Consider the following 55,976-nt stretch of genomic DNA (forward strand, 5'->3'; position numbering starts at 1 on the left):
TCCCGAAGACCGGGCGCAGCAACGGGAACGTGATCTTCCAGAAGACCCGCCACGGGCTCGCGCCGTCCACCCGGGCCGCCTCGTGCAGCTCACTCGGCACGCTCTTCAGGCCGGCGAGCACGCTCACCGCGATGAACGGGAACGAGTGCCAGACCACCACGAGGGTGAGGATGGCGAAGAACAGCAGCGGCGAGTTGAACCAGCCGTAGCCGGTCCAGTCGCTGCGGCCGAACAGGGCGTTGGAGAGCCCGTCCGGCAGCGCGTTGAACAGCCAGGTGACCAGGCCACTCGTGTCGTCGAAAATCCACTTCCAGACGATCGTGCCGGTCAGCGCCGGGGTGGCCCAGGCGAGCATCACGCAACTGGCGACGAAGGTGGCCATCTTGCGGCCCAGCCGGTTGAGCAGGAGGCCGACAAGGGTGCCGAGGACCATCGTGAGGAACACGTTGGCCGCCGCGAACAGGACGGTGTTGCGCAGCACCGTCAGGAAGAACGGATCGGTGAGGATCTCGGTGTAGTTGCCGAGACCCACCCAGGGCCACTCCCGGTCGCCGCGCAACTGTCGCACGCTGTTGAGCCGGTAGAAGGACATCGTCACCACCTGGCCGAGCGGCCAGAGCAGCAACACCCCGATGATCACCAGGGCGGGCAGGAGCAGCAGGTAGGGCAGGCGGTCCACAGGGCGACGCCGCCGCGCGGGGGTCTCCCGCGCGGCGGACGTCTGCGAGGTCTTCGTCAGGACGCTCACTTGCTGTTGAGGATGCCTTCCATCTCGGCGGCCGCGTCGGCGGTGGCCTTCTCGACCGTCTTCTGGCCCTTCATGACCGAGCTGTTCATCGCCTGGGTCACCGTCTTGGTCCGGCTGACCTCCACCCATTTCGGGGTGAGCGGCGTGAGCTTGGTGTTCTGCATGGTGGTGGCGAACGCGGCCATCACCTTGTCGTTGGCGTACGTGTCACCGGCGACCAGATCCTGGTAGACGGGGAAGAAGCCGAGGCTGCTCGCGAAGCTCTGCGCGTTCTTCTTGTTGAGCAGCACTGTCAGGTAGTCCCAGGCCAGGTCCTGACGCTCGCTGTCCTTCCAGATCGCCACGTCCGAGCCACCGGCGAACGCGGGCGCGGCCTTGCCGTCCGGGCCGGGGATCGGGAACGTACCCCAGACCTTCTCGATCTCGGGGTTGTCCTTCTTGATGGCGGCCTGCTGCCAGCTGCCGGCGAAGGCCATCGCGGCCTTGCCGGTGGCGAACTGGGTACGCGCGTCGATCTCGTTCCAGCCGGCCGCGGCCGGTGGGGCAACCTTGTGCACAGTCACCAGGTCGGTCCAGAACTTGACAGCCCGCTGCGCCTCGGGAGTGGTGTAACCGGACTTCCAGGCGCCGCCCTGGTTGCTGGCGATCTCGCCACCGGCACCCCAGAGGAAGGAGTAGAAGGGCAGCTCGGAGTTGCCCGGCAGGGCGATGCCGTACGTGCCCTTCTTCTTCGCCTGCACGGCCTTGGCCACGCTGACCAGGTCGTCCCAGGTCTTCGGCGGCTGCACGCCCGCCTCGGCGAACCAGTCGGTGCGGTAGTAGACCGCCCGGACGCCCGCGTACCAGGGCACGCCGTACTGCTTGCCGTCGAGCTGCGCGTTCTTCACGAGGTCGGGCAGCAGGTCCTTGCCCTCTGCCCAGCCGCCCATCCGGCCGCTGACGTCGGCGAGCGCCTCCTGGGCAGCCCAGCCCTGGGTCTCGGTGTTGCCCAACTCGGTGATGTCCGGTCCTTCACCGCCGGCGAGCGCCGCCTGGAACTTCTTGGGCGCTTCGAGCCAGGGGATGTACTGCACCACCACGTCGGTGTCGGGGTGCTTCTGCCGGAACTCCGCCTCGACCGAGTCGAGGAAGGCGTTCTGCGCGTCGCCGCCCTCGCCCATCATCCATACCGTGAGCTTGCTGTCGTCGGCCGCCTCTTCGCCGGAGCCTCCGCAGCCGGTCAGCACCATCGCGACCGAGGCCACCACGGCGGTGACCGGGGCCAGCCGTTTCCACCTGTTCACGCCACTTCTCCCTCGCGCCGCCTGGAACTAACCTTCTCCGCCGCACCTTAGTACGAAGAATTCCTTTACGACAGTGGGCAGACCGGCGAAGCGTGGCGACGGTACCGCAGCACATCGACGGGCAGGGCCGTGGCACCGGGTCGAACTCGGGCACTCCACCACGAAAGAACGCCCGGCCGCGGGCCGGGCGTTCTTTCGTAGTACGGCTGATGCGAGGTTGTTACCGGGTGACGCTGCGGCGGCGACCCACGCCGGCGACAAGCGCGACGGCGATGGCAGCCACGACGACCTGCACCAGCAGTTCGGTCCAGTCCACACCGGCGGTCTCGGTCGCGATACCCATCGCCCGCGCCAGCACCGTACCCAGCAGGGCCGCGCCGATGCCGATCAGCAGGTGCAGCCAGATCGGCATGTTCTGCCGGCCCGGGACGACCAGACGGCCGAGCGCTCCGACGATGAGACCAACAACGATGGCGGTGATGATGCCCCACACGGTGAGCTCCACGGTCGCCCTCCTTCTAAGAATGTCCGACACACAATGTGTGTGTGCTTCCTGTCGTGACCGCTAAGTTCCCGACCGCCCGAAATCCCAAACCGACTTCGATACCGAGACGATCACGAATTGGTAGACATGGGCGGCGTTCGCCGACATGATCGGCCGCCGCGACGCATTGGCCGAGGTCATGACCGTGACCCGTCGACCTCGTCAACCTCGCCGACCTCGACGGCACGCTGGGACGCTGGGACGCTGGGACGCTGGGACGCTGGGACGCTGGGACGCTGGATCAACGACCGGTCCGAGGACGCCGCCGTCGGGACGGACATAACGGCCGCTACGACCCCGGCAACCGACACAACTGGACGTGATCGACTCGGCTTCACTGAAACCGGGGTATCACCGCGACCCGGACACCCCGATATCAAGGAACCCGAGTCGATCAACCCGAAAACGGCGGTGGGCGGCGGGGCGCTGGGCCCGCGGCGGGGCCACAGCGGGCGCCGGCCCGCGAGGGGCGCCCGCCCAGAGCGGGCGCGGGCCCGCGGTGAGCGCCCGCCCGCGGCGGGCGCTCACTTTTGTTGCGACGAACGCCGATGGGCGCCCGACCTGTTGGTCGGGCGCCCATCGAAGGTTGCGGCGGTACGGGGTGGTGCTGGTGTTACCGGGTCACGCGGCGGCGACCACCCACACCGGCGACCAGCGCGACGGCGATGGCCGCGACGACGACCTGCACCAGCAGCTCGCCCCAGTCCACACCAGCGGTCTCGGTCGCGATGCCGATCGCCCGCGCCAGCACCGTACCCAGCAGGGCCGCGCCGATACCGATCAGCAGGTGCAGCCAGATCGGCATGTTCTGCCGGCCCGGAACGACCAGACGGCCCAGCGCGCCGACGATGAGACCAACAACGATGGCGGTGATGATGCCCCACACGGTGAGCTCCACGGTCGCCCTCCTTCAAAGGAACGTCTGACACACAATGTGTGCTTCCTGTCGTGACCGCTAAGTTCCCGACCCGTGGAAAAGCCAAACCGACTCACCGGGAAACAAGTGGCAGACGTCAATGCAGCAGGCGTGCGTCGGTTGGGCTGGGAGCGCGTCCACGCAGCTCACCAGCCCTGCGACCGGTCACCGACCGCCTACCGGCGGCCCGAAAAAATTCTCCGTCAGCCCGGGCCCACCCGGCACCCGGGTCGACATCCGAGCCACGCTGCCGGCCCGGACGCAGCCCACCGCGCGGGATCTGGTGGCCGCCGAGCCGGCGCCGGGCACCCGAGAGCCACGCCGGACGCACGGCGCCTGTTGAACAAGAGCCTTGCGCCCGGAACCCGCCGTTCAGCCCCCGCTCGGGCGGAGGCCGGGGTTACTTCTTGCCGGCGGCCTTGCCGTCGCCGGAGTCGGAGGACAGCGCGGCGATGAAGGCCTCCTGCGGCACCTCGACCCGGCCGACCATCTTCATCCGCTTCTTGCCTTCCTTCTGCTTCTCCAGCAGCTTGCGCTTGCGGCTGATGTCACCGCCGTAGCACTTGGCGAGCACGTCCTTGCGGATCGCGCGGATGGTCTCCCGGGCGATGACCCGACTGCCGATGGCCGCCTGGATGGGCACCTCGAACTGCTGGCGCGGGATCAGGGTACGCAGCTTGGCGGCGATGGTGACGCCGTAGTTGTACGCCTTGTCCTTGTGCACGATGGCGCTGAACGCGTCCACCGGCTCACCGTGCAGGAGGATGTCGACCTTGACCAGGTCGGACGCCTGCTCGCCGGAGGGCTCGTAGTCGAGCGAGGCGTAGCCCTTGGTCCGGCTCTTCAACTGGTCGAAGAAGTCGTAGATGATCTCGGCGAGGGGCAGCGTGTAGCGCAGTTCCACCCGGTCGGCGGAGAGGTAGTCCATGCCGAGCAGGCTGCCGCGCCGGCCCTGGCAGAGTTCCATCACCGCGCCCACGTAGTCGTTAGGGGTCAGCACTGTGGCCCGGACCACCGGCTCGTACACCTCGGCGATCTTGCCGGTGGGGTACTCGCTGGGGTTGGTCACGACGATTTCCTCGCCGTCGTCCTGGATGGCCCGGTAGACCACGTTGGGCGCGGTGGAGATCAGGTCGAGGTTGTACTCACGCTCCAGCCGCTCCCGGATGATCTCCAGGTGGAGCAGGCCGAGGAAGCCGCAGCGGAAACCGAAGCCGAGCGCGCCGGAGGTCTCCGGCTCGTAGTCCAGCGCGGCGTCGTTGAGCTTGAGCTTGTCCAGTGCTTCACGCAGGTTGGGGTAGTCGGAGCCGTCGATCGGATAGAGACCGGAGTAGACCATCGGCTTCGGGTCCTTGTAGCCACCCAACGGCTCGGCGGCCGGCCGGCTGTTGATGGTGACAGTGTCACCGACCCGGGACTGCCGGACGTCCTTCACACCGGTGATCAGGTAGCCGACCTCGCCGACGCCGAGCGCCTCGGCCTTGACCATCTCGGGTGAGATGACGCCGATCTCCAGCAACTCGTGCACCGCGCCGGTGGACATCATCTTGATCCGGTCCCGGGCGCTGATCCGGCCGTCGATGACCCGGACGTAGGTGACCACGCCACGGTAGACGTCGTACACCGAGTCGAAGATCATGGCCCGGGCGGGCGCCTCGGCCTCGCCGACCGGCGGGATGAACTGCCGGACGATCTCGTCGAGCAGGTACGGCACGCCCTCGCCGGTCTTGCCGGAGACCCGGATGCAGTCGGCGGGGTCGCCGCCGATCAGGTGGGCAAGCTCCTCGGCGTACTTCTCCGGCTGGGCGGCCGGGAGGTCGATCTTGTTGAGCACCGGGATGATGCGCAGGTCGTTCTCGAGCGCCAGGTAGAGGTTGGCAAGGGTCTGCGCCTCGATGCCCTGCGCGGCGTCGACAAGCAGCACGGCCCCCTCGCAGGCGGCCAGCGACCGGGACACCTCGTAGGTGAAGTCGACGTGCCCCGGGGTGTCGATCATGTTGAGCACGGCCTGCTCGCCGGCGCGCTCGCCCTCACGGATGGTCCACGGCATCCGGACGGCCTGGCTCTTGATGGTGATGCCGCGCTCGCGCTCGATGTCCATCCGGTCCAGGTACTGGGCGCGCATCTGCCGGGGGTCGACCACACCGGTGAGCTGCAACATCCGGTCGGCCAGTGTCGACTTCCCGTGGTCGATGTGGGCGATGATGCCGAAGTTCCGGATGCGACCAGGGTCGGTGGCACCAGGAGCGTTCGCGCCGGGATCGAGCTTCGGTGGCACAGCGGTCCGTTCTGGTCGGCTGACGTGAACAGGCCGGCGCGCCGCCGACCCCCTCTATGTTCCCACGCCGCCGGGGTACGCCCGCTGTGCGGGCGATGGATCGCTCCGAGAACCCCTCACTCCAGAGGCGGCTCGACGAAGAGCGCGGCCAGCCGGGGCAGCCTGCGGCGGGCCTCCTCCTCGTCGTCGAAGTCCCAGAAGTCGTTGAGATCCGGGGTACGCACCGGGTCGCGGTCCGCGGGAAGTTCGGTCGCCGTGGCCTTGCGGTACGCGTCCCAGGGCACCGACAGCATCTGCTCGGCGGAGAATTCCTCGCCGCTGAGCGAGGCGGCCCGCACCTGCGGCAGCTCCGCCAGCGAGTCCGGGTCGGTGACCGCGCGGGCGAAGACCGCCCGCCCCTGGGTCATCAGCCAGCCCCGGAAGTGCTCGAAGCCCTCCGCCGAGGCACCACCGTTGATCAGGTACGCCGCACCCCACAGGTCCGCCTTGTGCGAGGCGGCAAGCACCCTCGTCTGGTGGCGCGCGTACCCGATGATGTCCTCCGGGTCGCGCTTGGCGAGCAGGGCGACGGCTCGCGCGGCGACCGGGCCGGGCTCTCCCCCGCCACCGGCGCGGGCCTCGTCGATCAGCTGCCAGAAGTCCTCGGTCCTCATGGTTTGGCAGTCTGGCAGTGTCGCCGCGCGTCGCGCACGTACCCCGGGGCAGCATGGTGGGGTGTCCTCCCCGCCGCCTCCGCCCCACGCGGGCGTGCCGCGCCCGTCGTGGTCGGCGCTGCCTGCGGCGCTGCGGTACGCGATCGCGGGCCGTCTCGGCGCGGCGGTGCTCGCCGCCCGGGTCGCCTCCGCCGGTTTCAGCGGGGGCTTCGCCGCCGTGCTCGACACCGCCGACGGGGGCAGGGTCTTCGTCAAGGCGGCGGCAAGCGTGGGGCAAGCGCACCTTGTCGACTCGTACGCCCGGGAGGCCGCGATCCTCGACCGGCTGCCGGTCGGCCTGCCGGCGCCCCGCCTCCGGTGGACGCTGTACGACGCCGGCTGGTTCGTGCTCTGCACCGACGCGGTCGACGGGCACAACCCTCGCCGACCCTGGACGCCTGCCGAGATGGAGGCCACGCTCGCCGGGTACGCCGAGGTCGCCGTTGCGCTGGCCGATCCGCCGGCCGCGCTGACGGCGCTCGGCCTGCCGCACCTCGCCGACCTGGCCCGCTCGGACATCCTGTGGTGGGAGGAGGTCGCCGCCGGCCGGGAGCCCGCACCGGCGCTGCCCGTTGCCGCACGGGGCCGGCTGCCCGACCTCGTGGAGCTGGAGTCCCGCCTTCCCCGGTACGCCGCCGGGGCGACCGGGCTGATCCACGGCGACCTGCGGGGAGACAACGTCCTCGTCGACGGGGACGGCCGGGCCTGGTTCTGCGACTGGACCTGGGCGTGTTCCGGGCCGGCCTGGTTCGACGTGGCCGGGCTGCTGCTCAGCGCGTACGCCGACGGGCTGGACGCCGACCGGCTCTTCGCCGCGCACCCGACCACCGCCGATGCGCCCCCGGACGCGCTCGACGCCACCCTGGCTGCGCTTGCCGGCTACTACCTCACCGGGGCGGACGCGGCCCCGGCGACGGTGCCCCCGCACCTCACCGCACACCGGCGACGCAGCGGCGGGCAGGCGCTCGACTGGCTTGCCCGACGTCAGGGCTGGGCGTGACGCGGCCAGGGCGTATTGTGGTCCCCGGCGAGCCGGGGTCGGCCGCTCGGTGGTCGAGCCGTTTTGGCTCGTCCCGGGCGACCTGGTAACCTGGCTCTTCGCGCAGCGTTGACGCATGTTCGTCATCCCGCGCACTTAAGCTGACCAACCCGAGCTATCAAGACGAGGCTGTCGCGTGGCGAACATCAAGTCCCAGATCAAGCGCAACCGGCAGAACGAGAAGGCCCGGCTGCGCAACAAGTCGGTCAAGTCGTCGCTGAAGACCGCCGTCCGGAAGTTCAACGAGGCTGCTGAGGCCGGTGACGTCGAGAAGGCCACCGCTCTCATGCAGGAGGCCTCGCGCAAGCTGGACAAGGCCGTCAGCAAGGGCGTGATCCACTCCAACCAGGCCGCGAACCGCAAGTCCGCGATCGCCAAGCGCGTGGGTGCGCTCTCCGCCTGACGCTCCTGTCAGACTGAATTCGGAAAGCCCCGGACTCCGGTCCGGGGCTTCCGCATATCCAGCGTTCCACCGGACTTCGAGATCTTGGTGAGGAAGCGCCCCTAGAGGGGCCGTTTCTCTCCAAGATCTACTGAGGTTGGGACGGCGGGGGCGCGGGCGCGGCATCCACCACGACTGCTCCAGGCACGCTGTGCGAGATCCACTCGACCCGGGCCCTGCCGACGACAGGCTCCATCTGCCTGCGGAAACGGTCCCGCTCCTGCTCGGGCACGAGCGCTGCGGAACGGACGACTGTCGCGGCCACCATGTCGTTGAGCTTGACCATCGCCGCCACCACAAGCGGCAGCACCAGCACCGCCCACCAGGTGACCAGCTCCGCGAGAGCCAGCAGCACCGCAAGGGCGATGGTGCCCTCGAAGAAGAGGAAGCAGAGCACCCCGCCGGGGTTGACGAACCGCAGACCGAGGAGCCGGGCATAGAGCGGCCGGTAACGCTCCTCGTCGGCCGGGATGGTGGCCCACGCCGTACGGTTCGGCCCCGTCACCGGCTGCTGCCCTGCCGGGCCGCCGCGACCGAGAAGACCGCGCGCTCCAGGGCGTACGCCCTGTCGTCCGAGCCACCCTTGACGGCCGCGTTGCACTCGGCGGCGACCTGCATGGCCCGGACCAACCCCTCCGGGGTCCAGCCCCGCCCCTGCCGCTGCGCCCGCTCGATCTTCCAGGCTGGCATGCCCAGGCTGCTTGCCAGCTGGTACGGGTTACCCCGCCCGGCTGACGCGACGCGGGCCACAGTACGCACCCCGTCGGCCAGCGCGTCCGCGATGGGCACCGGGTCGACGCCGACATGCAGGGCCCACCGCAGCGCCTCCAGCGCCCCGGGCACGTCGCCGACCATCGTGGCGTCCGCCACCGTGAAGCCTGTCACCTCGACCCGACCCCGGTAGTAGCGGGAGACCGTGTCGGCGCTGATCCGCCCGTCGGTGTCGGCGATGAGCTGGGAGCAGGCGGCGGCCAGCTCACGCAGGTCGTTGCCGACCGCCGCGATCAGCGCCTCGGCGGCGTCGTCGGTGCACTTGCCGCCGGCCCGGCGGATCTCGTCACGGACGAAGGCCACCCGCTCACGGTGCCCCTTGAGCTTGGCAGCGGGGACCACGGTGGCACCGGCCGACCGCAGCCCATCGGCGAACGCCTTGCCCTTGGCGCCACCCAGGTGCAGCACCAGCAGCTGGACCTCCGGGTCGGGATTCTTCGCGTACGCCAGCAGCGCTGCGACCAGATCCTTCCGGGCGTCCTGGCCGGAGCGCAGGATGAGCAGCCGCCGCCCGCCGAACAGCGACGGGCTGAGCATCTCGGCGATCTCGCCGACGGTGAGCACGGCTGCCTGGTACTCGCGGACGTCCACCTGGGCGTCGACACCGCGGGCCCGTTCGACGGCTTCGGTCACCGCGCGCGTGGCGAGCAGCTCCTCGTCGCCGAGGACGAGCAGAATGGGGGCGAGGCTGGCCGGGGTCACGTCGCCCATATTCGCACGCCCCACGGCGGGATCGTGCCTGCTCATTCGCCGCCCGGTCGGTGCAGCCCGCACTTAGCGCAAATCCAGACATTCATCTCTATTTACCGCCTAATCCGCAATTCACCCGCCGTTTCCTTGTCGGTGCTGCAATTTCCACGCGCCGCGCCTCGGCGGAGCCCGGGACATTGGCTGTTGCGCTCTCGCGCCCCGCTCGTCGGTCCCGACGGCGATCACCCGCCGATGCCCGCCCGGCGACGCCCGCCCGGCGACGCCCCGCCCGGCGACGCCCGCCCGGCGACGCCCTCACCCGGCGGCCTACGGTGGCCGCCCCGGCGGCACTCCTCGGCGGACCACCGCCACACCCCCGCCGGTACGCACCACCGCCAGGTCGCCGTCGGTGTCGGTCCGCAGCACCCGTGCGCCGCCTCTGCTCAACCGGGCCAACAGACCGGGGTTCGGGTGCCCGTACGTGTTGCCGACCCCGACCGGCACCAGCGCGACGGTCGGGCGGACCGCGTCCAGGAAGCCCTCGTCCTGATACGCCGAGCCGTGGTGGGCAACCTTCAACACATCTGCCCGCAACTGCTCCGGCGTCACCCGCGTCAGTACCGCGTGCTGTTCCTCGGTCTCGGCGTCGCCGGGCAGCAGGATGCGTACTCCGGCGACTGTGGCGCGCAATATCAACGAGTTGTTGTTCGGGTCGGATCTCGTGCCGGCCATTGGATAGGGCGGGCCGAGCACCAGCAGGTCGACCCCGCCGATCGGATGCCGCGCCCCGGCGGTGGTACTCAGCAGCGCCGCCCGCCCGCCGGTCGCCGCAGCGTGCACCGCGTCCCGGCCGCCCGGTGGATCCGCCGACGATGGAGTCAGGACGGCGGCCACCCGCCGGCCCCGGAACACCCCTGCCACCCCGCCCACGTGATCGGCGTGAAAGTGGCTCACCACCAGCAACGACACCTCCCGGACGCCGAGCCGCCGCAGACAGGCGTCCACCGGCCCGGGCTCCGGCCCGGCGTCGACCACCACCGCCCGGCCGGAGGCGACAGGCAGCACCAGGGCGTCGCCCTGACCCACCGCGCAGGCCACCACCACCCACCCGGGCGGCGGCCAGCCCGTGGCCAACAGCCGGACCGGGAGCGCGCCGACAAGCGCGGCGACGGCGACGACCGCCACCAGCCGGCGTACCAGCGGCCGGCGTACGGCGATCAGCAGCGCAACGGTCAGGGCGGCCAGTAGCAGGGCACCGGCCGCCCCACCCGGCCAGGGCAGCGTGCCGGCCGGCAGGCGGGCACCGTGGCGGGCGATGACGACAAGCCACCAGGCCGGCCAGCTCGCCAGCCACGCGAGGAACTCGGCACCGGACGGCCAGACCGGTGACAGCACGGCCGCCGCCACGCCCAGCACCGTCGCCGGTGCGATGGCCGGCACCGCCAGCAGGTTGGCCGGCACCGCCACCAGGCTGACAGTGCTGGAGATCGCGGCGACGACCGGCCCGCAGGCGACCTGGGCCGCCGCCGGCACCGCCAACGCCTCGGCCAGCCCACCCGGGACGCCCCTGCGGCGCAGCCCGTCCCGCCAGCGCGGGGCGAGGAGCAGCAGGCCACCGGTGGCCAGAACGGACAGCGCGAACCCGGCGTCGCCTGCCAACTCGGGGTCGACAAGCACCAGCACCGTGATCGCGGCGGCCAACGCGGGCAGCGCGGCCCGGGGGCGACCGGCGGCCAGCGCGGCGAGCCCGATCGCTCCCATCGTGGCGGCCCGTACGACACTCGGCGACGGGCGCACCAGGATGACGAAGCCCACGAGCGCCACCCCGCAGAGCCCTGCGGCGAGCCACGGGCCGGCGCGTGCCCAGCGGGCCAGCAGCAGCACCGCTCCCACGACGATTGCCACGTTGCTCCCAGTGAACGCGACTTGGGGAGGTGAGTACAAGAACGGCCGGGGCGGGTGCTGCGAACACCCGATCTCCCCGGCCCTGGCCGACAGTGGAGGTCGACCACCTTGAGCGTACGTGTCATGTCCTGGGTCTGGGACAACAGCCCCGTAGGCGGAACTGAGCGCCTTGTCCTGCTGGCTATCGCTGACTGTGCTGCCGATGACGGCAGCAACGCATGGCCGAGCATCGCCACCCTTGCCCGGAAGACCCGGGTTGACAGCCGGACCGTTCAGCGGGTGATCCGTCGCCTTGCCGACGACGGTCACCTACTGGTGAACGCGACGACCGGCGGACGGAAGTCGAACACCTACACCGTTGTGATGGCCGGTCCCGACCCCCGGCAGCCTGCCATCCCTGGCGATACGCCACCCCCGGCAGACGACCACCGCTCCCCCGGTCCTGTGCCACGGCAGCCCCGGCGTAGCTCTGTCACCCGAACGTCCTTTACCCATCCTGGAGCCTCAAGCCGCGCAAGCGCGGGAGAGACCTCTCCGAGGATCAACGGCAAGAGAACCTTCACCCCCCGCGCTCTCACTGGTGCCGCTCTGCCTGTCGCTGGCATCGAGCAGTGCCCGAGGCACCGGGGTAGCTCGGCTACCAACTGCGGCCCGTGCCGCTCCGAGGCTCTGGCCGGTGGCCGATGAACGCCACCGCTGCCTACGCGCTCGCCCTGGTCCTCATCGGCGGACCGCTCTCGATGCTCGCCCCGTTCGTGATCGCCCGACGGCTGGTTGAGCGGCACGCAGAGCAGGTCGCCACCGACACCACCCCTCGCACCAACGCTCAGGAGCTGATCAACCGATGACCACCGCCACCGTTCCCAGCGCGTACCCGCGTCCCGTCGCAGACCTGCTCCCCGCTGTGCGGGAACTGGCCGACAGGCTCGGCGAGATCCCCTCGCGGAACCAGATCATGCGTGAGTTCAAGGTGGGTGCGCCCAAGGCTCAGGCTGTCCGGCTGGCCCTGGTTGCCGAGCCCATCACGCTGCCCGATGAGACCGAGGCTGAGCCTGCCTCGGATCCATGGGAGTACGCCGAGCCCGCCCCGGTTGCGCCGGTCCTGCCGGTTGAGCCGGTCGCCGACCCGTTGCCCGAGGTCGACCAGGTTGGACACTCGCCGGTCACCACCGACACCGCCCCGGTTCCCAGCAAGGCACGTCGACTGGCTACCTGGCCGGTCATCTTCATCGCTCTCCCCGCGTTCGTCGCCATCTGGTCCGGGTGGGTTGGTCTCGGCGGACTCACCGGGTTCGGGGTGGTCCACCCGCTGCCGGGCATCTGGGACTCGCTGAGCATCAACACCGCGATCACGCTCCCAATCGGTGTGGAGGTCTACGCCGCGTACGCCTTGCGGGCCTGGCTGTCGGGCACCGGGTCTCCCCGGGCTACCCGGTTCGCCAAGTGGTCCGCCATCGGGTCTCTGCTGATCGGTGCGGCCGGTCAGGTGGCGTACCACCTGCTCGTTGCCGCCGGCATCACGTCTGCCCCGTGGCAGATCACCACCCTGGTTGCCTGCCTGCCGGTCGCCGTGCTCGGCATGGCTGCCGCTCTGGCTCACCTGTCGCACGAGGGGAGCGACCAGTGACCGAACTTGAGCGAGCGATCCGCCGGCTGCGGCGCAAGCACACAGTCTCCCGCGTGGCGTATCGGTACCTGTCTGGTCGGCCGCTCAGCGGCAAGCCTGGCTACCCGTACCGCCACCGGGGGCCGGGCCGGCTGGCCGGCTGGCAGCGTCAGGTGATCCGGCTCAGCGTGCCGGCTACGGCTGCACTGGCCGTGGCTCAACCCGAGCAGGTCGGCTCACTGGTTGGCTCGGCTGCCCTGGTCGCCGGCTACCGGGCACGCCGCCGGTTCACGATGCGCCGGTTCAACCGGGAGTACGTGACTCCGACCCTGGCTGCCCTTGCCCCGGCGATGGGTCTACAGACCGGCGTGAGCCTGCACGTCGATCCGTCGTTGGGCAACCTCACTCCCCGGCTGGCGAAACCGCTGAGCCCGGCTGAGACAGCCGTCCGCACCTGGTACGGCGAGCGGGTAGAGCCCGCGATCCGCTGGCTTCCCGAGCGGGCACAGCGGGCAGCCTGGTCGATCCAGCGCAAGGCCGAGCCGATCACGTCTCGGCTGGCTGTGTTCCGTCGGCCGGTCGATGGCGACCAGGGTCCGCGTATCGAGCTGGTCGCCGACACCCCGTACCTGACCAGGGAACAGCGTCAGTTGGTGTCGTCCATCATCGGCAGCAAGATCCCCGTTGCCGACCTGGTCGAGTCGTGGCACCAGGTTGGCCCCCGGGTGCGGGCTACCTGGACTGTGCGCAAGCGTCCCCCTGCTCGGGTTGGTGTGGACCAGGTCGCCGAGCACCTGCCCCGGCTGGCCGAGTGGGAGTTCTACATCGGGCAAGGCGCGGGCGATCGGCCGGTCACCCTGTCCCTGCGGGACGACTCGCCCCACCTCGCCGTGTCTGCGGGAACGGGCGCGGGCAAGAGCGTTCTTGCCGAGCTGGTTGCCGTTCAGGTGCTCGCCCGTGGCGGACGGGTGGTCATCCTCGACCGCAAGGGTTCCCACCGTTGGGCGCTCGGGTTGGCCGGGGTCGACTACTGCACCAAGCCCGCGCAGATGCATGACGCCCTGGTGCGCCTCGCCGTTCTGGCCGACGAGCGGAACAGCCTCGCCCTGCACGCCCCGGAAGACTGGGATCCCGGTCCCCGCGTGCTGGTCATCTGCGAGGAGTTGAACGCGACCATCGGGCAGCTCGTCAACTTCTGGGCCGAGGCACGCGGCAAGGGTGACCCGAAGCGGTCCCCCGCCGTGTCGGCTCTGGCTGACCTTCTCTTCATGGGTCGCAGCGCCAAGGTCAACGTGCTGGCCATCGCGCAGATGCTGACCGCTCGGGCGATCGGCGGACCCGAGGCGCGGGAGAACTTCGGCATCCGCTGCCTGGCTCGCTACACGGCGAACAACTGGAAGATGCTGGTCCCCGAGGCAGCCATGCCCCGGGCATCCCGCACCCTCGGACGGTGGCAGATCGTGATCGGTGGTCAGGCGACAGAGACTCAGGTCGCCTACCTCACCGCTGCCGAGGCTCGGGAGTTGGCTTGTCCCCGGTCCTCGGGGACATCCGAGGTCAGCGGCCCATCAAGCCCTGCCGGGGACTTCCTGACGCTGCGGCAGGCAGCCGAGGCAGGAGTCATCCCGTGGAAGCTCGACGCAGCCAAGAAGCGACTACAGCGCGGAGTCGGCGAGGTGCCAACCCCGAGGGGCAAGGACGGGAACGCCGACCTGTACGCGAGAGCAGACCTCGCCCGCTGGGCAGAGACCGGAGAGAGGATCAGCCAGTGATCGAAACCATCACCTACGCCGACCACGTTGCCCACCTCGACCCGATGACCGGCGAGGGTCTGTTGATCCTCCCCCGCGTTGCCGACGACATCGACCCGCTTGCCGGTCCGGTCACCTTGCAGGCTGCCGGCTGGGATCACGCGATCAGGGATCTCGGCCAGCGAGGCTGGCAGCCGACCGAGGATGACGATGGGGACCTGGTCCACGTTGGCACCACGGTTGACGGTCGGCCGGTGGTCGGTCTGTACGGGGAGCACCCCGTGATCTCTGAGCCGAGCGTCGACCAGGCGGCCGAGTCGTGGCGGGAGTTGCTTGCCGTCGCCCTGGTCGTCACCGAGTAGCCGAGCAACGAAGATGCCCCGGCACCCATCACGGGTGACCGGGGCGCTTTCGTCGTATCGGGTCAGTCAGCCTGGTCGGGTCGGTGCTCAGCGATCCAGCGGGCAACATCCCGCCGACGCCACACCTTGCCCATGGCGAGCGTGGCGACCGGGTCAGGGAACCCCTTGGTATTCGTGATCACGTTGACACGCTGCCGGCTGATCCCGCCGAGCATGTCTCGGATCTCCGCTACGCCGACCAGGTCCACACCCGTTGACGGTAGGCAGCGGCGAGCGTCGGTAACGGAACAACGTCATGAACCGTTGACGGTTGACCTAGTCGAGCGACAGCATGTGAGCATGCCGTCACGCCATCTTCCCTCTGGCCACTGCCTGCCGATCTCCGCAGGGCACGCACCCATCCGCCCGATCTGACACTGCCGCCGAGGCTGCGGCGTCTGGCCGTGCCCAACTGCTCGGCTGACCTTGCGCGCCGTGTTCCACGATGACCCGGTCGGGTTGTCGATCGAGATGGCCGGCTGCCTGTTCGACGCGACCGGGGACCTGCTCAAGCTCAACCCCAACGAGGTGCCCGGACCTGACGCACTGTTCGTCAGGTTCATCGGGTGGACTCGTCGAGGCATCCCCCGGTAGAGCGGGCCTGCGGCCCGCTGAGAGCCACGCTGCCGGGCGAACGGTTGGCGGGGGTAGTCAGGTGTAGGTGTCGAGCGTCAACGACGCTGAGAGGCTGCCAGCGGGTTTCGGTGAGGCGCGTCACAAGGACCACTAAAACCCCCAAGATCAACCCGTCTTACTTGTGTAGGGCATCTCGCCCGACCACCTGAGCACACCCACACAGCCCGTACCCGATCAGGGGTGCGGGCACTTTCTGTTGGCCCTGACCAGGGATGCGACCACATCCCACCCGCACCGAAGGAGGAACCACCAGTGCACGTCATCGACGGCATCACGTACCTGACCACCGCCGAGACCGCAGCTCGACTCGGGCTGAGCATCGGCACGCTCTCGAACCAGCGGACCGAACACCGCTCCCCGATGAAGTGGGCCCGCCTACTCGGCGCGGTCGTCTACCCCCTGGCCGAGGTCGAGCGGTACGCCCGGGAGATCGGCCGTTGAGCGAACACCTCCGAGAGATCGCACAGCGCCTCGCCGAGGCGGCACCACCCCTCACACCCGACCAGCGAGCCCGGCTGCGCGGCCTGCTCGGCGGCGGCGAGTGAACCAGCCAACCCGACCTGACACGGAGTCAGCCAGTGACGACCTTGCCCACCACCCACATCGAGCCCGAGACCTTCCGCCGACTGCGCAACCTGCTCGACCCGACCAGCCGGCAGCGGATGGCGGACGTACTCCACCGGCTGGCCAGCCTTCCCCGCTGGACCCAGGACGACGACCAGGAGGTGACCGAGCAGTGAGCCGGCGCAAGCGCGACCACCGGGCAGCCAAGCCAGCAACGATGACCAGTCCCCCGTTCCGCATGACGGTCGAGGAGTGGGCACGGGACACCGGGTTGACCGTCGATCAAGTCCGCGAGGACATCGACGCACTGATCGTCAAGGGTTGGCTGATCCCCCTCGCCCCCGATACGTGGGTCCTGACGGTCCCGCAGGAAGCCGCAGCATCGTGAGCAAGCACAAGAGCGCCGACACGTTCGACGTGCTCGGCACCATGCGTACCGTCCGGGCAGACGAGAAGCTGAGCGCCAGCCAGAAGGCAATGATCGTGTTCGCCGCGCTGCGGACGAACAACGCCGACGGCAAGGTGAGGGCAAGCCTGGAGATGATCGCCGACGACGCCGGGCTCTCCCGCAAGACGGCACACCGAGCGTTCGGCGAGGATCAGCCCGAGGTGATGAAGTACTTCCGGCAGGTCGAGCGCACCCGGCGACGGGTTGATCTCTGGTTCAACCTTCGGCCCGACCGGGTTGCCGAGAGGGACACAAAGTCCCACTCGCAGAACGAGACCACCGAGCCGAGAGGGACACAGAGTCCCACTCGCGAGAGGGTCAGCGAGTCTCGCTCGGGGCCGAGTGGGACATCCTGTCCGCCGAGAGGGACACAGAGTCCCACTGAGAGGGACACAGAGTCCCACCATCTACCTCCCTCTACTTCTACATCTACAGAGACCCCCGCTCTCGGGATCTTCACCAGACCGAGCGAGGTCGAGGTTCCCGAGGTTGTCGAGCCTTCCGTGTGGGACCTGGTTGAACCACCCACGCCGGCCACGCCGGCCGAGCCGGTCAAGGTCGAACCCTCCAGGCCGACTGCCGATGTCTGGGCTCTGGCACTCGCTGAGAAGCCCTAGCCCTGTGGCGCTGTGCGCTACGCGCGCCGTGCCGCTGCGCTCCCGATGACCAGGCAGCGGCGAAGAGATAGAGGCCCCGGAGGGGCCATCACCAGACAACCCGCTGACCGGATAGTGCCCCGCTCGCGCGGGGCTTTCGTCGTTCTGCCGCTGATCTTTCTGCCGCCGCAGAGGCACCGGAGGTGCTGACGCTGACGCACCGGACCGCAGCGCCGCAGAGCAACCAACCCACGAACAGGAGAACCACCGCGTGACCAAGCTGTCCAAGAAGGAACGCGAGGCTGCCCGCAACCTTGCCGAGCAGCGATGGGCGCTCGCCCACGATGCCAAGCGCAACGCGGCTGACCGACTCGCTCGGATCCAAGCCGATCCCGAGTCCACTGCCGCCGAGATCACCGAGGCAACCGAGTCACTGAGCAAGGCGACCGCGCTCTACCGCTCCGCTCAGGCTGCCGCCCGGTCTGCCGGCTGACCACCCCTCACGACGAACAGGAGACCCCTACCCGTGACCAACCCTCGCCGCTTGCCTCGAACCCGCACCTACCCCGAGCCGGACATGATCCTGCCGACGCTTGTCTCTCAGGTGCTCGCCAGCGCGTACCCCGGGGCTGACGTTCAGCCGTCCGCCATCCGTGGGATGACCCACACCCCCGAGGTGCTGCCTGCCGTCCGCCTACGCCCCCGGGGTAACGCCTGGTCCGCCGATGGCCGGATGACGGGTCGGCTGGTGGTCGTCACCTTCATTGAAGGCAGCACCCCGATGGTCATCGACCCGATGAGCCTGGTCGACCCGACGACCGGTGACGTACTCCCCCGGTACATGGCTGGGCTCGACGGCGTGTCGATGAAGCTGCGCACCGTCTCCCGCAAGCGCATCGGCAACAAGGTCGACCACCTGCCGACCTACGCGGCTCACTACTGGGGCTGTGCAGTCACCCTCTGACCACCTACACCTACCCCCAAACCCTGCCCGTTCATCGCTCAGCGGCGATCTCAGCGGGCTACAGCACCACCACCTACGGGCCGGCTACCTGCCGGCCCTTCTCTGTATCCGAAGGAGCACAACCACCGTGGCTACCAAGTCCAACCGCACCACCGCCCGCACCGCTACCGAGGCCGCTCGGGAGAAGCTGACCGAGGCTCGCGCCCTGGTCGACCAGCGGCAGGCCGAGCACGAGCACGCCGAAGAGACCGAGGCTGAGTTGATCACCCGGCTGACCCGTGGTGACGCCAGCGTGAGCGCGCTCGACCTGCTGACCGCTCGCGCTGAGATCGAGCGGACCGGCTACCTGATCGAGGCGGCGCGCAAGGCGATCAAGCCGGCTGAGAAGGCGCTCAACTCGGCGCAGGCGACCGACAACCCGACGCTTGCCCGGTTCGTCGCTGAGCGGATCGAGGCCGACCCGTTCGCGTTCGGCCTGTTCGGTCTGACGGTCACGGTCAACGCCGACGACCGCAGCAAGCCGGGTGTGTACGTCAACCAGGCGACGGCGACGAAGGCCAACCCGCAGACCGGCGTCATGTCCGGCGCGGTGACCGTTACCGTCGTCACCCCGAACGGTCAGCCGATCGACGGCGCTGCGATCCTGGCTGGTCTCGCTGCCATCGAGGCGAGCGGCAACGGCCAGGTGAGCACCAACGCCAGCCCGAGCCCTGCCGGGGTGACGGTCGATGTTCGGCTGACCAACATCAAGCCGGACGTGCCGACCCTGGCAACCTCGGTCGACAGCGAGGCTCTGCGGAACTTCGGCCTGGACCTGGTCGGCGCGATCACCAAGCAGGGCGGCACGGTCGACCTGAGCAACGCCGACCAGTACGGCGGCGGCATGTTCGGGAACACCCGGGGCAGCTTCGACAACCGGGCCAGCCGGATCCTGTCGGGGCTCAACTCTTCGACCGTCGTCAACACCGAGCAGGACGACGACCAGGAGCGGCGCACCGTTCGGGTTGAGTTCGACCTGACCTCCCGCTACTACGGCAGCCAGGAGCTGAGCGAGTTCACCCGCAACGGCATCAAGAGCCTGGTTGGTGAGATCGCCGCTGGCATCGGCCGGGTTGAGTCCGCCCGCGTGGTGAGCGACCAGGTAGCCACCGAGGCGAACAAGCCGGGGCGAGAGTTCTCCAACTACCAGCAGGTCAACGGCAGCGTGGTCGTCGAGGTTGTCGCCGTCGCCCGGATCGCCGGCTGACCAACGGGATGACGGGGCAGGCAGGTCCGCGCCTGCCCCTCCCCTGGTGACACGACATGACGAACACGAACCACACCACCGACCAGGGATGCCTGGTTGACGACTGCACCCGACCCCATCGAGCCCGAGGGATGTGCGGGACTCACTACGCGCGCCGTAGGCGCAACGGGCACGGTGACCTACTCGTCGGCCAGGAGTTGAGCGACAACCCGGCGTGCCTTGACTGCGGTCGACCCGTGCCGATCAAGAGCGGCAGGGCTTCCAAGTTCTGCTGCGGCTACCACCGGAACAGGTTCGTACGCAGGCAGCAGAGAGCCGCCCGCTCAGCGCCGCACTGACGGCCGATCACACCACCACCCACACCCACGCAAGGGCACAGGATCTCCCGCCTCTCAGAGCCTCTGAGCGGGTTGACCGAGCCTGCGCCCCTTGCTGTGCACTACCTACAGGAGACGATCCAGAGTGAACACCACCGACCAGATGACCGACCGGGCATGCCAGCACTGCGGCGGCTCGATGGAAGGGAAGCGACCGCAAGCCATCCACTGCGGCGAGCGTTGCCGGGACCAGGCTCGACGGCAGCGTGAGCGGGAAGCCAGGCAGACCGACCCACGACCGCGCGGGAACTACCCGACCAGCCGGCCGAACCAGCGGAAGCACAAGCCAGGCAGCGTCTACGGGCCGCTGACGCTGGTCGAGCGGATCGAGGGTAGCGGCGAGCCTCGGGCTCTGTTCCGCTGCGACTGCGGCAACGTCAAGGCACTGCGCATCGGCAACGTGGCCAGCGGCGTAACCGCCAACTGCACTGACCGGGCCAACCACCCAGACCCCCGGCGCAAGGATGTCCTCACCTACGACGGCGCGCACAACCGGGTGAAGGGCCAGCGAGGCAGCGCCAGCCAGTACACCTGCCGATGCGGCAACCAGGCCGAGCACTGGTCGTACTCCCACGCCGACCACGACCAGGCGCGCATGCCCGAGGGTCGCGAGGCTGGCAAGCCCTACAGCACCAACCCCGACCACTACACCCCGCGCTGCCGTGGCTGCCATGCCCGGTTCGACAACTCGCATCGCCGGATGGCCGGTGGTCCGCTGTCCCTGGTGCACGTCGCGCTGTTCGCGGCGACCCACGACCAGGCCGACGAGGTCTGCGCATGAGCCGCGAGGAACACCGTTACACCGGCCCGGCCTGCGGGTGGTGCGGTGATCCCTTGCCAGGAGATGCCGGTTACCTTCGGGAGTTCTGCAACGCAACCTGCCGGCAGCGCAACCACCGGGCGATGAAGCGGGCTGGCCTGCGGTAGGCCAGGCAGGCGGGGGTGCTGGGGCAACCTGGCACCCCGCCAGCCCATCGACTTCCTATCGGTGGCACCGCATTTTTTGGTGCCTCACCGGGGAAAGACCCCCTAGTCAGGGCGGTTTCGGGGTGTCACGGCGACTTTGGTACTGGGGCGCGATGGGCGGCGCTAAGACGTAGCGATCCGGCTTCCCGCGCCGAAGGGGTCACACCCCCACCCCATCGACCGAGGCTCCTGCCAACCATGCAGAGATAGGCTTCAAACGCTTGAACCAACTGTGCTTCAATCCCCAACATGAGGACTTATTCGCCGGCTATCACCATTCGGGCAGACCTCGGATGGCAACCAACAGTCTTGGAAGTGAGCAGGTACCTCAAGGACGTCAATGAAATCTGGTCCCTCGCCATGCAGACGGTCCTTCTCGCGGATGACAGTTTTGAGGGCGAATTGGCTCATCGACGACTTGACGACCTCAGGAGCGTCGAACAAGGCCGTGGGCAACGGTGGTACCCCAACGCTTCCGACCGATACTACGCATTCATCGCCGACAACACCCCCTCGGCTCGCGTCTCGCGACTCCAAGTAGCCAGTCCGCTTGAAGCAGTCCTGACGGGGATAGCAACCGGGGTCAGGCCCGTCGGCTACGCCCTGGGCGGCATGATCATCGTGGAACGCATCTTCCGTCTGGTGATGGAATGGCAACGCCATCGCGCCGACCTAGCCGACCGTGAGCCGCCGGCTACCCCGCCAGAGCTGCTGGTTATTAGCAGTGAGGACGCTCGCCGACTGGCGACCGAAGGTGGCCTGAGCGTCCCCCTCCGAAGCGCGAACGAAAGCGCAGCGAACGCTATCAGCGGCGTAGGGCAGTATTACATCATCGAAGTCCGGCAGAGCTCGGTCTAGCCAGCGGAACGGCGGTAGCTACGTTCGCACCCGCACCGCTGTCGGAACCAACGCGATCGTATCGAGAGAGGTCACACCAACCCACGCTCTGCCCACGTCTGCGAGTCACCACGCCAGCGAGAGTTGCCAAGCCGAGCAGGGTCGAGCGAGCGTGCGCCTTGGTACGTCTTGCCCACCCGCAGGTCGAGTAGCAGGGACACCACCTCGCGTTGCTGCCCGATGGTCAGCCGTTCCCACCTCTGCTCAACGTCAGGGCCGACCAGGTCACGAACCAGCGGGGGCACGTCGACGTGCTGTGCCCTGCTCTCGGCTGCATCGATCTCGGCGAGCAACGTCCGCTCGATCGTCGCCAGACCCGTTGGCGAGATCTCGCCGCGTGCGGCTGCGGCGTACCACTCATCGAGCCGGGCTCGCTTCTCTTCGGCCTCCCGCCGAGCGTGCTCAACCTCGCCCATGCCCTCTGCCGGGGCGAGCAGGTTGAGCGCATCCGGGCGAGCCAGCCGAGCCATGAGCACAGCCACCACGAACTGCTCAAGAACCGTTGTCTTCACGCTCACGCAGAACCCAGTGGCGCACAGATAGGCGTAGTGCGTGCGGTTCTTCTGCACCCGCATCCGTGAGCCGCACACATCGCAGGCAGCGGCACCAGAGAGCAGGTGTCGTACGGCTGTGTCCCGCTGAGTCTTCCGCCGAGGATCGGTCAGGATCGAGCGACACACGGCGTACGTCTCATCGTCGAGGATCGCCGGCCAGTCAGCATCCCCGACGATCTTGCCGAGGTGGACCCGCTTCCCGTTGTACCCGGGGTTCTGCAGCATCCGGCCGATCTGGCTGAGTGACCATCCGTTCTCGCCACCGCGCGGTGTGGGGATGCCTCGGGCGTTGAAGTCCTGAGCGATCGAGTAGGACGCTTCCCCGGCAGCTACCCGCCGGGCTGCCTCGCGGACCACTGCGGCTTGTTCCTCGTTCTCGACCTGGGCGATGAAGTTGCCCCGGTCGTCGTAGGTCCGCCGGTACCCGTAGAGCAGCTTCCCGTGTGGCTTGCCGCTGGCAGCCTTGGCGCGAACAGACCTGAGGATGCGCTCTCGCGTCTTCTCACTCTCGTACGCCGAGTCGACGCCATCCTCTGCCAGCGTCCGCCAGTCACGCGGGTTCTCAAGGTCGTACGTCCGTCGATGGGTGACGACATGGATTCGGACCCGACGGCGACGGCAGAGGTTGAGCAACCCTGCCCACCCCTCAAGCTCTCGGCCACCACGCGACGACTCCCAGAGGATCAGCACGTCAACGTGCTCACTCGCGAGGTAGTCGAGCAGCTTGGCGTACTCTTCCCGCTGCTTGCGGGCGTAGCGGCTGGCTGAGCGGTCGTTGTCCACGAACACCCGCGCGACGGTCCATGCATGGTCGGCTGCGTCCTGCTGGCATTCCTGCTCTTGCTCGCCGACCGACCTACGCTGCCGCTTGTCGTCGTCGCTCACCCGCGCGTAGATGACGGCGAGGGTTGCGGCGCGAAGACCCGGTTTCGCTTCTCCCATGACGTGCTACCGTAGCACTACCCCCAACGAACGTTCGCGCCGGAGACGGCATTGAGGTGCGTCATGCCGGTGGCTTGGAAGTCCTCCTCGACGGCGGGTGGCAGGCGGCTGGTGTCGCCCACCACCAGGCCCGGCAACAGCCCACCGGGGTCGTCGGGCAGGGGCGCGCAGGCGCGTTGCAGGCCGGCCCGCAGCGTACCGGCGGCACGCTGCGCCCAGGATGGCGTGCCCTGCCGCTCGGGCGGCCCGGTGGTGCTCAGCACCGCTGCGGTGAGGTCGCCACCGTGCGGTACGCCGAGTCGCCCTTCGGCTGTCACGCGCTGGCCGGGCAGCAGCCCTCGCCACGCCGGGTCGGTGGCAAGGACCAGCAGTCGCACCGATGCGTGGATCCTTTCGCCGTCCGGACCGGTGAGCCGGACCAGCCGGGCCGGTACCAGCAGCATGCCGGGACGCCCGGCGGACCGGATCGAGCGCGGGTCGTCCCGGACGACGAGGTCGGCGGTGACCGGCGCGCGCGCCTCGGACAGGGCCCGGATCGGCGGCGAGTCCCGGACGGCCAGTTGGGCGCTGGTCGCCGCCGCACCGCAGAGCACGCCGAGGCCGACCGCGACGGCGATCCAGCCGTACCGGCGGGTCACTGCCCGGGGCCGCCCGAAGCGGCCGAGCAGGTGCAGGGTGCTCAACGCCGTCAACACCGCCACCACGCCGGCCACCAGCAGCAGCGGGCGGGCACCGACGTGCAGACCGGCGAGCGCGGTGAGCCAGGCGGCGACAGCCAGGCCGGCCAGCCGGAGGTCCGGCGGGGTCGGGTCGCCGACGACGGGCTGGCCGCTCACACCGTCACCAGGTCCTTGAGCTGCTCGTATCGCGCGTCGCCGATCCCGTCGACCTGGCGCAGATCGTCGACGCCCTTGAAGCCGCCATGCTGGTCCCGGTAGGCGAGGATCCGCTGGGCGAGCACCGGCCCCACACCGGGCAGCGAGTCGAGCTGGGCCAGCGTGGCGGTGTTGAGGTTCAGCGGACCGCCGGCGGGCGGCACCCCACCGGCTTCCGGGCCGACCGCGCCGGCCGGCACCGGCGGTGGCGTCACCCCGACCACGATCAGCTCGCCGTCGGTGACCTTGCGGGCGGGGTTGAGCAGCGCCACGTCGACACCGGGCAGCGGGCCACCGGCCGCCTGCACCGCGTCGGCCACCCGCGAACCGGCCGGCAGCCGCACCAGGCCGGGCTTGCGGACCTTGCCCGCGACCGCCACCACCAGCTCGCCGGCACCGGACGCGCTTGCGTCACCCGCCGGGCTGACCGTGGCGACCTCGCCGCCCGGCGGGGTGACCGCCTCCGCGTGCGGCCGGGAACGCCAGGCCCAGCCTGCGGCGGCGAGCACCACGAGCGCGGCGACGACCGCCAGCGCCCGCACACCGCGCCGTCCCGGATCGAACGCTCCCGGACCGGGCAGCGACGACGCGGGCTGGGCCGCAGGGCCGTCCGTCGCCGGCTCCACGTGCGGCACCCCGGCCCGGGGCGGCACCACACCAACCGGTGGGTCGCTCCACGACACCCCGATCGGGGGTACGCCGCTCGGAAGTGACTCGCCCTGCGCCAACAGCGCACCAGGCGAGGCACCCGCGAGCGGCACCTCACCCCATGGCGGCGGCGCACCGACCGACGGCAACGCGCCCGCCGGACCCGCCAAAGGCAGCGCACCCGCCAGCGGGAGAGCGCCTGCCGGAGACAGCCCGCCCACTAGCGGCAGCCCGCTCGCCGGAGGCAACCCGCCCGCCAGCGGGTCGGTCAGCCGGCGCAGGCGCTCGCGTACCTCTGTCTCCTCGTCGTGCGACACGAGGTGACGCTAGGGCGGCGGGCGGTGCTACAGGTCACGCCGCATCCACCCTGTGGACAACGAACGCCACTGTGGACAACGCCCTGATCATGCCTCGATCTGCTATGGGCCGGACGGTCGCCCGAGGAGCGGCGAAGCGGCGAAGAGAGCACCTCAGCTGCGGCGGTGCACGACGACGCAGGCCAGCCCCGGGCCGGCGTGCGCGGCGACGACAGCACCAGCCTCGGAGACGTACGTGTCGTGCAGCCGGTCGCCGAGCCGCTCGGTGAGCGCGGCGAGCAACGCCTCGGCTCGCTGCGGCGCGGCCAGGTGGTGCACACCGAGGTCCACGTCGTCGTCCCCGGCCGCCTCGACGGCCAGGTCCACGAGCCGGGCCACTCCTCGACTGGCGGTGCGGACCTTCTCGCGCAGGACTATCGCCCCGTCCGGCATGTGCATGATCGGTTTGACCGACAGAGCGGTGCCGAACAGCGCTTCGGCCGCGTTGATCCGGCCGCCCCGGCGGAGGAACTCCAACGTGTCGACGTAGAACCAGACGGTCGTACGGGCGACGGCGGCGAGCGCGGCGTCGCGTACACCGTTGAGGTCGGCACCGGCCTCGGCGGCGGTGGCTGCCGCGATGGCCGGGAAGCCGAGCCCCATGCCGGTGGAGCGACTGTCGACGACCTCGACCCGGCCGCCGAAGTCGGCGGCGGCCAGTTGGGCGGCCTCGACGGTGCCGGAAAGGCCTGCGGAGATGTGCACGGAGACGACCCCGTCGGCCCCGGCGTCGAGCAGTTGGCGGTACGTCCGGGCGAACTGCTCGGGCGCTGGCCGGGAGGTGGTCGCCGAGACCCGCCGGCCACTGAGCGCCCGGGTGGCGTCGGCCGGCTGGGTGTCCACCCCCTCCAGCCCCTCCGCACCGTTGAGCACGACGGTCAACGGGACGACGGTCAGGTGGTGGCGCTGCACCAGCTCGGGCGAGAGGTAGGCGGTGGAGTCGGTGACGACCGCGACGGGCATGCCCGGCACCGTAGCCGATCGGGACGGCGAACGACGAGGCGGAAGCGCCTAGATCGCGTCGACGACCACCGGGGCGGTGACCAGGCCGACGTTGTGCGCCCGCAACTGCCAGCCACCGACGTCATGGGCGCGCCCGACAGCCGGCGCGCGGTCGTCGTGCCGCAGCTCGCTCCAGTGGCAGTTGGCCAGGGAGCCGATCGTGCGCAGCACCCCCCTGTCCCAACCGAGCAGGTGACCGATGCCCTGCCGGGAGGCGCCACCGTGGGTGGCGACCACCACGGTGCCGCCGGTCGCGGCGTCGGCCGCCTCCCGCAGTGCGGCGCTGACCCGCTCGCCGAGGTCGTGAAGGGGCTCCAGATCCGCGCCCGGGGCGGGGTCACCGGCCCGCCAGCGCGCGTACTCCTCGGGGAACTGCTCGGCGACCTCGGTGAGGTGCAGGCCCTGCCACTTGCCGAAGTGGCGCTCGCGCAGCCGGGCGTCGGTGCGGACCGGCAGCCCCGTCAGCGCGGCCAGCGCCGCGGCGGTGTCCGCGGCGCGGCTCAGGTCGCTGGACACGATGGCGTCGGGCCGCAGCGCCGCGAGCAGCGGCGCGGCGGTCCGGGCCTGGTCGCGACCCCGATCATTGAGGGGTACGTCGGTCTGCCCCTGGACGCGGTTGGCGGCGTTCCAGTCGGTGTTGCCGTGCCGCCAGACGATCAGTCGGGTCATTCGGCTGCGGCGGACCCGCTGGCGTCGGCCTCGACCAGGTCGCGGTCGACGAACGGGATGGTGGGGCAGTCCTTCCAGAGGCGGTCGAGCCCGTAGAACTCGCGCTCCTCGGTGTGCTGGACGTGCACCACGATGTCGACGTAGTCGAGCAGCACCCACCGGCCGCCACGCTCACCCTCGCGCCGCACCGGCTTGGCCTTCTCCGGCAGCTCCAGCAGGCGCTCCTCGATGGCGTCGACGATGGCAAGCACCTGACGCTCGTTGGGGGCGGCGGCGAGCAGGAACGCGTCGGTGATGGCGAGCTGGTCGCCGACGTCGATGATCGCGATGTCCTGCGCCTTCTTGTCGGCGGCGGCCTGGGCGGCGGCGATAGCCAGCTCGTGAGCGCGTTCGGAAACTGTCACCGTTCTCCTTCGATCAACCGTGCGATCCTCCAAGCGTCTCACACCCGGGGACGCCCCGACCCGTCAGTTCTGGTCGGTTAAGGGCATGAAGGCACCCATACTGGGCAGAATCAGCGCTGGTAGAGGCGGCGCTTGGCGATGTACTGCACCACACCGTCGGGCACGAGGTACCAGACCGGCTCACCCCGGGCGACCCGGGCGCGGCAGTCGGTCGACGAGATGGACATCGCGGGCACCTGGATCAGGCTGACAGTGTCCGCAGGTAGGTGCTTGTCGGTCAGCGGGAAGCCGGGCCGGGTCACCCCCACGAAATGGGCCAGCTCGAATATCTCGTCCAGGTCCTTCCAGGACAGGATGCGTTGCAGGGCGTCCGCACCGGTGATGAAGAACAACTGCACCTTGGGGCCGTACTCGGCCTGGAGGTCGCGCAGGGTGTCGACGGTGTAGGTCGGCCCGTTGCGGTCGATGTCGACCCGACTGACCTGGAAGCGAGGGTTCGAGGCCGTGGCGATGACGGTCATGAGGTAGCGGTCCTCGGCCGGGCTGACCATCTCGTCGGCCTTCTGCCACGGCTGCCCGGTGGGGACGAATACCACCTCGTCCAGGCCGAACCGGTCCGCGACCTCGCTGGCCGCCACGAGGTGCCCGTGGTGGATCGGGTCGAAGGTGCCACCCATGATCCCGATCCGCCGGATGTCTTCCTCCACCCGATGATCGTAGGCGGAGTCTGATGGCTGGCCACCCTGGCCCGGAGGTGCGGTCGGCAGCGACGTCGAGGGTCGCGGCGCCGCTACTCGCGTGCATATACTCGTAGACAAGTAATCGAGGGCGAGAGCGGGAGGCCCGTCATGCCGAAGCGGCGCAAGGTCGGCAACCTGCTCGCGCTTGCCGTGCTGTCCGCACTTGCCCAGCGGCCCATGCACCCGTACGAGATCGCCACCACACTGCGCGCCTGGGGCAAGGACCAGGACATGCAGTTCAAGTGGGGATCGTTCTACACAGTGGTCCGCAACCTGGACAAACACCAGCTGATCGCGGCCGTGGAGAGCGTCCGCGACAGCCGACGTCCGGAACGCACCGTCTATCGGATCACCGAGGCGGGGCGCGCTGAGCTTGTCGACTGGGCCCGCGAACTGGTCTCCACGCCGGAGCCGGAGCACCCCCGCTTCCGCGCCGGCCTCTCCGTGCTCGCCGCCCTGCACCCCGACGAGGCCACGGACCTGCTGCGCCGGCGACTCGACCTGCTGGAGGGCGCGATCCGCCGGGACCGCGACACGCTCGACACCCACCTGCGGGAGATCCCGCGACTGTTCTTGATCGAGTCGGAATACGACATCTCCATGCGGGCCGCGGAGGCGGCCTGGCTGCGCGGGCTACTGGGCGAGCTGACCTCGGGCACCTACCCGGGCCTGGACGTCTGGCGGACCTTCCACGAGACCGGCGAGATGCCGGCCGAGCTGACCGAGCTGGCAGAGAGGACCAGCCAGGACCCCGACACCACCGACTGAAAAAACGGCTCCGGCGGGGTGCGCCAACACCCCGCCGGAGCCCTACCTCGAACCGACACCTGTGCAGGACACCCGGCCCGAATGCGGCAACCACGAGGATAACCGGGTCCCTCCCAGGTCGGTTCGCACGCGCACGCACCGACGAACCACAGGGAGAGAACATGACCACGGTACGAACCGCGATCGTCATCGGCGGCGGCATCGCCGGGCCGGTGACGGCACTCGCGTTACGCCGCGCCGGCATCACCGCCACCGTGTACGAGGCGTACCCGGAGACTGCCAGCGGGGCCGGCGGAATCGGCGGCACCCTCGCGCTCGCGCCAAACGGCGTGGCGGCGCTGCGTGCGGTCGGCGCGGGCGAGGCGGTGACGGCGATCGCCACCCCGATCGAGCGCACCGTGATGGCCGTCGGCCGTCGACGCGTCGACCTGCCCACACTGGCCGGGGCGCCGCCACTGCGCGTGGTGCACCGGGCCGCGCTGTACCGCGTCCTGCACGACCGGGCGGTCTCCGAGGGCGTTCCGTTCGCGTACGGCAGGCGGCTGGTCCACGCCGACCAGACCGACAGCGGTGTGACAGCCCGCTTCGAGGACGGCAGCACCGCCACCGCCGACATCCTCGTCGGCGCCGACGGCATCCGGTCCACGGTCCGGAGCCTCATCGACCCGGCCGCTCCCGGCCCCCGCTTCACCGGCCTGCTCGGCTTCGAGGCGGTCGCGCGGCACGAGGTGGACGCCGAGCCCGGCACCATGACGTTCGCGTTCGGCAGGCGCGGCTACTACCTGTACTGGCCGGAGCCCGGCGGCGGCACCCGGTGGGGTGCCAACCTGCCGTACCAGCGGCCACTGAGCCTCGTCGAGGCCCGCGCGGTACCGGCGGCGCAGTGGCTGGACACCCTGCGCGAAAGCTACGGCGACGACGACCCCGGCCGGCAGCTGACGGCGACCAGCGACGCCGACGAACTCCAGGTGGTCGGGGCGTTGCAGATAATGCCGCAGGTGCCGCACTGGTATCGGGGGCGGATGGTGCTGGTCGGCGACGCGGCGCACGCGCCGTCGAACAGCTCCGGGCAGGGAGCGTCGCTTGCCATCGAGAGCGGCGTGCAACTCGCCCGCTGCCTGCGCGACCTGCCGGACGTGGAGTCGGCCCTTGCCGCGTTCGTGCGACTGCGCCGCGCCCGGGTCGAGAAGGTCGCCGCCCGCGCGGCCCGCATCAACCACGCCAAAGCGCCAGGGCCGGTCGCCCGCACGCTCATGCCGCTGCTGATGCCGCTGCTCGTGCGCACCGCGATGGACCCGGAGAAGACAGTCGCCCACGAGCAGCGCTACGTCATCGACTGGGACGCCCCGGTCACTGCCGACCCGGCGTTGCGCTGACGTTCCGGTGCGCGGGGTGACCCACCGGCCACCCCGCGCCCGGAGCGACACGGGCAGTCCCGATTCGCCGCCCGCGCCGGCTCGGCTCAGGCCGCCGCCGCGGCCACCGCCGTGCGGGCGACAAGCGCGCGGCGCAGGTCGTCGTCTGCGTCGGTGACCACCCGACGCAGACCCGGGGTCAGGTCGTCGCGGGCCAGCAGCGCCGCGGCGGCCTCCCGGGTCGGCTGCGCCACGGCGTAGCGCGGGAACGCCAGCTTCGCCACCCGATCGGCCGTCCACGGGGTACGTCCACGGGCGGCGGCCGGCATCTCGGCGAAGTACCGCTCGACGTACGCGGCGGTCAGCTCGGCCTGCTCGGGCTGCCAGAACCCCTCGGCGGTCGCCTCCAGCAGCCGGTTGGACAGCTCGGTGCCCCGCACGATGACCTCCCAGGCGGCCTGCTTCGCGGCCGGCTCCGGCAGGGCGGCCCGGCAGAGGGCGGCCCGCTCGGCACCCGCGGAGCTGGGATCGGCGGCCACCTCTGCGGCGATCTCCGCTGCACCGGCCGCGCCCAGCACGACGAGGCGGCACAGCACCGACCAGCGCAGCTCGGCGTCGACTTTCAGCCCGGCCGGCACGTCGCGACCGGCGAGCCAGCCGGTGAGCAGATCGACGTCGGTGGTGGCGGCGACCCATGCTCGCGCGGCAGCGAGTTGGAGGGACTCCCCCGCCGGTGCGCCGTCGAGCAGTTGCCGGCACGCCCCGGCGATCCGGGCCAGCGCCGCCGACCGGGCCAGCGGGTCGAGGTAGCGGTCGACAAGCGACCTGCTGAGCGTCAGCACGTCCTCCGCGATGATCACCTCGATCTCGGCGGGCAGCGCGGCGACCATCAGGTCGACAAGGCCGGTGACCGGCCGTTCCCCGTCGGTCGCCGCGTCCAACGCCTCGCCCCAGAGCACCGCCCGGGTGAGAGGGTCGGCGAGACCGGGCAGCACCAGCGGAACGGCGTCGGCCGAGGCCGGATCGAGGCGCACCTTGGCGAAGGTGAGGTCGCCGTCGTTGAGCAGCAGCAGCCGGGCCGCCGGTGCCCCGGTCAGCGCGCCGAGCACGGTACGGCCACCGTCGACAGCGGGGTCGAGATCGACCTCGTCACGCTCCACAGTGCCGTCCATCGAGTAACGGCCCACCCCGATCCGGTGCGGGCGCAGCACCGCTGCCGACTCGGGCGCGGTCTGCACGACGGCCACCTCGCTGTAGCGGCCGTCGGCATCGACGGCCACCTCGGCGCGCAGCGTGTTTACCTGCGGGCTGCGCAGCCACCGCTGCGCCCAGTCGAACAGGTCCCGGCCGCTGGCGGCGGTGCCGTCGTTACTCGCGACTGCGGGGCTCGCAAGCTCACTCCTCGCGCTCGCGGCGCCGTCGTTGCTCGCGACTGCGGGGCTCGCAAGCTCACTCCTCGCGCTCGCGGCGCCGTCGTTACTCGCGACTGCGGGGCTCGCAAGCTCACTCCTCGCGCTCGCGGTGGAGAGGCTGGCCAGCAGGTCGGCGAGGGTGGCGTTGCCGAAGCGGTGTGCGGCGAAGTGCGCGTTCAGGCCAGCGAGGAACGCCTCGTCACCGAGCCACGCGACCAACTGCCGCAGCACGCTGGCACCCTTGGCGTACGAGATGCCGTCGAAGTTGAGTAGGCCCTCCTCGGCGTCGGCCACCTCCTCCGGGGCGACCGGGTGGGTGGAGGGGCGCTGGTCGGCGGCGTACCCCCAGGCCTTGCGGCGCATGGCGAACGTCGTCCACGCCTGGTCGAAGCGCGTCGCCTCGGCGGTGACCCGGGTGCCCAGGTATTCGGCGAAGGACTCGTTGAGCCACAGGTCGTCCCACCAGCGCATGGTGACCAGGTCACCGAACCACATGTGCGCCATCTCGTGGGCGATGGTGGTGGCCCGCAGCTCGCGCTGTGTGTCGGTGACCGCCGAGCGGAACACGTAGTCGTCGCGGAAGGTGACGATGCCCGGGTTCTCCATCGCGCCGGCGTTGAACTCGGGCACGAACGCCTGGTCGTACTTGCCGAACGGGTAGCGCTCGGTGAACAGCTCGTGGAACCGGTCCAGGCACTGCCGGGTGACTGTGAAGATCTCCTCGGCGTCGGCGTCCAGGTGCTCGGCCAGCGACCGGCGACAGTAGATGCCCAGCGGTACGCCGTCGTGCTCGGCCTGCCGCACGTGGTACGGCCCGGCGATCAGCGAGAAGAAGTACGTGGCCAGCGGTGCCGTCGGGGCGAACTCCCAGCGCCCGGGGGCCGGGTTGGCGGTCAGCTCGGCGTTGCCGACGACTGTCCATTCCGGCGGGGCGGTCACAGCGAGCACGAACGACGCCTTCAGGTCAGGCTGGTCGAACGCGGCGAAGATGCGTTGCACGTTGTCGAGGAACGTCACGGCGTAGAGGTAGGTCTCGCCGTCGGCCGGGTCGACGAAGCGGTGCATCCCCTCCCCGGTGTTGGAGTAGGCCATCTCCGCCTCGACGACAAGCGTGTTGTCCGCCTCCAGGTCGCTGAGCGGCAGCCGGTTGTCGGCAAGCACGCCCGGGTCCAGGTCGCGGTCGTTGAGGCGTACACCCAGCAGGGTGTGGGGTTTGATCTCGGCGAAGGTCGCGGCGCCGGGGGTCGCCCGGAACCGGATCTCGACGCGGGAGCGGAACAGGTCACCGCCACCGGTCAGGTCGATGTCCACCTGATAGGACTCGACGGTAATCGTCGCGCCACGCGCGGTCGCCTCTACACGGGTCAGGCTCGGCATCCGCTTATCCTGCCCGATGGGGATCGGCAATCGGTCCCCACACGGCCCTCGGCACTGGAGGAAAGAACCATGGCGGAGCACCCCAAGGGCGATTTCGACCTCTCCCGGGCGGTCTGGCAGCGGGCCGAGGGGGACACCTCCGACAGCGCGGTCGAGGTCGCCTTCGTCGACGACCTGATCGGGATGCGCAATTCCGCCGAGCCGGAGGGACCGGTGCTCGTCTTCACGCAGGCCGAGTGGGACGCGTTCGTGGCCGGCGCGCAGGACGGCGAGTTCGACCTGGACTGACTGCGACCGGGCGCCGAAGGGCGGTGTCGCCGCCCGTCGTCAGCCATCGTGGTCTCCGTCGCCGTCTCCGTCTCCGTCGCCCCAACCGAGGCCGCCGGGACCCGGCGCGTGGTGGAAGCCGGGATGGTCGGCCACGTCGACGCAGCGCTCCCCGTCCGGGCCGACCGCCCCGCAGAACAGTCGTTCGGCCCGGTGCCAGGCGTCGGCCGGTGACAGGGCCGCCGCGCCGAGTGCCAACTCCGGGCGGAGCAGGCTCAGCGCCTCGGCGTACGACACTGCCACCTCGCGGGCGTCGGCCGTGCCCGGCGCGGTGAAGCCCAGGTGCACCGTGAAGAACCGGTGCGGTCGGGTGGGCCGCCTGGGCGGCCCGATCAGCGGCCGGTCGTCGCGGCCCCCGCCCGATTTCCCGGCCGCCCGTCGCTGCCGCCAGTGTGGCGATCTGTTCTCCCGCATCGCGCCCTCCCCGTGGCCGTGGCCTTCGAGGCCCGCCGGCAGGCGGCGGCCTCACCAGCAAGCCAACCAGGTTCCGCCGTTCCTGGGAGGGGCCAGCGGGGCCCGGTCGGCGTGATTCAGCGGCGGCGACCGGGGTAGTCACAACGCGAAGGCGGCCGGTGGTCGACGGCCGCCACCTGCGCGTGAGGAGACACCGATGGCGACCCTGCCGGTCGACCGCAGCCCGGACAGCACCCTCGCGTTCCTCCGCGCCGGGTACCGGTTCATCGGTGAGCGCTGCGACAGGTACGGCAGCGATGCCTTCCAGACCCGGATTCTGCTGACGCCGACCATCTGCCTGCGCGGCAGGTCGGCGGCGGCGCTGTTCTACGACCCCGAGCGCTTCCAGCGGCGCAACGCGATGCCGCTGCGGGTGCAGCGCACGCTCACCGGCCGAGGCGGGGTGCAGGGGCTGGACGGCCCGGAGCACGCCGACCGCAAGGCGATGTTCATGTCGATCATGACGCCGGACAACATCCGGAGGCTCGGGCAGCTCTTCGACGACGAGTGGCGGACCCGGATCGCCGCCTGGGAGGCCGCCGGGCCGGTGCGGCTCTACGACGAGACGGGTCGCCTGCTGACCCAGGTGGTCTGCGCCTGGGCCGGGGTGCCGCTTGTCACCTCGCAGGTCGACCGCCGGACCGTCGAGCTGCACGCCATGATCGAAGGCCCGGCGATGGTCGGCCCTCGGCACTGGCGGGGCCTGCTCGCCCGCCGCCGGGCCGAACGCTGGATCGGCGACCTCATCGAGCGGGCCCGGGTGGGCACCCATCCGGCGCCGCCCGGCAGCGCGCTACAGGTGATCGCCGAGCACCGCGACGCGCAGGGGTCGCTGCTTCCCCGCCGGATCGCCGCTGTCGAGCTGCTCAACGTGCTGCGCCCAGTGGTCGCCGTGGACCGGTACGTCGCCTTCGCGGCCCTCGCCCTGCACGACCACCCTGCCTGGCGGCAGCGGGTCCGCGACAGCGACGAGGCCACCGAGCAGTTCGTCCAGGAGATACGCCGCTACTACCCGTTCTTTCCCTCGTCCGCCGCCCGGGTCCGGCGCTCCTTCGACTGGGAGGGCCACCACTTTCCCCGGGGGCGGCGGGTGCTCCTCGACCTCTACGGCACCAATCACCACCCGACGCTCTGGCCGGAGCCGGAGCTGTTCCGCCCGGAACGGTTCGCCGGCCGCCGGGTGGACCCGTTCGAGCTGATCCCACAGGGCGGCGGGGACTTCTTCGCCGGGCACCGCTGCGCTGGCGAGTGGATCACCATCGACCTGATGAAGCGGGCGGTCACCAACCTGACGAGCGCCATGACCTACGACGTGCCGCCGCAGGATCTGCGGCTGGATCTGAGCCAGATGCCGGCCCTGCCACCGAGCGGCATGACCCTCACCGCCATCCGTCGGGCCACCTGACCTGCCCCGCCGGCCAGGAACCAGACCGGCGGGGCGATGGTACGGCAGGGGTCAGGGGTGCAGGACGCTCCGGAGGCACCCGTCCTCTTTCTTCTCGAACATCTCGTAACCCCGGGCACCCTCCTCAAGGGGGATCGGGTGGGTGGCCAGGTAGCCGGGGTCGATCTCGCCGGCGGCCAACCGGTCGAGCAACATGGGGATGTAGCGCTGCGCGTGCATCTGCCCCATCCGCAACACCAGCGCCTTGTTCATCGCCGCGCCGAGCGGGAACTTGTCGATCAGCCCGGCGTAGACGCCGACGATGCTCACCGTGCCGCCCTTGCGGCAGGCCATGATCGCCTGGCGTACGGAGGTCGGCCGGTCGGTCTGCAACCGGGCCGACTGCTTCACCCGGTCGTACGCGTAGGTCGGCCCGACATCGTGCGACTCCATGCCGACGGCCTCGATGCAGGCGTCCGGCCCACGTCCACCGGTCAGCTCGCGCAGCGCCTCCAGCACGTCGGTCTCGGCGTAGTTGATCGTCTCCACACCGACCCGGTCGGCGGCCGTGGCAAGCCGGTCCGGAAAGCGGTCGATCATGATGACCCGCTCGGCACCGAGGAGTTGCGCCGACCGGGCCGCCATCTGACCGACGCCACCGGCACCCCAGACGGCTACCACCTCACCGCCGGTGAGCCCGCAGAAGTCCGCTGCCATCCACCCGGTGGGCATCGCGTCGGAGGCGAACACCACCGAGTCGTCCGGCACTCCGTCGGGCACCGCGAACGCGCCGACGTCACCGAACGGCACCCGGATGTACTCGGCGTGCGAGCCGGCGTAACCACCAGCCGCGTGCGAGTAGCCCAGGATGCCTGCCGGCGAGTGCCCCCACAGCTTCTCCGTGAACACCGGCTGCGGATTGGAGTTGTCGCACAGCGAGTACTGCTCGGTCCGGCAGTACCAGCAGCCACCGCAGGCCACCACCGACCCGACCACCACCCGGTCGCCGACCTTGTGCTGCCGTACGCCCGGCCCGACCTCCACCACCTCGCCCATGAACTCGTGGCCGAGGATGTCACCCTCCCGCATCGCCGGCAGGTATCCGTTGATCAGGTGCAGGTCGGAGCCGCAGACGCTGCTGGCCCGGACCCGGACGATGATGTCCCCATCGGCGCGGATCTTCGGCTCCGGCACGTCCCGGACGGCAAGCTTGCCGACGCCTTCCCAGCAGAGCGCCCTCATGCCCGTCCTCCCGTCATCAGCTTCTCCCGCATCCGGTCGGTCGCCTTCTCCTGGACGGCAGTCCGGCCGGACGGGTCGCGCCGGGTGTCGATCACCTGGCCGCACTCGACGAGCGCCTTCACCCGGCGCAGGGTGTCGCGCAACGCCAGGTCCGGCTCGTGGCCGCTGGCCAGGCCGAACATCCGCCGCAGCGGCCCGGAGCGGTAACGCAGCTCGGCCCGGATCTCAGTGCCCCGGCCCTGCGGTGCCTCGGCCAGCTCGACCCGTCCGTGCTGCGGCACCGGCCCGTCCTCGACCTGCCAGCGCAGCGCGCCCGGCCCGTCGACGGTGATCTCCGCCCGCCACTCGGTGTCGCCGCCGTTCCGGTCGCGGGCCACGCACCGCCAGCGCCGCTCGTCGAGCTGCTCCAGGGTGGCCCACTCGGCCAGCGCGCGGTCCAGCCGTTCCCTGTCGGTCCAGAACCCGATCACCGCGTCCCGGGGCCGGTCCACCGTCACCGCGCGGCGCACGACGTACCAGCCGTCCTGCCGGTCGGGCTGGTGCCGACGCCGGCGGCGGGCGACCGCCCTACCGACACCGGCGGCGGTCACCGCTGTGACACCGAGCAGCGCCCACCTCGTTCCGTTGTTGGTCATGTCGTCTCCTCCACCCGGACGTCCGGGGATGGACAGCCTTCCCGGGCAGCGCTACCCCGAGCCGACCGGTCGAAACGACACGCCGGTTTGATCGCCCGCTGAGCGGGGAGTGCTGCGGCAGGCACGAACCACGACCCCGACCAGGAGGCACCCGTTGTCCATCGACGCCAGCGAGCGCCGTCGGGGCGTCGGCACGTCGGCGGTCCGGCTACCGATGGCGTACGTTCTGCCGCTGCGCTGGCACTCCGACACCGGCCTGGCCGAGCTGACGGGCTACCTGCGCTGGCTGGCCGAGCGGGTCGAGGTGCTCGTGGTCGACGGCTCGGCACCTGCCCTCTTCGCCCGCCACGCCGCGGCGTGGCGCGGACTGGTCCGGCACCTCCCACCCGATCCCGCCCTACGCGGGGCGAACGGCAAGGTGCTCGGGGTCCTCACCGGCGTCGCCGCGGCTCGCCAAGAGCACGTGGTGATCGCCGACGACGACATCCGGTACGACGAGGCCGGGCTGCTCGCGGTACACCGAATGCTCGACCGGGTCGACCTGGTACGGCCGCAGAACTACTTCGACCCGCTGCCCTGGCACGCCTGGTGGGACACCGGCCGGACGCTGCTCAACCGGGCGCTCGGCGCGGACTACCCGGGCACCCTGGCGGTGCGCCGCAGCACCTTCCTCGGCATGGGCGGGTACGACCCCGACGTGCTCTTCGAGAACCTGGAGCTGATCCGCACGGTGCGCGCGTACGGCGGAACGGAGGCCGCGCCGGCCTGGCTGTACGTACGCAGGCTGCCGCCGGACGCCGCGCACTTCCGCGGCCAGCGGGTCCGCCAGGCGTACGACGACCTGGCCCAGCCGGCCCGCCTGCTTACCGCGCTCGCGGTCGTGCCGGCGCTGGCCGCGGCGGTCGCGGCTCGTAGGCCGGGGCTGCTGCTCGGCGCGGCAGCCGGCGTCGTCGCCCTGGCCGAGGTGGGTCGTCGGCGTGCCGGTGGCGGCGCGGTCTTCCCGGCGGGCACGGCGCTGGCGGCGCCGATCTGGCTGCTGGAGCGCGGGGTGTGCGGCTGGCTGGCGGTAGGCCAACGACTCCTGCTCGGCGGCGTTTCGTACGCCGGCACCCGCATCCGGCACGCCGCACACCCCGTCCGAGCCCTGCAAAAACACCCCCGCTAACCAGCGCCTCCCCACCCTCCCACCCTCCCGCGCTCCCACCCTCCCACCCCGCGATCTTGCACTTCCTGCCCGGACAAACAAACCTCAAGCGCGCAAAAGCCAGACCGAAACTGCAAGATCGCGGGGGTACGCGGGGAGCGCGCGGCACGCGTGGGGGGCGCGAAAAGCTCGCGGTCACCGGAGGTGCCGCGAGCTTTTCGGGATTGCGATGGTGTGGGTGGGGTCAGGGGCTGACCTGCTGGCGGGCCTGCTGGGCGTGGTCCCTGACGTCGTGCGCGGCGGTCCTGCCGTCGTCCTTGACCGTGTGCACGGCGTCCTGGGCGGTGGACCGCACCGAGTCCGCGGCGTGCTGGGCGGGCTCGCGCAGTTCGTTCTTGAGGTCGCTGGCCACCTCGCCCAGCTTCTCCTTAACCGCTCCGCTGTGCTCGCTGACCTTCTCCTTGACCTGCGTCGCGGCCTGCTGCTCCCGACGGGAGGCCGGGATCAGCGAGGAGGCCAGCCAGCCGACGCCGAACGCGATGAGGCCGGCGGCCAGCGGGTTGCCCTGGGACTTCTGCCGGATCACCCGGGGCGCGCTGTGCGCGGCGTCACTGACGGTCGAGGCCGCCGAGTGCGCGGCGTCGCTGACGCTGGAAGCCGCCGACGAGGCGCGGTCGCCCACCGAGTGCGCGGCGTGGCCGGTGCCGTGGCCGAGGTCGGATGCGGTTCCCATGACCTTGTCCCTCACATTCTGCAGCGCGGAGCGGGCCCGCTGCTTACGGTCGTCGACGATGCGGCCGGGGCTGACCTTGTACGCCAGCGCGTCCACATCGGAGCTGAGGCTGTTGCGGGTGGCTTCGATCTCCCGGCGGATCTGATCAGGATCGGTGCTCATCGGGTGACTCCCTCCGGGTGGGGTTTGAGCGCGTCGGGGATCCGCTGCACGCTGTCGTTGGTCTGCTTGAGCCCGCGTACGTGCTGGGCGTTCTGCTTGGCCTTGGAGTACAGGACCGCGGCGACCACGGCCCAGATCACGGCCACGATCAGCGCGGCCAGTCCGGAGTCCATGACGTTGTCCAGGAACTGCCACACGGCGATGGACACGAAGAGCGCCACCATGTAGCCGCCGAAGCCCGCGCCGCCGAAGAGCCCGGCGGCCTTGCCGGCCTTCTTGCCCTCCTGGCGGATCTCGGCCTTGGCCAGCTCGACCTCCTGGCGCATGAGAGTCGACAGGTCGGTGGTGACCTGACGCATCAGGTCACCGAGCGAGCTGCCCTTCACCTCGGCCGCGGTGTGCGGGGCACCCGCGTCGGGGTGGTAACCGGAGTCCAGTCCGGACCCCTGCGTCGGCATGGTCATGCCGTCGCCTCCCTTCGGAGATCTCGGTGGGTCACGGGCGAGGGCTACCGCTGGACGGCACGCCCGGCAGCGGGTCGGTCTCGGTCACCGGCGGCAGCGGCTGCCCGGTGCTGGACGGCTCCGAGTAGCTGCCGGCCCGACCCGGGGCGGGGTCGGTGTAGCCGCCCGGCGTCGGGTCGGTGTAGCCGCCAGGCGCGGGGTCGGTGTAACCACCGGAGGTCGGCTCGCTGTACGTGCCCGGGGTCGGGTCGAGGTAGCCACCCGGCGGGGCGGCGTTCGGGGCGGGGCGAGGTACCGGCGACGGCGTCGGAATCACAGCGGTCTGCTCCGGGTCGTACGCCCCGGCGCCCCGGTAGGAGGCCGATCCGTTGCCGTTGTCGTCGTTACCCGCCGAGATGCCACGGGTCAGGCGGCCGGCCAGCACACCGAGGACGGCAGCGCCGACCAGGAAGGTGCCCGGGCTGCGCCGCGCGTAGTCGCGTACCTCGTTGATCAGGTCGCCGGGCTCGCGCTCCTCGAGCCAGCCGGCCACGCCGTGCACCCGGTCGGCGGCCTGTCGGGCAAGCTCGCTCACCGGTCCGGTCTGGCCACCCTGCTCGGCCATGGAGCGCATCTCGTCGGCGATCGAGCGCAGCCCGCCAGCGGCGCGCCGCTGCTGCTCACCGGTCTGGCTGGCGAGCTGGGTACGCGCCTCGCCGTAGAGGTTGCGGGCCTGCCGGGCCGCCTCGCGGCCGACCTCGGTGCCCTGCTCCTTGGCGGTCTGGGCGACCGCGCCACCGGCGTGCGCCGCCTCGGACCCGACCTGGCGGGCCTGCTCGCGCACGCCTCCGCCGTTGCTGGACTCCTGCGGGTACGTCGAAGTGGTGGGTGAAAGATCGTAAGTCATGATTTCCCTTCCGCTCGGAAAGTCGTCGCGGTGTGCTGGGGGATGCGGCCGTGGCGCCGTGGCCGCCGACAATTGACCTACCCTGCGAATCCGCTTCCATACCTCTTCGCGCATTTCTCTGCGGAGAGGCCCCTGTCGACTTCAAAATGGAGGATCGTCGGGCTGCGTAACGTCGCCGACACGGACAGCGACATTGGCGGGCCGGCGGATCCACGGAGGGGGCAGGGATGGCACGAGACGCGCGAGGTGGTCGACCTGCCGCGCCACGGCCCCGGGTACAGCAGGCCGCGCTTGTCGCGGCCGCGCTCTTCCTGCTGATCGGCGTCCTCGGCTTCATCCCCGGCATCACCACCGACTACGGGCAGCTGCGCTTCGCCGGGCACCACTCGGACGCCCGGCTGCTCGGGCTGTTCCAGGTCTCGATCCTGCACAACGCTGTGCACCTGCTGTTCGGGCTGGTGGGCCTCGTGATGGCCCGCAGCATCGCCGGCGCCCGGCTCTTCCTGGCCGGTGGCGGCGCCATCTACCTCGCCCTCTGGCTGTACGGGCTTGTGGTCGAAGGGCTCGACGAGGCGGGCGGCGCGAACTTCCTGCCTGTCAACAACGCCGACAACTGGCTGCACCTCGCGCTCGGCTTCGGCATGATCGCGCTCGGGCTGTTGCTGTCCAACCAGGTCGGCACGGGCGGGCGGCTGGACACCCCCTTCGACCGACCCTGACCTGCCCCTTCGGGGTTTCGCGGGCACACCGTCGCGGGTATCAGCACGTCGATGATGGGCGGCTACGTGCTGCTCACCGCGTACCTCGTGCGGCGCGGCTCGGCCGAGTCGAAGCCGGTCACCGTGGCGCACGCCGAGACCGGGGCGTGAACCCCGTCCTCGTCAGGCCGCGACCGGCAGCCGCTTGGCGAAACAGACGCTGTACGGGTTACCCACGTCCCCGTACACGGGGATGCGGTCGTATCCGCACGAGGCGTACAACCCGAGCGCTGCCGGCAGGTAGGTGCCGGTCTCCAGGCGGACCACCGAGTGCCCCTGCCGGAACGCCAACTCCTCAAGCGCGGCGAGCAACTGGCGGGCGATCCCCCGTCCCCGGTGCGCCGGCCTGACGTACATCCTCTTGATCTCACCCGTGCTGGCGTCGAGCGACTGGAGGCCGCCGCAGGCGACGGCCTGGCCGTTCGCCACCACCGCAAGGTAACGGATGTCGTCGTGGGTGACGGTGACCTGCCCGTCCAGCCCGCCGTCGGCCGTACGCAGCTCACGCTGCTGGGCGACGACCAGTGTGGCGATCTCGGGATCGGTGGCGGGCCGGGACTCGATCAGCATCACCCGACGTTAGGCGGGCCGGATTTCGCGGAGGTTTCCGGAAGTCAACCCGGTCACGGAGGGCAACGGACTACTCGGTGTCGTCCTCGAAGTCCTCGTCGTCGGACGCGTCCGCGCCCACCTCGTCGGCCGAACGCACCCGGCGGGCCTTGCGCGCGGCGAGCCGTTCCGCCGCCGAGGCCCGGTTCGACTTCTCCTCCAGCCGGACGTCGGTGCCCCGGTTGCCGGGCACGAAGTCCACGCCGGCGTAGAGCGTCGGCTGCCAGTCGAACTCGCGCTCACCGATCCGCACCAGGTCACCGGGCTGGGCGCCCGCCTTGGCCAGCTTGTCCTCGACGCCGAGCCGGGCCAGCCGGTCCGCCAGGTATCCGACGGCCTCGTCGTTGTCGAAGTTCGTCTGCTTGACCCACCGCTCCGGCCGGACGCCACGAACCGTGTACGAACCGTCGGTCTCGGCAGTGATGGTGAAGCCGTCGTCGTCCACGGCCATCGGCCGGATCACGATCCGCGTCGGCTCGGCCGGCGGAGCTGCCTTACGCTCCGCGTCGACCAGGTCGGCCATCGCGTACGTCAGTTCCTTGAGCCCTTCACGGGTGGCAGCGGAGACCTCGAACACCCGGTAGCCGCGCTCCTCCAGGTCGGGTCGCACGATCTCGGCGAGGTCCCGGCCGTCGGGCACGTCGACCTTGTTGACGGCCACCAGCCTCGGCCGGTCGGCCAGCCCGCCGTACTGGCTCAGCTCGGCCTCGATGGCGTCGATGTCGGCGACCGGGTCACGGCCCGGCTCCAGGGTCGCCGAGTCGATGACGTGCACAAGCACCGCGCAACGCTCGATGTGCCGCAGGAACTCCAGGCCCAGCCCCTTGCCGGTGGCCGCGCCCGGAATCAGGCCCGGCACGTCGGCGACGGTGAAGGTGTGGTTGTCCACCCGGACCACGCCGAGGTTCGGCACCAGCGTGGTGAACGGGTAGTCGGCGATCTTCGGCTTCGCGGCGGAGATCACCGAGATCAGCGACGACTTGCCGGCCGACGGGAAGCCCACAAGGCCCACGTCGGCGACGCTCTTGAGCTCCAGCACGATGTCCAACTGGTCGCCGGGCTCACCCAGCTCGGCGAAGCCCGGCGCCTTGCGCTTGGCGTTGGCAAGCGAGGCGTTGCCCCGCCCGCCACGCCCGCCGCGGGCCACCTCGAAGGTCGTGCCCGCACCGACCATGTCGGCAAGCACGGTGCCGTCGGTGGTCTGCACGACTGTGCCGTTCGGCACCTTGAGCACCAGGTTGCGACCGTTGGCCCCGTCCCGGTTCGACCCCGCGCCGCCCTTGCCGTTGTCGGCCTTGACGTGCGGGTGGAAGTGGAAGTCGAGAAGCGTTGTCACCTGCGGGTCGACCACCAGCGACACGCTGCCGCCGTGCCCACCGTTGCCGCCGTCCGGGCCTCCGAACGGCTTGAACTTCTCACGGTGGATCGAGACACAACCGTGCCCCCCGTCACCGGCCTGCAGATGCAGAACGACCCGGTCAACGAACGTCGCCACGGCGTCAATCCTTCCAGCGAGGTCGACCCCGCACTTCGGAAAAGCGAAGCGGGCCGGGACCCTGAGGTCCGCGGCCCGCAAAGCCTGAAAGCTACTGCTGAGGAACGATGCTGACGGTCTTACGACCGCGCTTGGTGCCGAACAGGACCGAACCGGCGGCGAGCGCGAACAGTGTGTCGTCGCCGCCACGGCCGACCAGGTCACCGGGGTGGAACTTGGTGCCACGCTGCCGGATGAGGATTTCACCGGCGCTGACAACCTGACCACCGAAGCGCTTCACGCCGAGTCGCTGGGCCGCGGAATCGCGACCGTTACGCGAGCTGGACGCACCCTTTTTGTGAGCCATTGGAGGACGACCTACTTCCCGCTGGAGATGCCGGTCACCTTGACCTGGGTCAACGGCTGGCGGTGACCCTGGCGCTTGTGGTAGCCGGTCTTGTTCTTGAACTTGTGGATCCGGATCTTCGGGCCCTTGGTGTGCGCGGCGATCTCGCCGGACACCGCGACCTCGGCAAGCTTCGCCGCGTCGGTCACCAGGTCGTCACCGTCGACGAGGAGCACCGCGGTGAGCTTCACCGCGTCACCGGGAGCACCGGTGAGCTTCTCGACCTCGATCACGTCGCCCTCGGCGACCTTGTACTGCTTGCCGCCGGTCTTGACGATCGCGTACATCGGAGGCGGACTCCCTGTCGTTGAGGCTGCTGGCGGTCGTCCCCGCGGCGGCTCGCCGGGTAGCAGTGCACGGCGGCGCGGGCACACGGGAACTCAGCACACCAAAGGTGCGCCGCAGGCAAGAGTACGCCATGGCAGCCCCGGACCCCAAACCGGCCCGCCCTGGTCAGCGTACGCAGAGCTGGTCGAGGCGCTGCTGGAGCCTGTCGAGTTCGGTCTCGTCGATCGACCCACCGTCGACGCCGAGCGTGGCGACCTCGGCGCCCATGTCGTTGAGCAGCGTCCTGAGCTGCGGATCGGCTGCCCGGGCGGCCTGTTCCCGCAGCGCGGTACGCCACTGCGCCAGCGCCGCCTCGGCCCGTACGCGGGCAGCCTCGGCCGTGGCCCTGTCGCCGGCACCCACCGCCGCCACCATCGCACCCAGCTCCTCCACGTACACCCGTACGGCTGTCGTACCGGCCTACTGCGACTCGGCACACACCTGCGCGTCGCCGGCTGAGGGCGTACCTGTCGACCCGGCGGACGTGGCCCCGGGCCCGGCCGCCGTCGGAACTGCCGTGCCATCGCCGGCCGGCCGGTCGGCGGAACAACCCGATACGGCGGCGAGCGCGGTCACCAGCACGGCTACGGCGAGCAGGCGGCGCATCTTCTCCTCCTGACCGGAAGCGGCCTGGGTGACCGCACGACGACGAGGTCCCTCCCCCGTCAGATTGCCGGGAAAGGGACCTCGTCAAACACGTCGCTGGTCAGGCGTCAGGGGCGGGTCCGTCGACGCGCGCCACCCCGGCGGGAGCGACGACGCCCCGCACCGCCCTCGGTGCTCTCCTCGTCGGTGTCGCCGTCGGTGAGCGCGTCCGGGTCGTCCGCCGCGGCCAACCGGGCCGACTCGCCCTGCTGGGCGTCGGCGACCGCAGGCCCGGCAGCGGCGTCCGACTCGTAGCGGGACAGGTCGTAGCCCATGGTGTCCTGGTAGTCGACGTCCGACTCGGCGCTGGTGTCGGTGTCGACGACCTCGACCACCGCCCGCTCGGCCGAGGCGCTCTTGCGCCCCCGGCGGCGGGAGGACGCCGTGCCCTGCTCGGCGGCCGGAGCGGCCGGGACCGGCGGGGCCGCCGGGGCCGACGAGGCGACCGCCTTGACCTTCTCCCCCGCCCCACCGGTACGGGGCTTCTCCGGCACCGGCTCGGTGTGGATGATGACGCCCCGGCCCTTGCAGCACTCGCAGGTCTCGCTGAACGCCTCCAGCAGGCCCGCACCGATCCGCTTACGGGTCATCTGCACCAGACCGAGCGAGGTGATCTCGGTGACCTGGTGCTTGGTGCGGTCCCGGCCCAGGCACTCGGTGAGCCGGCGCAGCACCAGCTCACGGTTCGACTCCAACACCATGTCGATGAAGTCGATCACCACGATGCCGCCGATGTCCCGCAGCCGGAGCTGACGGACGATCTCCTCGGCCGCTTCCAGGTTGTTGCGGGTGACAGTCTCCTCCAGGTTGCCCCCGGAGCCGGTGTACTTGCCGGTGTTGACGTCGACCACAGTCATGGCCTCGGTCTTGTCGATCACCAGCGAGCCGCCGGAAGGCAGGAACACCTTGCGGTCCAGGCCCTTGATGATCTGCTCGTCGATCCGGTACTCGGCGAAGATGTCGGTAGTGCCGACGTGCCGGCGCACCCGGTCGACCAGGTCCGGGGAGACGTGCGACAGGTACGACTCGACCATGCCGTACGACTGCTCGCCCTCGATCACCAGCTCACGGAAGTCCTCGTTGAACAGGTCCCGGACCACGCGGATGACCAGGTCGGGCTCCTCGTAGAGCAGCACCGGCGCACCGCCCTCGGCGGCCTTGGCCTGGATGTCCTCCCACTGCGCCTGGAGCCGCTTGACGTCGCGGGCAAGCTCGTCCTCGCTGGCGCCCTCGGCGGCCGTACGGACGATCACGCCGGCGCCGTCCGGCACGAGCTTCTTGAGGACGTCGCGCAGCCGCTTGCGCTCGGTGTCCGGCAGCTTGCGGCTGATCCCGGAGGCGTTGCCGTTGGGCACGTACACCAGGTGCCGGCCGGAGAGCGCGATGTGGCTTGTCAGCCGGGCGCCCTTGTGCCCGATCGGGTCCTTGGTGACCTGCACCAGCACCGAGTCACCGGAGCGCAGCGCCTGCTCGATCGAGCGGGCGCGACCCTCCAGCCCGGAGGTGTCCCAGTTGACCTCGCCGGCGTACAGCACCGCGTTGCGGCCCCGACCCACGTCGACGAACGCCGCCTCCATGCTGGGCAGCACGTTCTGCACCTTGCCCAGGTAGACGTTGCCGGCCATGGTGCCCGAGGAGTTACGGGTGACGTAGTGCTCGACAAGCACCCCGTCCTCCAGGACGGCGATCTGGGTGCGGTCACCGCGCTGCCGGACCGCCATCACCCGGTCGACAGCCTCCCGGCGGGCCAGGAACTCCGACTCGCTGAGGATCGGCGGCCGGGTACGCCGCTGCTCACGGCCGTCACGGCGGCGCTGGCGCTTGGCCTCCAGCCGGGTCGAGCCGGACACGCCCTGGACCTCGTCGACGGTACGGCGCGGCTCACGGATCTTGACAACGGTGGGTACGCCGTCGTCGGCGGCACCTTCGGTGTCACCGGCGCCCCTGCGACGGCGACGGCGGCGGCGACGGGTCAGCCCGTCCCCACCCTCGGACTCCTCGGACTCCTCGTCCTCGTCGCCCTCGGCCTCGGCGGTCTCTTCCTCGTCGGCCTGCGCGGCTTCCTCGGAGTCCTCGTCCTCGGCGTCGTCAGCCCCGCCCTTGCCCCGGCCACGGCCACGGCGACCACGACGACGGCGGCGACGCGCGGCGGCGCTGTCCTCGTCGTCCTCGTCCGCCTCGGCGGCCCCGTCGGCCTCTTCGGTCGGCTCTTCCTCTGCCTCGATCGCCTCGACGGGCTCCACCGGCTCGACGTCGCGACGACCGCGCCGCCGCCGACGGGACGGCTCGGCCTCCACGGCCGGCTCCTCGGCGACCGGGGCGGGTTCCACCGGGCGGGTCACCGGCACGGCGTCCGGCTGCGGCGCCATGAACAGCACGGTGGGCGCGGAGAGCGCCGCCCGCCGACGACGGGTACGCGGCGGCTCCGGCTCGATGACGTCGGCCGGCTCGATCGGCTCGTCCGCCACGTTGGCAACGGCCACACCGGGCGGCACGTCACCTGCGCTCTCTTCGGCGCCGCTGGACCGGGCCGGTTCGATCTCCGACTCGTTCAGTTCGGCTTCCGCCTCGCGCAGGTCCGACTCCGCCGGTGGCTCGACGGGCTCCGCCTCGACGACGGGTTCCTCCACAGCCGGAGGCTCCTCGACGGCTGCGGGCTCCACGACGGCGGGCGGCGTGGCCTTCTTGCGGCGCGTACGCGTCACCTTGACCGGCGGCACCACCTCGGCGGACGCCTCCTCGGCGGTGGCCGCGACAAGCGGTTCCTCGGCGGGCGCCTCGACAGGGGTTGCCTTGCGGCGGCGACGGGTGGTCTTCGGGGCGACGTCCTGGTCACCGGAGATCGGGGCGAAGACCTCCGCCTGCGGCGACTCGGCGCTGCCCGCTCCGCCGGTGGACGCCTCGACCGGCGCGTCGGTCTGCTCCGGCTGGGTGAGTGGTGCGGCCCGACGGCGGGTCGTCCGGGTACGTCGCACCGGAGCCGCAGGCTCGGCGCTCTGCGCGCTGGTCGGCTCCGCGCTCTGCGCACCAGCCGGCTCGGCGCTCGGCTCGGCGCTCTGCGCACTGGTCGACTCCGCGCTCTGCGCACCAACTGGCTCCAGCGGGGCCGCACCGGACCGCTCCAGTGGAGCCGAACCGGCGGGCGTGGCGGAAGCGCCGTCGGTGGTGCTCTGGTCAGCGGTGTCACCGGCCGGCTGTGAGCCGGTCCGTTCGCCGCCCTCGGGCTCGTTCTCGAGCATGGACGTTCTCCAGTTCTGGCTGCCCCGGGCGCGGGTGAGCGCTGCCACGCAGGGTTGCCGCAAAAGTGTTTCCGCCGGGCGCGCGTGGTGCGCGACCGCCGAAGTCTGCCTGCCAGAGCACTGACCGTCGGTCAGCGCCCAACGATGGCTGCCCCGCCGCGGTCCGCATCCAACGGATCCACGATCGCACCCTGCGCGGTCAACGTGCCCTGAGCCAGCCGGGTCACCCTCGGCGAAACCGGCGGCTCCAGGTCGGCCACCACGCGGAGGCCGGAAAGGACGTCATCGGGCCGTACGGACGGGGTGACCTGCCGCACGACCAGTTCGAGTATCGCACACGGTACGGCCGGCACCCCGGAAGGCGTCTGCGTCGGCATCGGGACATCGATCGATATCACGGCCGCGCGGGCGTCGAACGTCCGTCGCCCCTGCTTGGTCATCCGCTCGACCAGCACCTCGTCGGCGGCACTGAACGCGTCCACGGCGGCTCGCAGCACGGCGGGCTCGACCTCGGGCAGCTCGATGTGCCAGTGCGACGCCTCGATCCGGTCCGGCAGGCTGCCGCCGTCGGCGATCACCGCTTCGAGTACGTCCAGCCCTGGCGAGAGCGCGGCGTCCAGCGCGACGCGCAGTGCCTCCGGGTCGACAGGCGCCTGGAGGCCGATCTCCAGGTACTCCGCCTCGCTGGCCACCCCGGTGGGCGCCGCGCTGGCGTAGGAGATCTTCGGGTGCGGTGTGAAGCCCTGGGAGAAGGCGATCGGTACGGCGGCTCGACGCAGGGCGCGTTCGAAGGCCCGGGCGAAGTCCCGATGCGAGGTGAACCGGAGCGGCCCGCGCTTGGCGTACCGGATGCGGACACGCTGAACGATCGGCGCCTGCCCGCCTTCCGGCTGTGGTTTCTTACTGATCGTCTCGCTCCTCGGAACTCAGTAACCATTGATCATGAAGTCATTGTCGGCGACACGCGGTGCCACAGGCAACAACTTCATGATCAACGCTGGCTGGGGCGGGGCCGGTCGGAGGTTAGGCGGAGGGGGCCTTCAATGCCTTCAGAGGGGTCAGGGGCAGGAGCTTCTTGCCGGTGGGGCCGATCTGGATCTCGGTGTCCATCGACGGGCAGACCCCGCAGTCGAAGCACGGCGTCCACCGGCAGTCGTCCTGCTCGAAGCCGCTAACCGAGTCCTGCCAGTCCTGCCAGAGCCAGTCCTTGTCCAGCCCCGAGTCGAGGTGGTCCCACGGAAGGACCTCCAACTCCTCGCGCTCACGGGTGGTGTACCAGTCGAGATCCACCCCGAAAGCCGGCAGCGTCTCGGCAGCGGCGTCCACCCAGCGCTGGTACGAGAAGTGCTCGCTCCAACCGTCGAACCGGCCGCCGTTCTCCCACACCTTGCGGATCACCGAGCCGACCCGGCGGTCACCTCGGGACAGCAGGCCCTCGATCAGCGACGGCTCGCCATCGTGGTAGCGGTAGCCGATGGCCCGGCCCAGCGAACGGTCCGAGTTGATCGCCTGCTTGAGGATCTTGAGCCGGTGGTCGATGACCTCCGGGCGCACCATTGACGCCCACTGGAACGGGGTGTGCGGCTTCGGCACGAAACCGCCGATGGAGACAGTGCAGCGAATGTCCTTGGAACCGGTGGCGGCCCGACCCGCCCTGATCACCTCGTGGGCCATGTCCGCGATCTCGAGGACGTCCTCGTCGGTCTCTGTGGGCAGGCCGCACATGAAGTAGAGCTTCACCTGCCGCCAGCCGTTGCTGTACGCGGTGACGACGGTGCGGATCAGGTCTTCCTTCGACACCATCTTGTTGATGACCTTGCGGATGCGCTCCGACCCGCCCTCCGGGGCGAACGTCAGGCCCGTCCGCCGACCGTTGCGGGACAACTCCTGGGCGAGGTCGATGTTGAAGGCGTCCACCCGGGTCGACGGCAGCGACAGCGAGACGTTGGTGCCGGCGTACTGCTCGGCCAGGCCGGAGCACATGTCGCCGATCTCGGAGTGGTCGGCCGACGACAGCGACAGCAGGCCCACCTCTGAGAAGCCGGAGAACTCCAGCCCCTGCTGCACCATCTGCCCCACTGTGGTGATCGAGCGCTCCCTCACCGGACGGGTGATCATGCCGGCCTGGCAGAACCGGCAACCCCGTGTGCAACCCCGGAAGATCTCCACCGCGTACCGCTCGTGGACCGTCTCGGCCAGCGGCACGAGGGGCTTTTTCGGGTACGGCCACGCGTCAAGGTCCATCGTCGTGCGCTTGTGCACCCGGAACGGCACATCTGCCCGGTTCGGCACGACCCGCTGGATCCGCCCGTCCGGGAGGTAGTCCACGTCGTAGAAGCGCGGCACGTACACGCTCTCGGTACGGGCCAGCCGCAGCAGCAGCTCGTCGCGGCCACCCGGGGAGCCCTCGGCCTTCCACTCCCGGACGATCGCGGTGATCTCCAGGACGGCCTCCTCGCCGTCACCGAGCACTGCGGCGTCGATGAAGTCGGCGATCGGCTCCGGGTTGAACGCCGCGTGCCCGCCGGCCACGATCACCGGGTCGGCGTCGGTGCGGTCCGCGGCAAGCATCGGGATGCCGGCCAGGTCGATCGCCGTGAGCAGGTTCGTGTAGCCCAGCTCGGTGGAGAACGAGATGCCGAACACGTCGAAGTCGCGCACCGGCCGGTGCGCGTCGACGGTGAACTGCGGCACGCCGTGGGCGCGCATCAGGTTCTCCAGGTCCGGCCAGACCGCGTACGTCCGCTCGGCGAGGGTGTCGGGCAGCTCGTTGAGCACCTCGTAGAGGATCTGCACGCCCTGGTTGGGCAGGCCCACCTCGTACGCGTCGGGATACATGAGCGCCCAGCGCACAGTCGCCGCGTCCCAGTCCTTGACCACCGCGCCCAGCTCACCGCCGACGTACTGGATGGGCTTGGAAACCTGAGGGAGCAGCGGCTCCAGCCGGGGCCAGACGGAATTGGTCGCGGCCGCACGCGGCGTCGTGGACGGGGCACTCATGATGCCCAAGGGTACGCGCCCGCCCGGCGCCGACCGCGCGGACGCCGCCACGACGCACCTTCACCTTCTACCTGCCGTACCGACCCCCCGCCGTCGCCCCGCCTCGATGCCCGCTGAGCGGCGGTGGCGACACGGTACTAACCTCGGACCGGCGCGAGAGGAGATTGCCGCGATGCCGGAGCCCCAGCCGGGAGCACGGCCGGCCGACGGGAGCACCCCGGGCGCGGAGCCGGACCATGACCCGGCGGTCGCCGACGAGCCGACCTCCCCACCCGTACCCCCGAAGCAGCCGGAGCCCTCGGACCAGCCCGCAACCACCGACGAACCGCAGGCCACCGACCAGGCCCGACCCACCGACCAGCCCCAGGCCCCGGACCAGCCGGGACCCACCGACCAGCCGGGGACTCCGGGATCCGCCGCCGAGACCGAGGACGTTCCCGCGCCCCGGTGGAGCGGGTCCGCGCCGGTGCCTCCCCCGCTGCCGCGTCGGCCCGCCTGGGGCGCGTCGGTCGAGCCGACCCCGCCGCCACCTCCACCCGACGAGGCGCCCGAGCACCGGACGCCCGTCGACCCGTGGGCTGGCGTGGACACCGGCGGCTGGCACCTGCCGTCCGCCGAACTGCCGCCGCTGCCTCCGACGTTGGACTACCCACTGCCGCCGGCGACCCGGCAGTGGCCCGAGCCGCCCGCGCCCCAGGTCGGCTCGCACCCGGTGTCGCCGCCGCCGGCTGCTCCCCTGCCACCTCCCGCGCACCCCACCGGCCCGCCACGGCCTCCTGCCGCCAGGCCCACCACCCCGGTCCGGCCCGCGCCGCCGGTCCAACCCCCGCAGCCGCCGGTCCAGCCGGCCCCGCCGGTACCCAAGCAGCGCAAGGGCCGCCGGTCGGCGCCGCCGACGCCACCACCGGGCTGGGAGCCACCCAAGGGGTACGCGCGTCGGCGTCGCCGCCGACGTTGGCCCTGGTTGCTGCTGCTCACGCTTGCCTGCTGCTGCGGCTGCCCGGCCTACTACGGGTTTCCGATCTCGGCCCAGTACCCGGCCCGCGCGGCGTTGCCCGACCGGGTGGCCGACCTCAGCCTGCGTCAGGACAACGGCAGCACCCAGACCGCCCGGCAGTTGGAAAACGAGGTACGCCAGGAACACTGGCTGGCCGAGGACACCTTCGCTGGCGTCTACACCACGTCAGACGGCAAGCGGGTCACGGTCTTCGGCGGCACCGGCTTCCGGCTGACCCCGGAGGCGGACGCGGACGCGGAGATCACCCGGCTCAGCGAGCGGTACGCGCTTGACGCTCCCGAGACGGTGAAGAGCGGCGTACGGGGACGGCACGAGCGCTGCGCGGTCGGCCGGTCCTCCGACACCGACGTAGTGGTCTGTACGTCGGTGGACCACGGCAGCATCGCCACCGGGGTGTTCACCCGGCTGTCCGTCTCCGACAGCGCCGACCTGCTGCACACACTGCGCCGTGAGATCGTCCGACCCGAGCAGGGCTGAGCCGCAGCCCTGCTCGGTGCGGGCCGGTGGGCGTGGCAGGCCGGCAGGCGTCGCGGGCCTGTCAGGGGTGGCAGGCCGCCGGGCGTCGCGGAACTGTCAGGGGGTGGCAGGCCGCTGGGCGTCGTGGGCCGCCAGAGGTGGCAGGCCCACGGGCGCGGATCGTCAGGCGTCGCGGGTCGGGTCCGGGTGGGCGCGCGGCGGGGCGTAGCGCGGCACGTACTCCTGGCCGGTGAGCTTCTGGATCTCGCTCATCAGCTCGTCGGTCATCTGCCGCAGCGAGGCGCGGTCGTCCGGGCGGCCGGTGAAGTCCAGTGGCTTGCCGAACCGGACAGTGATCTTGGCGGTGCCGGGGCGGGGCACCCGGGCGCCGATCGGTTGCGCCTTGTCCGTACCGATCATGCCGACCGGGATGATCGGCACTCCGGCGGAGAGGGCCAGGCGGGCCGCGCCGGTCCGCCCCCGGTAGAGCCTGCCGTCCGGCGAGCGGGTGCCCTCCGGGTAGACCACCACCAGGTCACCGCCCCTGAGCGCCGGGATGGCGGCGTCGAACGCGGACAGTGCCGCCCGCCCGCCGGCCCGCTCGACCGGGATGGCACCGAGGCCGGTGAGGACGAACTTGGAGATCGCGCCCTTCACACCGGTGCCCTTGAAATACTCCGACTTCGCCCAGAACGCCAGGTGGCGGGGCACCACCGTGCCGAGGAACAGCTCGTCGGCCACCGAGAGATGGTTGCCGGCGAAGACCGCGCCGCCGGTCTCCGGCACGTGCTCCAGCCCCTCCACGGTCGGGCGGAACGCCAACCGCAGCGTGGGCGCCACGGTGAGCTTGCCGATGGTGTAGAGCAGGGGCACTGGTCCTCCGGCAGATGAGGTGCGGACAGGCGGTGTCACGGTAGCGGACGCCTCCACACCTCCGCCGACGGAGGTGGTGAGGCGCCCGCACCCTGACGATATTCCGTTAGGAAGGGGCCCTTCCTATACATCAGGCGTTAGGAAGGGGCCCTTCCTTACACCCGGCGGACGACCACCGTTACCCGGTCGCCCTCGCCGACCTCACCGGTGAAGCCGTCGAGCCCTTCGGCGAAGTCGACCGAGTCGGCCAGCACCTCGCGGGCCACGAAGTCGCCGTACGCGGCCACCGCCGCGCGCACCTCCTCCGACGCCGACACCGACACCGCGATCCGGTCCGAGACGTTCAGGTCGGCGTCGCGGCGGGCCTGCTGCACCACCCGCACCACGTCGCGGGCCAGCCCCTCGGCGGCCAGCTCCGGGGTGACCTCGGTGTCGAGCACCACCACGCCCTCACCGGCGGGCAGCGGCGCGGAGTGCTCGGCGTCGGCCGCGACGAGCCGCAGCTCGTACTCGCCCTCGGCCAGGGTGATGCCGGCGGCCACCGGGGCGCCGTCGACAAGCTCCCAGTCGCCGGCCTTGACCGCCTTGATCACCTGCTGGACCTGCTTGCCGACGCGCGGGCCGAGAGCCCGGGGCACCACTGTCAGCACCTGCTGGCAGTACTCGGCCAGGTCCGCGCTGAACTCCACGACCTTCACGTTGACCTCGTCGGTGACCAGGTCGGCGAACGGGCGCAGCTGCTCCGCCGCGGGCGTTGCCACTGTCAGCTTCGACAGCGGCAGACGCACCCGCAGACCCTTGGCCTTGCGCAGCGACAGCGCCGCCGAGGCGACCGCCCGGGTGGCGTCCATCGCGGCAACCAGCTCGTGGTCGGCCGGGAAGTCCTCCGCCGAGGGCCAGTCGGTCAGGTGCACCGACCGTTCACCGGTCAGGCCACGCCAGATCTCCTCCGCGGTCAGCGGCGCCAGCGGCGCCACCACCCGGCAGAGCGTCTCCAGCACCGTCCACAACGTGTCGAACGCCTCCGCGTCGCCGGCCCAGAAGCGGTCCCGGGAGCGGCGCACGTACCAGTTGGTAAGTGCGTCCAGGTAGGACCGGACGGTGGCGCACGCACCCGAGATGTCGTACGCGTCCATCTGCGCGCCGACAGTCGACACCAGCTCGTTGGTCTTGGCCAGCACGTACCTGTCGAGCAGGTGCGTCGAGTCGGTGCGGCGGCGGGCGGTGTGCCCGTCGGCGTTGGCGTAGAGCGAGAAGAAGTACCACACGTTCCACAGCGGCAGCAGCACCTGCCGGACGGCGTCGCGGATGCCCGCCTCAGTGACCGCCATGTCTCCGCCGCGCAGCACCGGTGACGACATCAGCATCCAGCGCATCGCGTCCGACCCGTACGCGTCGAAGATGTGGTAGACGTCCGGGTAGTTGCGCAGGCTCTTGGACATCTTGCGCCCGTCCGAGCCGAGCAGGATGCCGTGGCTCAGGCAGTTACGGAACGCCGGCCTGTCGAACAGCGCGGTGGCCAGCACGTGCATCGTGTAGAACCAGCCGCGGGTCTGCCCGATGTACTCGACGATGAAGTCACCCGGGTAGTGGTGCTCGAACCAGTCCGCGTTCTCGAACGGGTAGTGCACCTGGGCGAACGGCATCGACCCGGACTCGAACCAGCAGTCCAGCACCTCCGGCACCCGGCGCATCATCGACTTGCCGGTCGGGTCGTCCGGGTTGGGGCGGACCAGGTCGTCCACCGCCGGTCGGTGCAGGTCGGTCAGGCGTACGCCGAAGTCCCGCTCGATGTCGGCGAGCGAGCCGTAGACGTCCAGGCGCGGGTAGTTCGGGTCGTCGGACTTCCACACCGGGATGGGCGAGCCCCAGAACCGGTTGCGGCTGATCGACCAGTCGCGGGCATTGGCCAGCCATTTGCCGAACGAGCCGTCCTTGATGTGGCCGGGCGTCCAGTTGATCTCCTGGTTGAGCTCGACCATCCGGTCCTTGAACTTTGTCACGGCCACGAACCACGACGACACCGCCTTGTAGACGAGCGGGGTGTCGCAGCGCCAGCAGTGCGGGTACGAGTGGGTGTAGGTGTCCTGCTTGAGCACCACCCCCCGCTCCTTCAGCTCCCGGATCACCGGCTTGTTGACGTCGAAGACCTGCTCACCCTGGTACGGCGGGACCAGCGATGTGAACCGGGTGTGGTCGTCGACAGTGACGATTGTGGGGATGCCTGCGGCGTTGCAGACGTTCTGGTCGTCCTCACCGAACGCCGGTGCGAGGTGCACGATCCCGGTGCCGTCCTCGGTGGTGACGAACTCCGCGCCGAGCACCTGGTAGGCGTTGTCGCCGGCCTGCTCGACGAGGAAGTCGAACAGAGGCGTGTAGCGGCGGCCGACCAGAGCCTTGCCGGTCACCCAGCCGACCTGCTCGTATCCCTCCAACTCCTTGGCATAAGCCCCGAGCCGGGACTCCCCGACCACGTACCGCTGGCCGTCGCGCTCCAGCACCGCGTACCGGATGTCCGGGCCGACGGCGAGCGCGAGGTTGGACGGCAGGGTCCACGGCGTGGTGGTCCAGACGCCGAGCCTGACCGGCCCGCGGACCAGCTCCGGGGCACGCTCGTCCGGGGTCAGCTCGAACCACACGGTAAGCGTCGGGTCGTGCCGGTCCCGGTAGACGTCGTCCATCCGGGTCTCGGTGTTCGACAGCGGCGTCTCGCAGCGCCAGCAGTACGCCAGCACCCGGAAACCCTCGTAGATCAGGCCCTTGTCGTGCAGGGTCCTGAAGGCCCACATGACGCTTTCCATGTAGTCCAGGTCGAGGGTCTTGTAGTCGTTGGCGAAGTCGACCCACCGGGCCTGCCGGTTGATGTACCGCTCCCAGTC

56 protein-coding genes and 2 pseudogenes (2 of these 58 running past the window's edge) are annotated in these 55,976 nt (G+C 70.6%); 24 read left to right on the plus strand and 34 right to left on the minus strand.

Translation table 11 applies throughout. The features are described from left to right. From ACPXB1_RS22390 to ACPXB1_RS22415, 6 genes are all read right to left on the minus strand, one after another. Window positions 1-748, minus strand: the 5' portion of a protein-coding gene (locus tag ACPXB1_RS22390) for a carbohydrate ABC transporter permease (RefSeq protein ID WP_355595988.1). It extends 239 nt beyond the left edge of the window; the window shows 748 of its 987 coding nt (coding positions 1-748); its start codon is at window positions 746-748; its stop codon lies beyond the left edge, outside the window. Beyond that, on the minus strand, window positions 745-2,031 hold the full coding sequence (locus ACPXB1_RS22395; protein WP_355595986.1) for a sugar ABC transporter substrate-binding protein: 1,287 nt from the start codon (window positions 2,029-2,031) through the stop codon (window positions 745-747). Before ACPXB1_RS22395 ends, ACPXB1_RS22390 begins: the two co-directional genes overlap by 4 nt. A 220-nt stretch (window positions 2,032-2,251) precedes the next feature. Then, on the minus strand, window positions 2,252-2,536 hold the full coding sequence (locus ACPXB1_RS22400; RefSeq protein WP_355595984.1) for a GlsB/YeaQ/YmgE family stress response membrane protein: 285 nt from the start codon (window positions 2,534-2,536) through the stop codon (window positions 2,252-2,254). A 652-nt stretch (window positions 2,537-3,188) separates the two neighbouring features. Beyond that, window positions 3,189-3,473, minus strand: a complete 285-nt coding sequence (locus ACPXB1_RS22405) for a GlsB/YeaQ/YmgE family stress response membrane protein (protein ID WP_355598000.1) — start codon at window positions 3,471-3,473, stop codon at window positions 3,189-3,191. 418 nt (window positions 3,474-3,891) lie between these two features. Beyond that, window positions 3,892-5,769, minus strand: coding sequence for a translation elongation factor 4 (gene lepA, locus ACPXB1_RS22410; protein WP_355598002.1), 1,878 nt, complete (start codon window positions 5,767-5,769; stop codon window positions 3,892-3,894). 116 nt (window positions 5,770-5,885) lie between these two features. Beyond that, window positions 5,886-6,422: a DUF4240 domain-containing protein gene (locus tag ACPXB1_RS22415; protein ID WP_355598003.1), complete on the minus strand. Its 537-nt coding sequence runs from the start codon at window positions 6,420-6,422 to the stop codon at window positions 5,886-5,888. A gap of 61 nt (window positions 6,423-6,483) precedes the next feature. Here ACPXB1_RS22415 and ACPXB1_RS22420 point away from each other — a divergent pair, with 61 nt between their 5' ends. Both ACPXB1_RS22420 and rpsT read left to right on the plus strand, forming a co-directional pair. Further along, window positions 6,484-7,461, plus strand: a complete 978-nt coding sequence (locus tag ACPXB1_RS22420; protein ID WP_425735743.1) for a phosphotransferase family protein — start codon at window positions 6,484-6,486, stop codon at window positions 7,459-7,461. Window positions 7,462-7,636: 175 nt separating this feature from the next. Continuing rightward, window positions 7,637-7,903 (plus strand): 30S ribosomal protein S20, encoded by a 267-nt coding sequence (gene rpsT / locus ACPXB1_RS22425; protein WP_252417947.1) that lies wholly within the window; start codon window positions 7,637-7,639, stop codon window positions 7,901-7,903. Window positions 7,904-8,030: 127 nt separating this feature from the next. Here the strand turns inward: rpsT and ACPXB1_RS22430 are convergent, their stop codons facing one another. The 3 genes and pseudogenes from ACPXB1_RS22430 to ACPXB1_RS22440 form a co-directional block, all read right to left on the minus strand. Beyond that, on the minus strand, window positions 8,031-8,447 hold the full coding sequence (locus tag ACPXB1_RS22430; protein ID WP_355598008.1) for a hypothetical protein: 417 nt from the start codon (window positions 8,445-8,447) through the stop codon (window positions 8,031-8,033). Then, complete coding sequence (gene holA / locus ACPXB1_RS22435; protein ID WP_355598076.1) at window positions 8,444-9,424, minus strand: DNA polymerase III subunit delta; 981 nt, start codon at window positions 9,422-9,424, stop codon at window positions 8,444-8,446. The genes ACPXB1_RS22430 and holA overlap by 4 nt, the downstream gene beginning before the upstream one ends. Window positions 9,425-9,730: 306 nt before the next feature. Next, window positions 9,731-11,326: pseudogene (locus ACPXB1_RS22440) on the minus strand (ComEC/Rec2 family competence protein); the annotation flags it as partial. 105 nt (window positions 11,327-11,431) lie between these two features. On the opposite strand from ACPXB1_RS22440, the gene ACPXB1_RS22445 reads away from it, so the two are divergent. From ACPXB1_RS22445 to ACPXB1_RS22465, 5 genes are read left to right on the plus strand one after another with little or no spacing between them, the layout of a single operon-like run. Further along, complete coding sequence (locus ACPXB1_RS22445; RefSeq protein WP_425735744.1) at window positions 11,432-11,995, plus strand: helix-turn-helix domain-containing protein; 564 nt, start codon at window positions 11,432-11,434, stop codon at window positions 11,993-11,995. Continuing rightward, window positions 11,992-12,156 carry a hypothetical protein gene (locus tag ACPXB1_RS22450; protein ID WP_425735745.1) on the plus strand — a complete coding sequence of 55 codons (165 nt, stop codon included), beginning with the start codon at window positions 11,992-11,994 and terminating at the stop codon, window positions 12,154-12,156. The genes ACPXB1_RS22445 and ACPXB1_RS22450 overlap by 4 nt, the downstream gene beginning before the upstream one ends. After that, window positions 12,153-12,935: an ABC transporter permease gene (locus tag ACPXB1_RS22455; RefSeq protein ID WP_425735746.1), complete on the plus strand. Its 783-nt coding sequence runs from the start codon at window positions 12,153-12,155 to the stop codon at window positions 12,933-12,935. Before ACPXB1_RS22450 ends, ACPXB1_RS22455 begins: the two co-directional genes overlap by 4 nt. Further along, window positions 12,932-14,686 carry a helicase HerA domain-containing protein gene (locus tag ACPXB1_RS22460; protein WP_425735747.1) on the plus strand — a complete coding sequence of 585 codons (1,755 nt, stop codon included), beginning with the start codon at window positions 12,932-12,934 and terminating at the stop codon, window positions 14,684-14,686. The genes ACPXB1_RS22455 and ACPXB1_RS22460 overlap by 4 nt, the downstream gene beginning before the upstream one ends. Beyond that, the gene (locus tag ACPXB1_RS22465) at window positions 14,683-15,027 is read left to right on the plus strand and encodes a hypothetical protein (RefSeq protein ID WP_425735748.1); all 345 of its coding nucleotides are present in this window, start codon (window positions 14,683-14,685) and stop codon (window positions 15,025-15,027) included. The genes ACPXB1_RS22460 and ACPXB1_RS22465 overlap by 4 nt, the downstream gene beginning before the upstream one ends. 62 nt (window positions 15,028-15,089) lie before the next feature. Here ACPXB1_RS22465 and ACPXB1_RS22470 read toward each other — a convergent pair whose 3' ends face one another. Beyond that, a complete protein-coding gene (locus ACPXB1_RS22470) occupies window positions 15,090-15,275 on the minus strand; it encodes a hypothetical protein (RefSeq protein ID WP_425735749.1) in 186 nt (61 codons plus the stop codon). A gap of 226 nt (window positions 15,276-15,501) precedes the next feature. Here ACPXB1_RS22470 and ACPXB1_RS22475 point away from each other — a divergent pair, with 226 nt between their 5' ends. From ACPXB1_RS22475 to ACPXB1_RS22520, 10 genes are all read left to right on the plus strand, one after another. Further along, window positions 15,502-15,660, plus strand: coding sequence for a hypothetical protein (locus tag ACPXB1_RS22475; protein ID WP_245241255.1), 159 nt, complete (start codon window positions 15,502-15,504; stop codon window positions 15,658-15,660). Between the two features lie 294 nt (window positions 15,661-15,954). Further along, window positions 15,955-16,143: a hypothetical protein gene (locus tag ACPXB1_RS22480; RefSeq protein WP_167943040.1), complete on the plus strand. Its 189-nt coding sequence runs from the start codon at window positions 15,955-15,957 to the stop codon at window positions 16,141-16,143. 137 nt (window positions 16,144-16,280) lie between these two features. Then, a complete protein-coding gene (locus tag ACPXB1_RS22485) occupies window positions 16,281-16,442 on the plus strand; it encodes a hypothetical protein (RefSeq protein ID WP_425735750.1) in 162 nt (53 codons plus the stop codon). After that, window positions 16,439-16,654 carry a hypothetical protein gene (locus tag ACPXB1_RS22490; protein WP_167943038.1) on the plus strand — a complete coding sequence of 72 codons (216 nt, stop codon included), beginning with the start codon at window positions 16,439-16,441 and terminating at the stop codon, window positions 16,652-16,654. Before ACPXB1_RS22485 ends, ACPXB1_RS22490 begins: the two co-directional genes overlap by 4 nt. Further along, window positions 16,651-17,331, plus strand: a complete 681-nt coding sequence (locus ACPXB1_RS22495) for a hypothetical protein (protein ID WP_167943037.1) — start codon at window positions 16,651-16,653, stop codon at window positions 17,329-17,331. Before ACPXB1_RS22490 ends, ACPXB1_RS22495 begins: the two co-directional genes overlap by 4 nt. Window positions 17,332-17,581: 250 nt before the next feature. Continuing rightward, complete coding sequence (locus ACPXB1_RS22500) at window positions 17,582-17,803, plus strand: hypothetical protein (RefSeq protein WP_167943036.1); 222 nt, start codon at window positions 17,582-17,584, stop codon at window positions 17,801-17,803. Between the two features lie 51 nt (window positions 17,804-17,854). Beyond that, window positions 17,855-18,274 (plus strand): hypothetical protein, encoded by a 420-nt coding sequence (locus tag ACPXB1_RS22505; protein WP_425735751.1) that lies wholly within the window; start codon window positions 17,855-17,857, stop codon window positions 18,272-18,274. A 127-nt stretch (window positions 18,275-18,401) separates the two neighbouring features. Then, window positions 18,402-19,520 (plus strand): hypothetical protein, encoded by a 1,119-nt coding sequence (locus tag ACPXB1_RS22510; protein ID WP_425735752.1) that lies wholly within the window; start codon window positions 18,402-18,404, stop codon window positions 19,518-19,520. Window positions 19,521-19,982: 462 nt separating this feature from the next. Further along, window positions 19,983-20,678, plus strand: coding sequence for a hypothetical protein (locus ACPXB1_RS22515; protein WP_425735753.1), 696 nt, complete (start codon window positions 19,983-19,985; stop codon window positions 20,676-20,678). A 500-nt stretch (window positions 20,679-21,178) separates the two neighbouring features. Beyond that, window positions 21,179-21,721 (plus strand): hypothetical protein, encoded by a 543-nt coding sequence (locus ACPXB1_RS22520; protein WP_425735754.1) that lies wholly within the window; start codon window positions 21,179-21,181, stop codon window positions 21,719-21,721. Between the two features lie 71 nt (window positions 21,722-21,792). Here the strand turns inward: ACPXB1_RS22520 and ACPXB1_RS22525 are convergent, their stop codons facing one another. The 7 genes and pseudogenes from ACPXB1_RS22525 to nadD form a co-directional block, all read right to left on the minus strand. Further along, window positions 21,793-23,256, minus strand: coding sequence for a recombinase family protein (locus tag ACPXB1_RS22525; protein WP_425735755.1), 1,464 nt, complete (start codon window positions 23,254-23,256; stop codon window positions 21,793-21,795). Between the two features lie 29 nt (window positions 23,257-23,285). Continuing rightward, a pseudogene (locus tag ACPXB1_RS22530) lies at window positions 23,286-24,092 on the minus strand (ComEC/Rec2 family competence protein); the annotation flags it as partial. Beyond that, the gene (locus ACPXB1_RS22535; RefSeq protein ID WP_425735756.1) at window positions 24,089-25,096 is read right to left on the minus strand and encodes a helix-hairpin-helix domain-containing protein; all 1,008 of its coding nucleotides are present in this window, start codon (window positions 25,094-25,096) and stop codon (window positions 24,089-24,091) included. The pseudogene ACPXB1_RS22530 and the gene ACPXB1_RS22535, both read right to left, overlap by 4 nt. 153 nt (window positions 25,097-25,249) lie before the next feature. Further along, window positions 25,250-26,098: a DegV family protein gene (locus ACPXB1_RS22540; protein WP_355598014.1), complete on the minus strand. Its 849-nt coding sequence runs from the start codon at window positions 26,096-26,098 to the stop codon at window positions 25,250-25,252. A 48-nt stretch (window positions 26,099-26,146) separates the two neighbouring features. Further along, the gene (locus ACPXB1_RS22545; RefSeq protein WP_425735757.1) at window positions 26,147-26,806 is read right to left on the minus strand and encodes a histidine phosphatase family protein; all 660 of its coding nucleotides are present in this window, start codon (window positions 26,804-26,806) and stop codon (window positions 26,147-26,149) included. Next, entirely contained in the window at window positions 26,803-27,210 is a 408-nt protein-coding gene (gene rsfS, locus ACPXB1_RS22550; RefSeq protein WP_053656062.1) for a ribosome silencing factor, read from the minus strand. The genes ACPXB1_RS22545 and rsfS overlap by 4 nt, the downstream gene beginning before the upstream one ends. Before the next feature lie 110 nt (window positions 27,211-27,320). Beyond that, window positions 27,321-27,917, minus strand: coding sequence for a nicotinate-nucleotide adenylyltransferase (gene nadD, locus ACPXB1_RS22555; protein ID WP_053656060.1), 597 nt, complete (start codon window positions 27,915-27,917; stop codon window positions 27,321-27,323). Window positions 27,918-28,058: 141 nt separating this feature from the next. On the opposite strand from nadD, the gene ACPXB1_RS22560 reads away from it, so the two are divergent. Together ACPXB1_RS22560 and ACPXB1_RS22565 are read left to right on the plus strand one after the other, a co-directional pair. After that, window positions 28,059-28,718, plus strand: coding sequence for a PadR family transcriptional regulator (locus tag ACPXB1_RS22560; RefSeq protein WP_355598018.1), 660 nt, complete (start codon window positions 28,059-28,061; stop codon window positions 28,716-28,718). Window positions 28,719-28,879: 161 nt separating this feature from the next. Further along, window positions 28,880-30,094 (plus strand): FAD-dependent monooxygenase, encoded by a 1,215-nt coding sequence (locus ACPXB1_RS22565; protein WP_355598020.1) that lies wholly within the window; start codon window positions 28,880-28,882, stop codon window positions 30,092-30,094. Window positions 30,095-30,180: 86 nt separating this feature from the next. On the opposite strand, the gene pepN is transcribed toward ACPXB1_RS22565, so the two are convergent. Then, window positions 30,181-32,862 (minus strand): aminopeptidase N, encoded by a 2,682-nt coding sequence (gene pepN, locus ACPXB1_RS22570; protein ID WP_355598022.1) that lies wholly within the window; start codon window positions 32,860-32,862, stop codon window positions 30,181-30,183. 69 nt (window positions 32,863-32,931) lie between these two features. Between pepN and ACPXB1_RS22575 the strand changes: the two genes are divergently transcribed. Beyond that, window positions 32,932-33,150: a DUF397 domain-containing protein gene (locus tag ACPXB1_RS22575; RefSeq protein ID WP_053656052.1), complete on the plus strand. Its 219-nt coding sequence runs from the start codon at window positions 32,932-32,934 to the stop codon at window positions 33,148-33,150. 39 nt (window positions 33,151-33,189) lie between these two features. Here ACPXB1_RS22575 and ACPXB1_RS22580 read toward each other — a convergent pair whose 3' ends face one another. Next, the gene (locus ACPXB1_RS22580) at window positions 33,190-33,603 is read right to left on the minus strand and encodes a hypothetical protein (RefSeq protein ID WP_355598024.1); all 414 of its coding nucleotides are present in this window, start codon (window positions 33,601-33,603) and stop codon (window positions 33,190-33,192) included. Window positions 33,604-33,799: 196 nt separating this feature from the next. Between ACPXB1_RS22580 and ACPXB1_RS22585 the strand changes: the two genes are divergently transcribed. Continuing rightward, window positions 33,800-35,047 carry a cytochrome P450 gene (locus ACPXB1_RS22585; RefSeq protein ID WP_355598026.1) on the plus strand — a complete coding sequence of 416 codons (1,248 nt, stop codon included), beginning with the start codon at window positions 33,800-33,802 and terminating at the stop codon, window positions 35,045-35,047. A gap of 51 nt (window positions 35,048-35,098) precedes the next feature. Here the strand turns inward: ACPXB1_RS22585 and ACPXB1_RS22590 are convergent, their stop codons facing one another. Next, a complete protein-coding gene (locus tag ACPXB1_RS22590; protein ID WP_355598028.1) occupies window positions 35,099-36,268 on the minus strand; it encodes a zinc-dependent alcohol dehydrogenase in 1,170 nt (389 codons plus the stop codon). Further along, on the minus strand, window positions 36,265-36,903 hold the full coding sequence (locus ACPXB1_RS22595) for a cyclase (RefSeq protein ID WP_355598030.1): 639 nt from the start codon (window positions 36,901-36,903) through the stop codon (window positions 36,265-36,267). Before ACPXB1_RS22595 ends, ACPXB1_RS22590 begins: the two co-directional genes overlap by 4 nt. 154 nt (window positions 36,904-37,057) lie before the next feature. On the opposite strand from ACPXB1_RS22595, the gene ACPXB1_RS22600 reads away from it, so the two are divergent. Then, a complete protein-coding gene (locus ACPXB1_RS22600) occupies window positions 37,058-38,068 on the plus strand; it encodes a glycosyltransferase (RefSeq protein ID WP_355598032.1) in 1,011 nt (336 codons plus the stop codon). A 223-nt stretch (window positions 38,069-38,291) separates the two neighbouring features. Here ACPXB1_RS22600 and ACPXB1_RS22605 read toward each other — a convergent pair whose 3' ends face one another. The 3 genes from ACPXB1_RS22605 to ACPXB1_RS22615 are packed head-to-tail and all read right to left on the minus strand — an operon-like array spanning window position 38,292 to window position 40,292. After that, entirely contained in the window at window positions 38,292-38,942 is a 651-nt protein-coding gene (locus ACPXB1_RS22605; RefSeq protein ID WP_355598034.1) for a DUF3618 domain-containing protein, read from the minus strand. Next, the gene (locus tag ACPXB1_RS22610) at window positions 38,939-39,406 is read right to left on the minus strand and encodes a phage holin family protein (protein WP_355598036.1); all 468 of its coding nucleotides are present in this window, start codon (window positions 39,404-39,406) and stop codon (window positions 38,939-38,941) included. Before ACPXB1_RS22610 ends, ACPXB1_RS22605 begins: the two co-directional genes overlap by 4 nt. A 31-nt stretch (window positions 39,407-39,437) precedes the next feature. Further along, window positions 39,438-40,292 (minus strand): hypothetical protein, encoded by an 855-nt coding sequence (locus ACPXB1_RS22615; RefSeq protein ID WP_355598038.1) that lies wholly within the window; start codon window positions 40,290-40,292, stop codon window positions 39,438-39,440. Between the two features lie 227 nt (window positions 40,293-40,519). On the opposite strand from ACPXB1_RS22615, the gene ACPXB1_RS22620 reads away from it, so the two are divergent. Continuing rightward, window positions 40,520-41,011 (plus strand): DUF4383 domain-containing protein, encoded by a 492-nt coding sequence (locus tag ACPXB1_RS22620; RefSeq protein WP_355598040.1) that lies wholly within the window; start codon window positions 40,520-40,522, stop codon window positions 41,009-41,011. A 162-nt stretch (window positions 41,012-41,173) separates the two neighbouring features. Here ACPXB1_RS22620 and ACPXB1_RS22625 read toward each other — a convergent pair whose 3' ends face one another. The 8 genes from ACPXB1_RS22625 to ACPXB1_RS22660 all read right to left on the minus strand — a co-directional run bounded on the left by ACPXB1_RS22625 (window position 41,174) and on the right by ACPXB1_RS22660 (window position 50,750). After that, entirely contained in the window at window positions 41,174-41,620 is a 447-nt protein-coding gene (locus tag ACPXB1_RS22625; RefSeq protein ID WP_355598042.1) for a GNAT family N-acetyltransferase, read from the minus strand. A gap of 70 nt (window positions 41,621-41,690) precedes the next feature. Further along, window positions 41,691-43,154: a GTPase ObgE gene (obgE, locus tag ACPXB1_RS22630; RefSeq protein WP_355598044.1), complete on the minus strand. Its 1,464-nt coding sequence runs from the start codon at window positions 43,152-43,154 to the stop codon at window positions 41,691-41,693. 91 nt (window positions 43,155-43,245) lie between these two features. Continuing rightward, window positions 43,246-43,500: a 50S ribosomal protein L27 gene (rpmA, locus tag ACPXB1_RS22635; RefSeq protein ID WP_043966727.1), complete on the minus strand. Its 255-nt coding sequence runs from the start codon at window positions 43,498-43,500 to the stop codon at window positions 43,246-43,248. Between the two features lie 11 nt (window positions 43,501-43,511). Beyond that, window positions 43,512-43,826, minus strand: a complete 315-nt coding sequence (gene rplU / locus ACPXB1_RS22640; protein ID WP_007464063.1) for a 50S ribosomal protein L21 — start codon at window positions 43,824-43,826, stop codon at window positions 43,512-43,514. Window positions 43,827-43,992: 166 nt separating this feature from the next. Beyond that, window positions 43,993-44,259 carry a hypothetical protein gene (locus ACPXB1_RS22645; protein WP_425735758.1) on the minus strand — a complete coding sequence of 89 codons (267 nt, stop codon included), beginning with the start codon at window positions 44,257-44,259 and terminating at the stop codon, window positions 43,993-43,995. Between the two features lie 320 nt (window positions 44,260-44,579). Then, complete coding sequence (locus ACPXB1_RS22650; RefSeq protein WP_355631522.1) at window positions 44,580-47,750, minus strand: Rne/Rng family ribonuclease; 3,171 nt, start codon at window positions 47,748-47,750, stop codon at window positions 44,580-44,582. Between the two features lie 131 nt (window positions 47,751-47,881). Further along, the gene (locus ACPXB1_RS22655; protein ID WP_355598078.1) at window positions 47,882-48,601 is read right to left on the minus strand and encodes a TIGR03936 family radical SAM-associated protein; all 720 of its coding nucleotides are present in this window, start codon (window positions 48,599-48,601) and stop codon (window positions 47,882-47,884) included. Between the two features lie 172 nt (window positions 48,602-48,773). Further along, window positions 48,774-50,750, minus strand: coding sequence for a TIGR03960 family B12-binding radical SAM protein (locus ACPXB1_RS22660; protein WP_355598050.1), 1,977 nt, complete (start codon window positions 50,748-50,750; stop codon window positions 48,774-48,776). 172 nt (window positions 50,751-50,922) lie between these two features. Between ACPXB1_RS22660 and ACPXB1_RS22665 the strand changes: the two genes are divergently transcribed. Continuing rightward, on the plus strand, window positions 50,923-52,245 hold the full coding sequence (locus tag ACPXB1_RS22665; RefSeq protein ID WP_355631519.1) for a hypothetical protein: 1,323 nt from the start codon (window positions 50,923-50,925) through the stop codon (window positions 52,243-52,245). Window positions 52,246-52,407: 162 nt separating this feature from the next. On the opposite strand, the gene ACPXB1_RS22670 is transcribed toward ACPXB1_RS22665, so the two are convergent. Both ACPXB1_RS22670 and ileS read right to left on the minus strand, forming a co-directional pair. Next, entirely contained in the window at window positions 52,408-53,097 is a 690-nt protein-coding gene (locus ACPXB1_RS22670) for a lysophospholipid acyltransferase family protein (protein WP_355598054.1), read from the minus strand. 155 nt (window positions 53,098-53,252) lie between these two features. Further along, window positions 53,253-55,976, minus strand: partial view of an isoleucine--tRNA ligase gene (ileS, locus tag ACPXB1_RS22675; protein ID WP_355631516.1) — the 3' portion only. Its footprint extends 423 nt past the window's final position; 2,724 of the gene's 3,147 nt are visible here — the last part of the coding sequence; its start codon lies beyond the right edge, outside the window; the stop codon is at window positions 53,253-53,255.

The organism is Micromonospora sp. DT68, from assembly GCF_049847245.1.
In the GTDB taxonomy this organism is placed as follows: Bacteria; Actinomycetota; Actinomycetes; order Mycobacteriales; family Micromonosporaceae; genus Micromonospora; species Micromonospora profundi.

Excerpts from the sequence above, each read along its gene's own strand:
- pepN (WP_355598022.1), bottom strand. The coding sequence starts at position 32,862 with ATGCCGAGCCTGACCCGTGTAGAGGCGACCGCGCGTGGCGCGACGATT.
- ACPXB1_RS22540 (WP_355598014.1), bottom strand. The coding sequence starts at position 26,098 with ATGCCCGTCGCGGTCGTCACCGACTCCACCGCCTACCTCTCGCCCGAG.
- ACPXB1_RS22590 (WP_355598028.1), bottom strand. The coding sequence starts at position 36,268 with ATGAGGGCGCTCTGCTGGGAAGGCGTCGGCAAGCTTGCCGTCCGGGAC.
- ACPXB1_RS22525 (WP_425735755.1), bottom strand. The coding sequence starts at position 23,256 with ATGGGAGAAGCGAAACCGGGTCTTCGCGCCGCAACCCTCGCCGTCATC.
- holA (WP_355598076.1), bottom strand. The coding sequence starts at position 9,424 with ATGGGCGACGTGACCCCGGCCAGCCTCGCCCCCATTCTGCTCGTCCTC.
- ACPXB1_RS22415 (WP_355598003.1), bottom strand. The coding sequence starts at position 6,422 with ATGAGGACCGAGGACTTCTGGCAGCTGATCGACGAGGCCCGCGCCGGT.
- ACPXB1_RS22580 (WP_355598024.1), bottom strand. The coding sequence starts at position 33,603 with ATGCGGGAGAACAGATCGCCACACTGGCGGCAGCGACGGGCGGCCGGG.
- ACPXB1_RS22595 (WP_355598030.1), bottom strand. The coding sequence starts at position 36,903 with ATGACCAACAACGGAACGAGGTGGGCGCTGCTCGGTGTCACAGCGGTG.
- ACPXB1_RS22660 (WP_355598050.1), bottom strand. The coding sequence starts at position 50,750 with ATGAGTGCCCCGTCCACGACGCCGCGTGCGGCCGCGACCAATTCCGTC.
- ACPXB1_RS22565 (WP_355598020.1), top strand. The coding sequence starts at position 28,880 with ATGACCACGGTACGAACCGCGATCGTCATCGGCGGCGGCATCGCCGGG.
- ACPXB1_RS22560 (WP_355598018.1), top strand. The coding sequence starts at position 28,059 with ATGCCGAAGCGGCGCAAGGTCGGCAACCTGCTCGCGCTTGCCGTGCTG.
- ACPXB1_RS22450 (WP_425735745.1), top strand. The coding sequence starts at position 11,992 with ATGAACGCCACCGCTGCCTACGCGCTCGCCCTGGTCCTCATCGGCGGA.
- ACPXB1_RS22585 (WP_355598026.1), top strand. The coding sequence starts at position 33,800 with ATGGCGACCCTGCCGGTCGACCGCAGCCCGGACAGCACCCTCGCGTTC.
- rpmA (WP_043966727.1), bottom strand. The coding sequence starts at position 43,500 with ATGGCTCACAAAAAGGGTGCGTCCAGCTCGCGTAACGGTCGCGATTCC.
- rplU (WP_007464063.1), bottom strand. The coding sequence starts at position 43,826 with ATGTACGCGATCGTCAAGACCGGCGGCAAGCAGTACAAGGTCGCCGAG.
- ACPXB1_RS22545 (WP_425735757.1), bottom strand. The coding sequence starts at position 26,806 with ATGACCCGACTGATCGTCTGGCGGCACGGCAACACCGACTGGAACGCC.
- ACPXB1_RS22620 (WP_355598040.1), top strand. The coding sequence starts at position 40,520 with ATGGCACGAGACGCGCGAGGTGGTCGACCTGCCGCGCCACGGCCCCGG.
- ACPXB1_RS22455 (WP_425735746.1), top strand. The coding sequence starts at position 12,153 with ATGACCACCGCCACCGTTCCCAGCGCGTACCCGCGTCCCGTCGCAGAC.
- ACPXB1_RS22650 (WP_355631522.1), bottom strand. The coding sequence starts at position 47,750 with ATGCTCGAGAACGAGCCCGAGGGCGGCGAACGGACCGGCTCACAGCCG.
- ACPXB1_RS22625 (WP_355598042.1), bottom strand. The coding sequence starts at position 41,620 with ATGCTGATCGAGTCCCGGCCCGCCACCGATCCCGAGATCGCCACACTG.
- ACPXB1_RS22615 (WP_355598038.1), bottom strand. The coding sequence starts at position 40,292 with ATGACTTACGATCTTTCACCCACCACTTCGACGTACCCGCAGGAGTCC.
- ACPXB1_RS22610 (WP_355598036.1), bottom strand. The coding sequence starts at position 39,406 with ATGACCATGCCGACGCAGGGGTCCGGACTGGACTCCGGTTACCACCCC.
- ACPXB1_RS22445 (WP_425735744.1), top strand. The coding sequence starts at position 11,432 with ATGTCCTGGGTCTGGGACAACAGCCCCGTAGGCGGAACTGAGCGCCTT.
- ACPXB1_RS22575 (WP_053656052.1), top strand. The coding sequence starts at position 32,932 with ATGGCGGAGCACCCCAAGGGCGATTTCGACCTCTCCCGGGCGGTCTGG.
- ACPXB1_RS22665 (WP_355631519.1), top strand. The coding sequence starts at position 50,923 with ATGCCGGAGCCCCAGCCGGGAGCACGGCCGGCCGACGGGAGCACCCCG.
- ACPXB1_RS22605 (WP_355598034.1), bottom strand. The coding sequence starts at position 38,942 with ATGAGCACCGATCCTGATCAGATCCGCCGGGAGATCGAAGCCACCCGC.